This is a genomic window from Epilithonimonas hispanica (assembly GCF_003385395.1).
GTDB classification, from domain to species: domain Bacteria; phylum Bacteroidota; class Bacteroidia; order Flavobacteriales; family Weeksellaceae; genus Epilithonimonas; species Epilithonimonas hispanica.
Map to the genome: position 1 here is coordinate 57672 of NZ_QNUG01000011.1, position 55835 is coordinate 113506.

Here is a 55835-nt window from a genome sequence, read left to right on the forward strand (position 1 = left end):
ATCCATCATCACTTCGAATAAGTTTTGTTGATTGATGGCTGCGTATTGTAAAGTTTTCAAAGCTTCTGCAGATTTATCTTCGTTAGAATTCTGGAAATTATTAAGCATTTCGATCTGGAATTGTTTTTCTTCCTCAGTCGAACGGATTACTTCTCCGGGACGAACCGTTGGTGAACCATCTTTTCCTAAGAAAGTATTTACCCCGATGATCGGATATTCTCCTGTGTGTTTCAACCATTCATAATGCATTGATTCTTCCTGAATCTTCGAACGTTGATACATCGTTTCCATCGCACCAAGAACTCCACCTCTTTCTGTAATTCTATCAAATTCTGCATACACAGCTTCTTCCACCAAATCAGTTAATTCTTCAATGATAAATGAACCTTGTAACGGATTTTCGTTCTTCGCTAAACCAAGTTCTTTATTGATAATCAACTGAATTGCCATTGCTCTTCTTACAGATTGCTCAGTCGGCGTTGTAATTGCCTCGTCATAAGCGTTTGTGTGTAGTGAGTTACAGTTATCATAAATTGCATAAAGTGCTTGAAGCGTCGTTCTGATATCATTGAAATCAATTTCCTGAGCGTGAAGCGAACGTCCTGAAGTCTGGATGTGATATTTCAACATTTGGCTTCTTTCATCAGCTCCGTATTTCAGTTTCATAGCTTTTGCCCAAATTCTACGGGCAACTCTACCAATGACTGCATATTCTGGGTCTATTCCATTCGAAAAGAAGAAAGATAAATTCGGTGCAAAATCATTGATATCCATTCCTCTTGACAAATAATATTCAACATACGTGAAACCATTTGCCAACGTAAATGCCAACTGAGAAACCGGATTTGCACCCGCTTCTGCGATGTGATAACCCGAAATTGAAACAGAGTAGAAGTTTCTTACTTTTTCTTTGATGAAATATTCCTGAACATCACCCATCAGTCTCAAAGCGAATTCCGTAGAGAAAATACAGGTATTCTGAGCCTGATCTTCTTTTAAAATGTCTGCCTGAACGGTACCACGAACGGTTGCGATTGTTTTGGCTTTAATTTCAGCATAAGCTTCTGCAGGAATCACTTCATCTCCCGTGATTCCTAATAATTTTAAACCTAAACCATTATTGGAAGGCGGAAGTTCTCCGTTATATTTTGGTCTTTCTAAGCCTTTGTCGTCGAATTTTGCTTTTAAAACTTCTTCAACTTTTGATTCCAAACCATTTTCAGCAATATATTTTTCAACGTTTTGATCAATCGCAGCATTCATAAAGAAAGCCAACAACATCGGAGCTGGGCCATTGATTGTCATTGAAACTGAGGTCAATGCATTTACCAAATCAAATCCTGAATATAGTTTCTTAGCATCATCCAAAGTAGCAATGGAAACTCCCGCATTTCCGATTTTTCCGTAAATATCCGGCGGTAAAGCTGGATCTTGTCCGTACAATGTTACAGAGTCGAAAGCAGTAGACAAACGTTTTGCAGGCATTTCTGCTGAAACATAGTGGAATCTTCTGTTGGTTCTTTCAGGGCCTCCTTCTCCGGCGAACATTCTTGTTGGGTCTTCACCTGTTCTTTTGAAAGGGTAAATTCCTGCGGTGTAAGGAAATCCTCCCGGAAGATTTTCTTGACCTTTCCATTTAATCAAATCGCCCCAATCGTTGTATTTTGGTAATGCGATTTTTGGAATTCTTAAATGAGATAAAGATTCTGTTGAGGTTTCAACCTTAATTTCTTTTCCTCTTACAAAATAGGAGTAAAACTCTTCGTGGAAAGCCTTTTTCGTATCGTCCCAGGTTTTTAGGAAGTCGATGTTTTCCTGTTGAAGTTCTTTTTCAGCTTTTTGATATTCAGCGTCCAAAGTTTCATTGAAAATGATTTTTTTAACGCCATCGATATGATACATTGTTCTGGCTAATTCAGCCTGTTTTTCAATGTTTGCATCATATTGTTTGTTGTTTTCAACGATTTCAGATAGATAACGAACTCTTTTTGGAGGAATGATCGTTACTTCATCTGTAATTTCCTGTTCAACAAATGTTTTTAAATTTAAATCCGCAAACTTATCATTTACTTTAGAAACCAATCTGTTGTACAATTTCGTTGTTCCGTGATCGTTGAATTGAGATGCTTTTGTTGCATACACTGGCATTTCGTCCAATGGCTGTTCCCATAATAAATGGTTTCTCTGGAACTGTTTTCTAACGGCTTGAAGTGCATCCAAAGCACCTCTTTTGTCAGATTTATTTAAAGCCACCAAATCTGCATAATCCAACATATCGATTTTCTCCAACTGTGTTGCAGCTCCGTATTCAGGAGTCATTACGTACATTGAAACATCCGCAAAATCTGAAACTTCCGAACCAGATTGTCCGATCCCTGAAGTTTCTAAAATGATAACATCAGGATGAGCCAATTTCAAAACATTCAAAGCAGAATGGATGAACGGCGAAACCGAAACGTTATTTTCTCTCGTTGCCATCGAACGCATATAAACTCTTGGATCGTTGATTGCGTTCATACGAATTCTGTCTCCCAAAAGCGCACCTCCTGTTTTCTTTTTCGAAGGGTCGATGGAGATGATCGCAATTTTTTTATTTGGATTTGAACGGAGGAAACGTCTTACCAATTCATCAGTTAAAGAAGATTTTCCCGCTCCACCGGTACCTGTGATACCGATGATTGGAATGTTTAAATCTTTTGATTTTTCGTCAATTGCCTGAACCAATTCCGGTTTTTCTTCTGAGAAGTTTTCTACTGCAGAAATGATTTTTGCAATACTTGTAGAATTTTCAAAACTAATTGAATCTAAATCGATTGCTTCAACCTCTTTTCCAGTTGGGAAATCTGATCTTTTTACCAAATCGTCAATCATTCCCTGAAGACCAAGTTCACGACCGTCGTCCGGAGAATAAATTCTGTCGATTCCGTAAGACATTATATCTTCGATTTCCTCAGGCAGAATAACACCGCCACCGCCACCAAAAATTTTGATTTGCGGAGAGTTTTTTTCTCTTAAAAGATCGTAGATGTATTTAAAATATTCGTTGTGACCGCCTTGGTAAGAGGTTAATGCAATTGCATTCGCATCTTCTTGAATGGCTGTGTTTACCACTTCCTCTGCAGATTTGTCGTGACCAAGGTGGATAACTTCGCATCCTGTTCCCTGAATCACACGACGCATGATATTAATTGCAGCATCGTGCCCGTCGAATAAAGACGCAGCAGTTACAATTCTTACTTTGTTTTTAGGAGTATATCTTTGATTTTCCATTTATTAAATCGATGTTTCCAAAGATAAAATTTTTTTTGAAATGGGAAATAAATGCAAGATGATAGACTGATAAATAATAGATTTTTGCTGAATCTAAATTTGAAGATTTAACTTAATAGCCCCGATTGCAGTGGAAATCCTTTTGCTTTTCTTTGGCATAAGGAAAAGAAAAAGATTGTAACGGAAAGCGGGATTAGGCTCCTAAAAAACTATTGCTTGATAAACTTGAAATTTTTGTTTCCTTCCTGTGTTTTGATTATTAACATATAAACCCCACTTGGAAGTTTGGAAACATCGATTTTGGATTTGGAGTCCGATAGCATTTGTTTACCGCTCAAATCATATATATAGACTTTCTGGATGTTGTATTTGGTGCTTACAATATTCAAATAATCTGATGTGGGATTGGGATAGATATTAAAATATTTTACTGTTTCTGCCGTTCCGAGAACTTTTACCAATGAAATGGGCTCTCTGAAAAGAGACAAATCGAAGACCGTTGAATTGTTTAAAACAGAATAGGTGTATGCTTCTACAGTGTAAGTGGCATAATCTTCTTCTTCCACACTTGCGAAATTGAGATCCGCATTGGTCGTATTGGTTTTCTGATCCAGATTTTTGAACCAAGTAAATGAATAATCACTATTAGCTAAAGATTGATCCAGTTTTGCTGATTGTCCAATGATGCCTAATACTTCTTTTTCTACATCATAGCGTTGTGGGGAGTAATTGAGTTCGGTCTGGACATTAAAATCTGTTATATAATTGTAAAGCTGAGGTTTTGTAAAACGGTTGTTGCAAATATGAGTAATAGGAGGAAGTTGATTATCCAAATCGCCAGAAAGTTGATTGCTGTTGAGGTTGAGCATTAATAATTTTGGCATACTTAAAAATTCTGAAGGAATATTGCCGGCAAGCAAATTATTATTCAAAAATAATTGCTGCAACTCTGTTAGGTTGGCGAGTAATGATGTGCTTCCAGAGATTTTATTTCTTCCGAGATTAAGGGTTTTGAGTTTCTTAAGCGAGGCAATTTGTGTTGGAATCTGAGATAGTTGATTATTTTCCAAAGATAACCACTCTAGGTTTGTGAGTGTTGAAAGACCAGATGTATTACGCTCCGTTATATTATTGTTACTTAGATTAAGGCTTTTGATCTGTGTGCTTTGTGAAACTTGAGTTGGAATTTGACTTAAGCCAGTTCCTGCAAGTGATATGGTTGTTAATTTAGGCAGTCCAGAAAGATTCCCATAAGAATTGTTAGGAATTGGATTGTTGTCTAATATTAATGTTTCGAGATTGTTAAAAGTTGCAATTTTTGAAGGGATATTGGACAAGTCTAGATCTGCGGCATTTAAAATTCGGATGTTGTTGAAATTCTGAAGTAGCCCATTCACATCAGGAATTGTAAACTTGTTTCCGCCTAGGCCAAGATCTTCCAAATTAAAAAGCCCAGATAATGTAATTGTAGGATTCCCTTCCAATCTATTATTACTGATATCTATTTTTGTCAATAGACTTAGAGAAGAAAGTCCCATTGCAACTTCGCCAGTTAGCTTATTATTACTTAAGTCTAGTTTGGTTAGCTTTGGAAAAGAGCCTATATAAGTTGGGAAAGTTCCGCTGAGAGCATTTCCAGAAAGGTTCAGTTCTATGACAGCTCCATTTTTGACGGAAACACCAAACCAGTTTCTTGGGTCTTTTTCTAGATCCCAGTTTCTGTTCCAGTTTTCCCCATTTGTGGAATTGTAAATGTTGATAAGCGCACTCCTTTCTGCATTAGAAATACTCCATTGTGCAAATATGAAATTTGAAATCAATAAAAAGAATAAAATTTTTTTCAAATGTATATAAGATTAAAGGGCAAATATAATGGATAATCGAATTGGATTGTTTGTTTTTTGAAAAATTAATGATTATTTTAATTGTAATGATTTAGGTTAATAAAAATAAAATCCAGCTTTGAGAAACTGGATTTTATTATCGATAATTTATTTTTTTACTTACCAAGATAAGAATTATACATCCAAACCTCTTTTTCCTGTTCTGTGATGTAGTCGCTCATTTGAGAGTTGGTTCCTTCATCTCCGGCTTTGTCTGTTAGGTCTAGTAATTCTCTTTGAAGATCAATCACAACCTTGAATGAATTAAGAATGATTTCTACACTTTTATTTCCGTCACTTACTTCCTTACTTTCCTTGATGGTAGAAACTTTCAAATAATCTGAATAATTGTGAGCAGGAATTGCACCCAATGTTAAAATTCTTTCAGCAATCTCGTCTATTTTCAATACAAGACTATTATATAGTTCCTCGAATTTTGGATGAAGTGTGAAAAATTGTTCACCTTTTATATTCCAATGGGAACCTCTTGTGTTCTGATAGAAAACAGAATAGTTGGCTAAAAGGATGTTGAGTTTTTCAGAAATGTTTTTACAATCGGCTTCTTTTAGTCCGATTAATGTGGCATTTTTCATTATAATTAAGTTTAATTGATTTTAAAATAAGTTATAAAGTTATCATCAATAATCTCTCCAAAAATGTTTTTTCTGAGCTTAATTTGATTAAAATATCACAAGCAACAGATTGAAAAATTCTATCATTAATTATTTTTCTCTAACTACTTGTAGATTAAAAAATTATTCATATTTTTGCACCCTAAAATAAAAAGCAATTAAATGCCTACTATTCAACAATTAGTTAGAAAAGGAAGAGTCGCACTTACCAAGAAGAGTAAATCGGCTGCCCTTGATTCTTGTCCACAAAGACGAGGTGTATGTACGAGAGTATATACTACCACTCCTAAGAAACCTAACTCTGCACTTAGAAAAGTTGCAAGGGTAAGACTTTCAAACGGTAAAGAAGTTAACGCCTATATCCCAGGTGAAGGACATAATCTTCAAGAGCACTCGATAGTATTGGTACGCGGGGGGAGAGTTAAAGATTTACCAGGTGTAAGATACCACATCGTAAGAGGTGCGTTGGATACAGCTGGGGTGAACGGAAGAACACAAAGAAGATCTAAGTACGGAGCTAAGAGACCAAAACCAGGTCAAGCAGCTGCACCAACTAAAGGTAAGAAAAAGTAATCATTAAATAAGGTACAGAAACAATGAGAAAGACAAAAGCGAAAAAAAGACCGTTGTTACCGGATCCAAAGTTTAATGATCAATTGGTAACGAGATTCGTAAACAACTTGATGCTTGATGGTAAGAAGTCAATCGCATTCAAAATATTCTATGATGCATTAGATATCGTAGAAACTAAAAAAGGAGAAACTGAGAAAACAGCCCTTGAAATCTGGAAAGATGCATTAACAAACGTTATGCCTCACGTAGAAGTACGTTCTAGAAGAGTAGGTGGAGCAAACTTCCAGATTCCTATGCCAATCAGAGCTGATAGAAAAATTTCTATGGCTATGAAATGGTTAATTAGCTACTCTAAAAAGAGAAATGATAAGTCTATGGCTTTGAAATTAGCTAACGAAGTTGTAGCAGCTTCAAGAGAAGAAGGTGCAGCTTTCAAAAAGAAAACTGATACTCACAAAATGGCGGAAGCTAACAAAGCGTTTTCACACTTTAAATTCTAATCTGAAATGGGTAGAGATCTTAAATTTACAAGAAATATTGGTATTGCTGCGCACATTGATGCAGGTAAAACTACCACTACAGAAAGAATTTTATTCTATACAGGTGTAAATCACAAAATTGGAGAGGTTCACGATGGTGCTTCTACAATGGACTGGATGGAGCAGGAAGCTGAAAGAGGTATTACTATTACTTCTGCGGCTACGACTTGTTCTTGGAACTTTCCTACAGATCAAGGTAAAAAATTACCAGATACAAAAGCTTACCACTTCAACATCATCGATACACCGGGACACGTTGACTTCACAGTAGAGGTTAACAGATCTTTGAGAGTATTAGATGGATTGGTATTCCTTTTCTCTGCAGTAGATGGAGTAGAGCCTCAGTCTGAAACAAACTGGAGACTTGCTGACAACTACAAAGTTGCTAGAATGGGATTCGTAAACAAAATGGACAGACAAGGAGCTGACTTCCTTAACGTGGTAAACCAAGTTAAGACAATGTTAGGGTCAAACGCAGTTCCAATCGTTTTACCAATCGGTGCTGAAGAAGATTTCAAAGGTGTTGTAGACTTAATTAAAAACAGAGCGATCATCTGGGATGAGGCTGGACAAGGTGCTACTTTCGAGGTAGTTCCAATTCCGGAAGACATGAAGGATGAGGTTCTAGAATATAGAGAGAAATTAGTAGAAGCTGTTTCTGAATATGACGAAACTTTGATGGAGAAATTCTTCGAAGATCCGGATTCAATTACAGAAGAAGAAATCAATGCTGCATTGAGAGCTGCTACTATCGATTTATCTATTATCCCGATGACTTGTGGTTCTTCATTCAAGAACAAAGGAGTACAGTTTATGTTGGATGCAGTATGTAAATACTTGCCTTCTCCATTGGATAAAGATGATATCAAAGGTACAGATCCAAGAACTGACGCTGAAATCACAAGAAAACCTTCTGTAGATGAGCCTTTCTCTGCATTAGCATTTAAGATTGCTACCGATCCATTCGTAGGAAGATTAGCATTCTTCAGAGCATACTCTGGAAGACTAGATGCTGGTTCTTATATCTTGAACACGCGTTCAGGAGATAAAGAAAGAATCTCTAGAATCTATCAGATGCACGCTAACAAGCAAAACCCAGTAGAATATATTGAAGCTGGTGATATTGGTGCTGCTGTAGGTTTCAAATCTATCAAAACTGGTGATACAATGTGTGACGAGAAAAACCCAATCGTTCTAGAATCGATGGTTTTCCCTGATCCGGTAATTGGTATCGCTGTTGAGCCTAAAACTAAAGCTGACCAGGATAAAATGGGTAACGCTCTAGCTAAATTGGCTGAAGAAGATCCTACTTTTACAGTAAGAACTGACGAAGCTTCTGGACAAACGATTATCTCTGGTATGGGTGAGCTTCACTTGGATATCATTGTTGACCGTATGAAAAGAGAGTTCAAGGTTGAAGTTAACCAAGGACAACCTCAGGTAGAGTACAAAGAGAACTTAACAAAAACTGCCAACCACAGAGAGGTTTACAAAAAGCAATCTGGAGGTAAAGGTAAATTTGCTGATATCGTATTCGAACTAGGACCTGCAGACGAAGGTAAAATTGGTTTAGAATTCATCAATGAGATCAAAGGTGGTAACGTTCCTAAGGAATTTGTTCCTGCAATTGAAAAAGGCTTTAAAGCTGCAATGAAAAACGGTCCATTGGCTGGTTTCGAAGTTGAAGGAATTAAAGTTACTCTTAAAGATGGATCTTTCCACGCAGTGGATTCTGATGCACTTTCTTTTGAATTAGCTGCTAAGCTTGGTTTCAAAGAAGCTGGTAAAGCTGCTAAACCAGTAATCATGGAGCCTATTATGAAATTGGAGGTTGTAACTCCAGAAGAATATATGGGTAACATCATTGGTGACCTTAACAAGAGAAGAGGTACAATCAGTGGACAAGAAGAAAAGAACGGTGCCGTTGTTATCAAAGGTTCAGTTCCATTGTCTGAAATGTTTGGTTATGTTACTACTCTAAGAACACTTTCATCAGGAAGAGCTACTTCTTCTATGGAATTAGAGAAGTATCAAGCTACTCCACAAAACGTTGCTGAAGATATCATTGCTAAAGCAAAAGGTTAATTTTTAAAGTACAAGAAATGTCACAAAGAATCAGAATAAAATTAAAATCTTACGATTACAACTTGGTAGACAAGTCTGCTGAGAAAATCGTAAAAACGGTAAAGGCTACTGGTGCTGTTGTAAACGGACCTATTCCATTGCCAACGAATAAGAGAATCTTCACAGTGTTGAGATCTCCGCACGTAAACAAGAAAGCAAGAGAGCAGTTCCAATTATCAGCTCACAAGAGATTGATGGATATCTACTCTTCTTCTTCTAAAACTGTTGATGCTCTAATGAAATTAGAACTTCCTTCAGGAGTTGACGTAGAAATTAAAGTGTGATAATAGAGCATTTGGCTTATCATATTATACAAATCCCTTTTCGAAAGAAAAGGGATTTTTTTTGAAATATGATAGTATTATATTTGGAGAATTGAAGCTGAGATAAACGAATTGATTAGAGTATAATTGATAAAAATCCTCAATTAAGTTTATAAAAATATAATTAATTATTACAAAATTGATAGAAACATACTTCTATTTTATTAATCTTTTCTTTTTTAATATTAACTTCAATTCTTCAAATATTATCATATGAAAAACAATAATCTCTTCGAAAGATTCTCCAATTTGGCTACTAATTTTACAGGCAGTTCTTATGCATTTATAAGCGCTGTCCTTATTGTATTGATTTGGGCAATTTCTGGTCCTGTTTTCAATTATTCAGAAACTTGGCAATTGGTGATTAATACAGGGACAACAATTATTACATTCTTGATGGTTTTCTTAATCCAAAAAGCTCAAAATAAGGATAGTAAAGCTATTCAATTAAAACTCAACGAATTGATTGCAGCAAGCAAACAAGCAAGTAATCGGATGGTAGATATTGAGGATCTTACGGAGAAAGAACTAGATCAGCTTCATCAATATTTTGTGAAAATTGCGGAGTTGTCTAAGCAAGAAGGTAATTTTCATAAATGCTACTCCATAGATGCAGCGGTGAAAAAACATAATAGCAAATTAGAAAATTAACTTTTTTTAAGAAAACTGAGATTTGTCAATGTATAAAAGTTATTTAGAATTAATAAAAATAATATTTTTGCTTCAAATTTAAACAATGAAGAAAACGTTAGCAGTCTCATCGGTAGTACTCGGGGTTATTTTTGCAAATGCCCAGCAAGTGAAAGATACTCTCAAAAAAGAAAAAGAAATTGAAGAAGTAGAACTTTTCGGTGAAAAGAAAAAGCAACCTCAAGGTCTAGAAGCGATTACGAGATTACCGCTTAAGACAAGAGATCAGATACAAAGTATTTCGGTAGTTTCTCATAAAGTAATTGAACAATTGGGAGGTCTTACTGTTACAGATGTTGCTAAAAACGTTCCGGGTGTCACTTTGTTTTCGAGCTATGGTGGCGGAAGCGAGAGTATGTCAATCCGTGGTTATAGAGGTGTTCCTGTTCTTAAAAATGGGGTACATTTAGATTCAGATTTCCGTACGGCTGGGATGATTACAGATATGCAAGGCGTAGAAAGTATTCAGGTTATCAAAGGTTCGGCAGCAGTTAGCCAAGGTATTGGTAACGGTCTTGGTTCTGCTGGAGGCGTTATTAATGTGGTGACCAAAAGACCACAGTTCATCAATCAAACTAGTGTAGGTTTCAGATACGGAAGTTGGGATTTTTATCGTCCAACTTTAGACTTCCAAAGAGTTTTAGATTCTGAAGGAAAAGTAGCGGTTAGATTAAATGCTGCTTATCAGAATAACAATTCTTTCAGAAGTCACGTACAGGGAGAAAGAATTTATGTTAATCCATCCATTACTTATCGTCCAGATGATAAAACGGAGATTAATGTTGAAATGGATTATCTAAATGATAATAGAACGCCGGACAGAGGAACAATCAATGCGGCTCCAGGAAATGTAGAAGCATTGTATCATATGCCCAAAGGTAAGTTTCTAGGCTATTCTTCAGATTATTCAAAAACAGAGACTTTTAACTTTGCAACGACAGTTACGAGAAAACTTACAGATAAATTAAAAGCTAGAGTTGCTTTTATTAGTTCGAATAGTAATTCAGATTCTGAAAGTTCTTCGGTTTCTTTACCACAAGGCGGTACGGATTATAACATCAGACAAAGAATTATCGGTAAATCTGAAAGTGAAGATATCAACAGAGTTTTGCAGTTAGACTTCATTGGACAGGATATTAAAACAGGCTTTATCAACCACACTTTCCAAGTTGGATTTGATTGGAGAGAAACTGAAACGTCAGCAATTAATTATAATGCCTATAAAAACTCAATTTCTGATGCTAATTTAATCACCGCGAGATCAAGAACTGTTAATACGCCTACTGGTTCTGTAACGTATGCAGCTAATCCATTAGATACATTTGATGTGGTTAATGGTTCTATTTCTAATACTTTGCCCGTGAATGTTGTTTACGAGAGTCTTGGAAGATCTAATCCTATTTTGACACCTAGTATTGGTGCATTAGCACAAGACGTGATGTCTTTTGGGAAATATGTAAAAGCGCATTTGGGATTAAGATATAGTAGATTGAGTGGTTCTAGCAGTAGAATTGTTGATACTTGGAATCCTCAGTTTGGTCTGATTGTTTCTCCGGTAGAAAACATCAATGTATTTGGTTCTTACACCACCACAACATCCCTTCGTTCTGTGAATCAGATTTTACAAGCAGGAGGAAACGTAGGAGCGTCTCATACAAAACAATGGGAAGCGGGAATCAAATCGGATTGGTTTAATGAGAAACTAAGATTTAACGTTACATTATTTGATATTAACTCAGATAATCTTTCTTTCCAAATTTTAGATTCCAATTATAATCCAGTTCAGGATGCCAACAAGAATATCCTATACGGAATTGCTGGAAATCTAAGAAGAAAAGGAATGGAGGTTGAAGCAATCGGAAGGATTCTTCCTAACTTACAGATAATGGCTGGTTGGGCGTATGTAGATGCTCAAAATCAAAACAGTCCTTCTTACGTCAATGGTTCAGCGCCTATGAACACGCCGAAGCACACAGCAAACGGTTGGTTGAATTATAAATTTAATCAAGGTTTATTGGATAGACTTGACATTGGAGCCGGAATTTATTATGTAGGAAAACGTCCGGTGGATGAGTGGACTCAGAAAACATTTACCGCAGGACATATTAACAGTGTTGCTCCGGGAGTACAACCATTCGATATGCCAGAATACACAACTGTTGATGCACAAGTGGGTTATAGCCTGAAAAACGGAATTGGACTAAGAGTATTCTTCAATAATATCTTTGATACCGTTGGATATAGTTCTTATTTCCGAGGCGGTTATATCGATCAGATACAGCCAAGAAACTTTGCTGCTCAGATCAGTTACAAGTTCTAACATTTTAAGAACACCAATCAATTTTATATAGTAAAAGAAAGATTATCGCAATGATAATCTTTCTTTATTTTAAGCTTCTGATAATGTTGCCTTTGTCGGTAATCAAAACATAGCTGTATTCGGGGAATTGTTTCATCAATTTCTTGCCTTTTTTCTTTCCCAAAACAATTAATGAAGTACTGAAACCATTGGCGGTAGTTGCATCTGGACCAATGATGGTCACGCTGGTCAATCCAGTAGAAGGTATCCCTGTTTTGGGATTGATGATATGAGAATAGCGTTTCCCATTGATCTCGACAAACTTTTCATAATTACCCGATGTGGTCATAGACATCTCTGTTTTTTTCTGAATCACAGCTGCCACTTTGCCGTTACGGAAAGGATTGTTTACCCCAATTGCCCAAGCATCTCCATTGGGTTGAGTTCCCCAAGTAGAGATATCGCCAGAAGCATTGATGATGCCGCCCAAAACACCCGCTTGTTTCAGTAGCGTTCTGGCGCGATCTGCCGCATAGCCTTTGCCAATGGATCCAAATCCGATTTTCATCCCTTTGTTTTTTAAGAATAGAGTAGAGTTGATGCTGTCGATTTCGATGTTTTGATAACCGACATTTCGGATAGAAGATTGGATCGCCTCAGCATTGGGCAAGGTTTCCATTGTATCATCGAATTTCCAGATTTTGTCCATTGCCACAATACTAATATCAAAAGCCCCATCGGTCAGTTTTGAGAATTGGAGTGCCATTTTGGTAAGGTCGATGACTTCTTGATCTACTTTCACAGGTTGGATGCCAGCATTGCGGTTGACTTGTGAGATTGGTGTTTCCGGTCGCCACTCAGAGATGAGATTTTCTATTCGGGTGATTTCGGTAATGGCTTTATCAATGGCTTGTTCTGCAGATATAGAGTCTTTTTCAACCACCGTAATCTCGAATTGACTACCCATCAAGGTCAAGGTTCTGATCCTCTGAACTTGCGCCAAAGCCATTGATGAAATACTGAATATCGAGATTAAAAATAGTTTTGCAATGCTGTTTTTCATATTGGCAAAGATAAGCGGGTTTTGGATAATCGTGAAATTAACAACGAACTCCGAAGGAATTCAATCTTAAGACTTTGGATCGATGGAATGAATAATTATGAGGACTTCACCAAGTCTATTATCTCTCATCTATTATCTTTTCATCTACTTCATTAATAACAATCCGTAAGAATCTGCCCCTTACTTTTATAATCACCAAGAGAAGTTCCTTTCTTCAAACAAATGTCGTCTAATAAGGTTTCGACATCGTGTTGCATTCTCAGCGAACCACAAATCATAATGGTTCCGCCACTTTGAAGAAGTTGGTAGAAATACTCGGCATCTTTTTCAATAAGGTGCATCACATACTCGGCTTGTTCTTCTTTGGAGTAAGCAAATTGAAAATCCGAAAGTTGTCCTTTTTCTTTTTGATGTTCCAAAAACTGAGTATAACGGCGACTTAATTCACTCGACTTTCTGAACCCACAGTAGAGGCGGATATCTTTCTTTTTGGTATTTTCATCAATCATTCCAAGGAAAGGCGCAATCCCGGTTCCGTTGGCGATTAATGCGATTGATTTAGGATTTTTAGGAATATGAAAATCCGAATTTTTAATAAGTCTCGCCTTGATTTCTTGTCCTTCTTCCAATCGGTATAAATAGCAAGAACCTAATCCGTTGTCGAATAATTTGACAATCAGTTGCAGGCTGTCATCTACTTTTCCTACAGAGTAGAATCTTTCCTTGTGGTCATTGTCGGGATAGACGGTAAGCAAATCTCCGGATTGGTACTTCTGTCTGGAAGTTGGTTTTAGATTGAGTTTAAAAGTTGTGGCTTCTTCCACCACTTCGGATTTTCCTACGACTTTAAATGTTGATAAAGATGGAATTTTAGGAGCATAAAGCGAAGGTGCAGATGCAATCGGAATCAGGCTTTCTGCACTCCATTCTCTTGCCCATTCAGCAAACTCGTGCGTCGAACGGTCATTAACGGTATGTAGTGGAATCAGTGGTTTTGCCCAAGTGGTTTCAGACAGATGTTGATTAATTTTCTCTGCAAAAGCACAAAACTCCTCATATGATTTGGAACCAAATCCAACGATAGAGTAATGAACGTCTTGATTTTGCGGAATCTTATCTACTAATTTCAAAAACTGAGACGCATTAGTCGGCGGATCTCCCAAACCGTAAGTAGAAGCAAAAATGACTAATTGTTTTGCATTCGGGAAAAGCTCGTAATGATTGAGTTCTGCCAAATACGACTTTTTTCCGGATGATAATAATTGTTCATGAACATTAGAAGCAAAATTCAAGGTGGTTCCGTTTTCTGAACCGACGAACAGAATTATTTCTGCCTGATTTGGTTTAAATTTATTCTTAATTTTAGATCGACTTCTTCTGAAAGTAATGGCAAATCCAGACCAAATGAACATCAGAATATTAGCAGATGATAATCCCAAAACGGTTGCCCAAATCCAATTGGTTCTTCCGGTGTGGAGATCGAGACTTAGATTTTCATAGACCGTTATTAAAGGATATTTTTCCTCTTTTTCAATCGTGCCCGTGATTTGGTTAACGGTTATTTCTCTGTCTTTTAATTTCAGAACAAAGAATTCCTCTGGCTCATCTTCTACAAAAGGAAATTCGATTTTCTGAACATCTTTTAATAAGGTAGATTTAAAAATATCAAAATCCTGTAACTTCTTTTTTTCTTGATTAGTAGATTTGAAACTCTTGATTTTCTCGGGTTCGCTTTTCTTGATGATTTCAAAACGTACCAGAAAAAGATAAGTCGCCGTGATGGAAACGATAAGAATCGGAATCAATAACAATCTCCCAGAAACCACGTGGTAATATTGAGAAAAAGAATCTTTGTTGATTTTCCCAAAGAAATTTCGGAAGCTCTTTTGTCTTTTTAGAATTAATATTAATCCTGAAATGGTAATTAACATTAATAAAAAAGAAACAATCCCAACCACAAATCTCCCCGTTTCTTTCAAAAATAATGAACGATGCAAAGATAAATTCCAATTGATGAACTCGCTTTTTTCAGTTGGTTTTCCTAAAATTTTTCCTGTTGTTGGATTGATATAAGCTTTTACATCTTTGCCGTCGTTGTCAATACCTTCCAGTAAAACAAAACGATTGTGATCTACAGTCAGCTCAATAATTTCCGGATAATGTTTTTTCAGTTCCGGAATCGCTTGGGAAAGTGAGATGGTATTGATGTCATCTGCCCGGAGTGGTTGCAGATTTTCCTGTGCGGCGTTATATGCCAAAACAATCCCTGTTAACGATGCAAGAATCAGAAACAGAAATGTAACGACTGCCAACGCAAGGTGCGCCAGTCTCCAAACAGATGATGTCATTTTTCGGAATTAGATTTTGATCAATTTGGCATACTTGATATAGCCTTTTCCATCAGTTTTTTGGGTAATTCCATTGGTAGTTAAAGGAATTTCCAAATCCTGTACATGATATTTCTGGTCTTCTACAGCAGATTCGAAGCGGATTTTATATCCTTTGTTAAAATATTTGTCTTCTATTGAGAATGTCGTGATACTTCTATCGCCGCCAGCTACAGATGCGCCGGTGATGGCATTTAGTTTTGTTGGTTTTTTAGATTGTGCTTTGTGCCATTCTTTAAGTGTGTCGTACCATTTTTTATCTGGTCCCATCACATAAAGTGTTTTTTCGTATGCACCTTTTGGGTCGATCAAAGAAACTACAACATAAGCGCCTTCGCCTGTGTAGCTTGTCATTTGGAGCATACATTTGTATTTGGAAACCTGTGCTGAAGAAAATATTACAGCGAAAAAGGTCAAAATTCCGACTAGTTGAATTCTGAATGATGAAGTCATTTTTATTTTATTTTAAAAATTCGATAGAGGTGTTGTTCTTTTTTAGATATTCGTTTTCTGAAGCTAAGTCATAAGCGGTTTCATCAAACTCAGTTTTGATATCTTTTTTAGCGCCAAGACTGATGAGATATTTTAGAATCTCGTCATTTTTTGCGATAAGCGCCGCTTTGTGAAGTGCAGTCATACTTTCTTTATTCTTAGCATTTACATCAATCTTATATGGTTCTAATTTTTTTAGAAGGTCAAGATTGTTTTTTGCAATGGCGAGATGTAGCAACGTATTTCCATCTGCTTGTGGCGTCGCAAAGTTAATTCCTTTTGATTTTAGAAGCTCCATTTTTTCGGTTAAGTCATCTTTTGCATTTCCTCTTCCGCCAGCAGGATTGTAAGCTTGAATAATATGATAAGCCAAGTCATTTCCTTTTATATCTTTTATATTGATGTTGGCTTTGTTGTCTAATAGAAGAGCGATGACTTCCGCAGAACTACTTTTTACGGCTTCTGTTAAAGCAGATTCTCCTTTTGCGTTGATGGCGTTGATATCTTTGATTTTTGGAAGAATAGCTTTAATATTATTGATGTCTCTACCACCAGCCGCAATGATTAAAGCATTGTTTCCATCAACATCTTTTTGATTAGGATCAACACCTTTATTGATAAGGTAATCGATGATCTCCTTTTGGTTGGGTTTTCTTGCGACGATTTGCAGGGCCGTAGCTCCATCCTCATTGGTTGTTTTTGGATTTAATTTTAAATCATCCAGAAGGTATTGATAAACTGGCAATCCATTAGTATTAGTTCTTGTTCCCGAAGCTGCGTTGATCAAAGCGTAATCTGTGGCCTTGATATTTTTTGTACGTAAAGATTTTAAAATATCAAGATTGCCAAAACTTGTAGCATAATCGAAAGCTGTTCTTCCTTTGTTGTCTTTAGAATCCAAAGAAAGACCTTTTGACAAGAATAGTTTTTCCAGAGAGCCGTCTTTATCATTTCCTATGGCTAATAAAAGAATGTTGGCGTCGTTATGGTATTTAGTTTTTGGATCAACACCATTTTGAAAAAACAAGTCATAGATTTCTGCATTGGCTAGACCAAAATAAGCTGCAAAAGATATAGGCGTAAAACCTTTTGTGTCATATTTATTGGGGTTGTAGCCTTTTTTCAATAGGTAAGAGATGACTTCTTTGTTTCCGCTCATTGCAGCCCAATGCAAGTAAGTTCTTCCATCGTGTGTTAGTTGATCAACACTTTTCGCTTTTTCTAATAAGTAAATAATTACATCTGTAGAAGATCTATTATTAATAGAAAGTGCAGTTGGATCAAAAGCATTAGAATTAAATTCGTAAGGGTCGTTGCCTTTGTTGATTTCTGCTTTTACTTTTTCTATATCTGGTTTTGCTTTCCAGAAGTCAGCACTCAGAAGTGGATTTTTTTGCGCTTGGAAAAGCATACCTAATAATATGAAAGATGTGAGAAGTATCTTTTTCATTTTTAATTAATTTATTTTTATTAATTCTAAATAGCAAAAGTACAAATTAATCTTTTTAATGCTTTCTAATGAAACTGATTTTTGGCAGTTCTAGAATAAAATTTCATTTTCAAAATGTAATGTTCTGTTTTAAATGTTAACAGAACTACTTAAGATGGGGGGGCTTTGTCCAATTCTTATTGTTATAAGTTTACTTTTAAGCCTTAATTTTCTTAGAGTGATTATTCTGTCAAGATTTATTTGATGTTTTGTTTTTAAAATTGGTTTAGAATCTCGTAACTCACAAATTATCAAATAATTTCCTAAAAATATTTGTCAATATAAAAAATATTCATACATTTGCACACTCATTTTAGGGAAAGAGTATGCCTATTTCAGACATAGAATATTACGAAGACCACTAAAATGCTAAGTTTTAATATAATAGATATATAATAAATAATGTCAGGTATTATTGGTAAAAAAATCGGTATGACATCTTTGTTTGACGAAGCTGGGAAAAACATTCCTTGTACAGTTATTCAAGCTGGTCCATGCGCGGTTTTACAGGTCAGAACCGAAGAAGTTGACGGATATGTTGCTGTTCAACTAGGTTTCGATGACAAGAGTGAGAAGAACGTTGGTAAAGCGTTAGCTGGTCATTTTAAAAAGGCTGGTTCAACTCCTAAAGCTAAGTTGGTAGAATTCAGAAATGCGTTCGAACACGATGTTAAAATAGGAGATTTAGTAGAAGTTAACATGTTTGCAGAAGGTGAATACGTTGATGTAACAGGGACTTCTAAAGGTAAAGGTTTCCAAGGTGTTGTTAAAAGACACGGATTTGGAGGTGTAATGCAAGCAACTCACGGGCAGCACAACAGACTTAGAGCTCCAGGTTCTATCGGTGCTGGATCGGATCCTTCGAGAGTATTCAAAGGAATGAGAATGGCTGGTAGAATGGGAGGTGAGCAAGTAACTGTTCAAAACCTTCAGGTGTTAAAAGTGGATGAAGAACAAAATCTTTTAGTAGTAAAAGGCGCTGTTCCGGGAGCTAAAAATTCTTATGTAATTATCAAGAAATGGAACTAGTAGTATTAAATACATCAGGAAAAGAGACCGGAAGAAAAGTAACTCTTGACGAATCAGTTTTCGGAATTGAGCCAAATCAACACGCGGTTTACTTAGAGGTTAAACAATATCTTGCTGCTCAGCGTCAAGGTACTCATAAATCTAAAGAAAGAAGCGAAATCACGGCTTCTACTAGAAAGCTTAAGAAGCAAAAAGGTTCAGGATCTGCGAGATATGGTGATATCAAGTCGCCAACTTTCAAAGGTGGAGGTAGAGTTTTTGGTCCAAAACCAAGAGACTACAGATTCAAATTGAACAAAGCGCTTAAGAGATTAGCTAAAAAATCTGTTTTGTCTCAAAAATTGAGAGATAACAGTATCAAAGTTTTGGAGAACTTGAGTTTTGATGCTCCTAAGACAAAAGAATTCATCACATTGTTGGATGCTTTGACTCTTACAGGTAAAAAATCATTATTCGTACTTCCTGAAGCTAACAAGAATGTATATTTATCTTCAAGAAACTTGCCTAAAACAAGAGTATTGAATTATAACGAGATTTCTTCTTATGATTTAATCAATACAGGTGAGATTATCTTCTTAGAAGGTGCAGTAGAGAAATTTCAGGACAACTTAAAGAAATAAATCATGTCACTTATTATTAAACCAATTATTTCAGAAAAAGCAAACTATCTTACAGATCTAAGAGGTGCTTATTCTTTCTTGGTTGCTCCAAAAGCAAACAAGATCCAGATTAAAGGTGCTATTGAAGCAGCTTACGGTGTAAAAGTAGCGGACGTTAGAACGATGATTTATGCGCCTAAAGTTTCTGCTAAACATACAAAAAAAGGACTTCAAGTTGGGAAAACCAATAAATTGAAAAAAGCTGTTGTAACATTAGCAGCTGGAGAAGTTATTGATATTTTCGCAACTAATTAATTAATTATAAATAATAGTAATGTCTGTTAGAAAATTAAAACCTATCACCCCAGGACAGAGATTCAGAGTTGTTAACAATTTTGAGGAAATTACTACCAACAAACCAGAGAAATCTCTAACAGTTGGTATTAGTAAGTCAGGTGGACGTAACCAAACTGGTAAAATGACCATGCGTTACACCGGAGGTGGACACAAAAAGAAATACAGAATTATCGACTTCAAAAGAAACAAATTCGATGTTGAAGCAACGGTAAAAACTGTAGAATATGATCCAAATAGGACTGCTTTCATCGCGTTGGTGGAGTACGCAGATGGAGAGAAGAGATATATCATCGCTCCAAACGGGATCAAAGTTGATCAGAAAATTGTTTCTGGAGAAAACGTAGAACCTAACGTAGGTAACGCAATGAAATTGAAAAATATTCCATTGGGTACTGTAATCTCTTGTATCGAATTGAAGCCTGGACAAGGTGCAATTATGGCAAGAAGTGCTGGTTCTTCAGCTCAATTGACTTCTAGAGATGGAAAATATGCAATCGTTAAATTACCTTCTGGTGAGTCTAGAATGATTCTTACAGAATGTATAGCAATGGTTGGATCTGTTTCTAACGGTGATCATCAGTTAACTGTATCAGGTAAGGCTGGTAGAAGCAGATGGTTGGGTAGAAGACCAAGAACAAGACCAGTAGTAATGAACCCAGTTGATCACCCAATGGGAGGTGGTGAAGGACGTTCTTCTGGAGGTCACCCAAGATCTAGAAACGGTATGCCAGCTAAAGGTTACAAAACTAGAAAGAAAAACAAAGCGTCTAACCGTCATATCATATCTAAACGTAAATAATTATGGCAAGATCACTTAAAAAAGGACCATTTATTCATCACACTTTAGATAAAAAGGTTCAGGCAAATATAGAGTCTAACAAAAAGACTGTAATCAAAACTTGGTCTAGAGCGTCTATGATCTCTCCAGACTTCGTAGGTCAAACTATTGCTGTACACAATGGGAAATCTTTTATCCCAGTTTATGTAACAGAAAACATGGTTGGACACAAGTTAGGCGAATTTTCTCCGACAAGATCTTTCAGAGGTCACGGTGGTAACAAAAATAAAGGAGGTAGATAATCATGGGATCAAGAAAAAGAGAAAGTGCATTAGCACGTAAAATAGCAAACCAAGATGTGGCAAAAGCGTTACACAACGATTGCCCTTCTTCTCCTAGAAAAATGAGATTAGTTGCTGATATCATTAGAGGAGTAGAGGTTGAAAAAGCTCTATCTATTCTAAAATATTCAAAGAAAGCTGCTTCTGAGAAATTGGAAAAAGTATTACTTTCTGCGATTGCTAACTGGCAAACTAAAAACGAAGGTGCTGACATCGAGGAAGCAAACCTTATCGTTAAAGAAATATTTGTAGATAGTGCAAGACAATTGAAGAGACTAAGACCTGCTCCACAAGGTAGAGGTTACAGAATCAGAAAGAGATCAAACCACATTACATTAATCTTAGGTACTAAAAATTAATTCAAGGTATGGGACAGAAGACAAATCCAATTGGTAACAGATTAGGTATCATCAGAGGATGGGATTCTAACTGGTTTGGTGGTAAAAACTACGGTGATAGAATCGCTGAAGATTACAAAATCAGAAGATACCTTGAAGCAAGATTATCTAAAGGTGGTATTTCAAAAATCTTTATTGAAAGAACACTTAAATTAGTAACTGTAACTATCACAACTGCTAGACCAGGTTTAATCATCGGGAAAGGTGGACAGGAAGTTGATAAACTAAAAGAAGAATTGAAAAAATTGACTGGAAAAGATATCCAAATCAATATTTTCGAAATCAAGAGACCTGAGCTAGACGCAGTATTGGTTGCTGATAGCATCGCTAAGCAAATCGAAAATCGTATCTCTTACAGAAGAGCTGTGAAAATGGCAATCGCTTCTACAATGAGAATGGGAGCTGAAGGGATCAAAGTTCAGATTTCTGGAAGATTGAACGGCGCTGAAATGGCACGTTCTGAAAACTTCAAAGAAGGAAGAATTCCTTTATCTACTTTCCGTGCAGATATCGATTACCATATCGGTGAAGCATTGACTCAATACGGTAAGTTAGGTGTTAAAGTTTGGATTATGAAAGGAGAAGTGTACGGTAAAAGAGACCTTACTCCACTTGTAGGACAACAGAAAAAAGCGCCAGCTGGAGGTAGAAACGACAGAGGAGAAAGAGGCGACAGAAAACCAAGAAGAAATAATTAATAAAATTTTAGAGGATAGTTTTTAAATGACCGTTACTTTTTTAAAATCTAAATTCTAAAATCTAAAATTTAAGAAATTATGTTACAACCAAAAAGAACCAAATTCCGTAGAGTTCATAAGATGAAAATGAAGGGGATTGCTCAAAGAGGTAATCAACTTGCTTACGGAACTTTCGGAATCAAAGCTACAGAGGGAGCTTGGGTTACTGCAAGACAAATTGAAGCGGCGCGTATCGCAGCTACAAGATATATGAAAAGAGAAGGTCAACTATGGATCAAAATCTTCCCAGATAAGCCAATTACTAAAAAACCAGCGGAAGTACGTATGGGTAAAGGTAAAGGTGCTGTGGAATATTGGGTAGCTGTAGTAAAACCTGGTAAAATTATGTTCGAAGTTGGTGGTGTACCTTACGATGTAGCAAAAGAAGCTCTTAGGCTTGCTGCTCAAAAGTTACCAATCGTTACCAAGTTCGTAGTTGCAAACGATTTTGTTAAACCTCTATAATCTCTATTAAAATGAAAAACGCTGACATCAAAAATTTAAGCAAAGAGGATTTAATCAATCAATTGACTGAAGCTAAAGCTAACTATGCTAAAACTAAATTAGCTCACAAAATCAGTCCACTTGAGAATCCAATCTTAATCAGAGATTTGAGAAAAACAATCGCAAGACTTAACACAGAGTTAACTAACAAACAATAATTCCTTTTTACAATGGACAGAAATTTAAGAAAAGAACGTATTGGAGTAGTTTCCAGCAATAAAATGGAAAAGACTATTGTTGTTAGTGAAACTACGAGAGTGAAGCATCCAATGTACGGTAAATTCGTTTTGAAAACGAAAAAATATACTGCACACGATGAGAACAACGAGTGCACAGAAGGTGATACAGTTTTGATTACAGAAACTAGACCTTTGAGCAAGAGCAAAAGATGGAGATTAGTAAGAATCATTGAAAAAGCTAAGTAATAATGTTACAAACAGAATCAAGATTAAAAGTTGCTGATAACACAGGTGCAAAAGAAGTACTAGTGATCAGAGTTCTAGGAGGAACTAGAAGAAGATATGCTTCAGTTGGTGATAAAATCGTTGTTACTATCAAAGATTCTACACCATCAGGTAATGCTAAAAAAGGCCAAGTGTCTAAAGCAGTTGTAGTAAGAACTAAAAAAGCAGTTAGAAGAAAAGATGGATCTTACATCAAATTCGAAGACAATGCTTGTGTTTTACTAAACGCTGCTGGAGAAATGAGAGGAACACGTGTTTTCGGACCAGTTGCTCGTGAGTTGAGAGATAAAGAATATATGAAAGTTATTTCATTAGCTCCTGAAGTACTTTAATTTTAAAATTTACAAAAATGACAAAAGTTAAAATAAAAAGAGGAGACAACGTTATCGTTACTACAGGTAAAAACAGAGGTAGTAAAGGTGAAGTTCTTGAAGTAATTAGAAAAGAAGGTAAAGATCCTAGAGTTGTTGTTGCCGGTATTAATATCGTTAAAAAACATACTAAGCCATCTGCACAAAACCCTCAAGGTGGAATTGTAGAAAAAGAAGCTTCTTTACATATTTCTAACGTAGCACTTGTTGATAAAAACGGTAAAGCTACTAAGACTGGTACTAAAGTAGAAGGAGGTAAGAAAGTAAGAGTTGCTAAAACAACAGGTGAAACTTTATAATTTAGAATTACAATGGAATATATAGTAAGACCAAAACAAGCATATAAAGAGAAAATTGTTCCTGCAATGATGGAAGAATTTGGGTACAAATCAGTAATGCAAGTTCCTAAATTGTTGAAAATCGTTGTGTCACAAGGTTTGGGAGCTGCTACAGCTGACAAAAAAATCGTTGACTATGCAGTAGAAGAATTGACTGCAATTACAGGACAAAAAGCTGTTGGAACACTTTCTAAGAAAGATGAAGCAGCCTTCAAACTAAGAAAAGGAATGCCTGTAGGAGCAAGAGTAACACTTAGAGCTGATAAAATGTATGAGTTCCTAGATAGATTAACTTCTTCTGCACTTCCAAGAATTAGAGATTTTTCTGGAATCAAAGCTGAAGGTTTCGACGGAAGAGGTAATTACAACTTAGGTATTACTGAGCAGATTATCTTCCCAGAGATCGTAATTGACAAAGTGAAAAAAATCCAAGGGATGGACATCACTTTCGTAACAACTGCGAAAACTGATAAAGAAGCAAAATCATTATTAACTCACTTCGGTTTACCGTTCAAAAAGAACTAAGAAATGGCTAAAGAATCAATGAAAGCGCGTGAGCGCAAAAGAGAAGCTACTGTAGCTAAATATGCTGAAAAAAGAAAAGCTTTGAAAAAAGCTGGAGATTATGATGCATTACAGAAATTGCCTAAAAATGCTTCTCCTGTAAGATTACATAACAGATGTAAATTGACAGGTAGACCAAGAGGATATATGAGAACATTCGGTATTTCCAGAGTAACTTTCCGTGAAATGGCAAATAATGGTCTTATCCCAGGCGTTAAAAAAGCTAGTTGGTAAGCAATTAGAATTTTACAGCTGACTTCTATATTTTATAAGTCAGCTGTATTTTAATAAATAGAGGACAAAACTATAATGATTTTAAGATATTTGAAAATTTTTAATTATTATTAATTTTTTTGTACTTTTGCACCCGCTCAGTAAATTAATATTTTCTGAGAGTTAAACTTAGTTTTGACTATGTTTATTAAAGTTAATTGAATTTTAGAAAATCAAAGTGACAGTTAAGTTGTTGAGATACTGTAAATAAAGAGTTTTTTGGGAGAGTTATTCGAACTAAATTATCTTTAATTTTCAAGTCTTTTCAATACTGGTTGTCATTAACCAATAATTTAATAATAAAGAAATGGTAACAGATCCAATTTCAGATTTCCTAACAAGAGTAAGGAACGCACAAAGCGCAGGCCACAAAGTGGTGGAAATTCCTGCATCGAAAATCAAAAAAGAGATCACTAAGATTCTTTTTGACCAAGGTTATATCTTGAACTACAAGTTCGAGGACAACGCGGTTCAAGGAGCTATCAAGATCGCTTTGAAGTATGATAAGCAAACGAACAAACCAGCTATCAAGTCTATTCAAAGAGCTTCTAGACCAGGTCTACGTCAGTACAAAGGTTCTGAGGAACTTCCAAGAGTACTTAACGGACTAGGTGTAGCTATCATCTCTACTTCTAAGGGAGTAATGACTGATAAAAAAGCTAGACAAGAGAAAGTAGGAGGTGAAGTAATTTGCTACGTATATTAATTTTTTAAAACAAGGAAAATGTCAAGAATTGGTAAAGCAATTATAGAAGTTCCTGCTGGAGTTACAGTTTCTGAAAAAGAAGGTGTTGTAACGGTAAAAGGTCCTAAAGGAGAGTTATCTCAGGAACTTACAGGAGGGATTAGCTTCGCACAAGAAGACGGTGTACTTACATTCACACGTCCTTCTGATTCAAAAGAACATAAAGCGCTTCACGGTTTATACAGAGCGCTTATCAACAATATGATTGTTGGTACTTCTACAGGATTCACTAAGCAATTAGAACTTGTAGGAGTTGGATACAGAGCATCTCACAATGGTCAAAGATTAGAATTGGCTCTTGGATTTTCTCATGGTATCATATTGGAACTTCCAAAAGAAGTTACAATAGATACATTGACTGAAAAAGGGAAAAACCCGATCATTACATTATCTTCTTACGATAATCAACTTCTTGGAATGGTGGCTGCGAAGATTAGATCTTTCAGAAAACCTGAGCCTTACAAAGGAAAAGGTGTGAAATTCGTGGGTGAAATCATCAGAAGAAAAGCCGGTAAATCTGCATAAAATTTAAGAAAATGGCATTAACAAAAGTTGAAAAACGAATCAGAATCAAAAGAAGAGTAAGAGGAAAGATTTCAGGATCTGCATCTTTACCAAGATTATCTGTATTCAAAAGTAATAAAGAGATCTACGCTCAATTGGTAGATGACAAAGACGGAAAAACATTAGTATCTGCATCTTCTAGAGAGAAAGGAGTAGACGCTAAAGGAACGAAAACTGAAGTATCTGTGGCGGTAGGTAAAGCTATCGCAGCTAAAGCTAAAGCAGCAGGTATCGAAAATGTTGTATTTGATAGAAATGGTTTCGTATACCACGGTAGAGTGAAGGCTCTTGCTGACGGTGCTAGAGAAGCTGGTCTTAAATTCTAATTTTAAAAATCTAGAAAACATGGTAGATAGTAATATAGAAAGAGTTAAACCTGGAGGATTAGAATTAAAAGATCGTCTGGTTGCTGTTAACAGAGTAACTAAAGTAACCAAAGGTGGTAGAGCATTCGGATTTTCTGCAATTGTTGTTGTAGGAAATGAGGATGGAATTATCGGATACGGACTAGGTAAATCTAAAGAAGTAGCTTCTGCAATTGCTAAGGCAGTAGAAGATGCTAAGAAAAACTTGGTAAAAGTTCCAGTAATCAACCATACAATTCCTCACCAGACTTCTGCAAGATATGGTGGTGCTGATATCTTCTTGAGACCAGCATCTCACGGTACAGGACTTATCGCAGGTGGTGCGGTAAGAGCGGTATTGGAATCTGCAGGTGTACACGATGTATTGTCAAAATCTAAAGGTTCTTCTAACCCTCACAATGTTGTGAAAGCTACTTTCAATGCATTGTTGGATATCAGAAGACCAGAAGAAATTGCAAGAATGAGAGGAGTTTCTTTAAGTAAAGTGTTTAACGGTTAATCAATATAGCAATGGCAACAATCAAAGTAAAATTAGTTAGAAGTGCTATTAATCGTTCTAAAACTCAAAAAAGAACACTTGAAGCACTAGGATTTAAAAGACTTCAACAAGTTGTAGAACACGAAGCTACGCCTTCTATTTTAGGAATGATCGCTTCTGTAAGTCACTTATTAGAAGTTCAGAAATAAGAACAATAGACATAGAGAAAAGAGACTAGTTTTTGCAGTCTCTTGTCTCTTATCTTTTAATCTATAATCTCAATACAACAATGAATTTAAATAATTTAAAACCATCAGCTGGCTCTACTTTTAGCACAAAAAGAATTGGTAGAGGTCAAGGAAGCGGATATGGTGGTACTTCAACAAAAGGACATAAAGGTCAAAAAGCTAGAGCTGGTTATTCTCAGAAAATCGGTTTCGAAGGTGGACAGATGCCTTTGCAAAGAAGATTACCAAAATTTGGTTTCAAAAATATTAATAGAAAAGAGTTTAGAGCAATCAATCTTGATACTATCCAAACTTTGATCGATACTAAAAACATCACTGGTGATATCACTAGAGAAGTATTAGTAGAAAACGGTCTTGCATCTAAAAACGAATTAGTAAAAATCTTAGGTAGAGGTGATTTGAAATCTGGTGTTTCTATCTCTGCTGACAAGTTTACTAAGTCTGCTGAAGAAGCAATCAACAAAGCAGGAGGTAAAGCAATTACTCTTTAATTAATAATAATGAAAGAATTTATACAAACACTTAAAAACATTTGGAGTCTAAAAGAGCTGAGGGATAAAATTTTCCTGACACTTTCTTTGGTCCTTGTGTATAGATTCGCATCATATGTTTCTCTTCCTGCAATTAATACTGCAGAAGTAGGGAACTTATTACAACATTACCAAAATCAAGGCGGGAACCAACAAGGGGCCGGCCTTTTGGGTTTATTGTCTTCTTTCACAGGTGGAGCATTTAGCCGTGCTTCTATCATGGCATTAGGAATTATGCCATATATCTCTGCTTCTATTATTGTGCAATTGATGGGAATGGCTATTCCTTATCTTCAGAAGTTACAAAAAGACGGAGAAAGTGGAAGGAATACATTGAACCAAATTACCAGATGGTTAACTATTGGGGTTTGTCTTGTACAAGCGCCTTCTTATTTAACTTCTGTTACGCAATATTTCTTGCCTTATTCACAGTTTGGATCAGCCTATTATATAGATCCAGCATCATTAATGTTTTGGTTACCGAGTATTATTATCTTGGTAGCAGGATCAGTATTTGCAATGTGGTTAGGAGAGAAGATTACTGACAAAGGTATTGGTAATGGTATTTCTATCTTAATTATGGTGGGTATCCTTGCGGATCTTCCAACAGCATTTTATCAAGAGATTCTTACGCAGAATGGTAAAGGTGGTTTAGGAAGCATCATGATTTTAGTAGAAATTATATTCTGGTTATTGGTCATTCTATTAGCTATTGTTTTATCTGTAGCTGTAAGAAAAATTCCAATCCAGTATGTAAGTAGAGCTCAAGCAAGAGGTGGTGTTAGCAGAAACTTGATGGATGGTGCTAGACAGTGGATTCCATTAAAAGTGAATGCTGCAGGTGTAATGCCAATCATCTTTGCACAAGCATTGATGTTTGTACCAGGATTACTTACAAAAGTAGACGAATCTAACACGTTTTTGGCTGGTTTCAAAAATGTTTTTAGCTGGCAGTACAACGTATTGTTTGCGTTATTGATTATAATTTTCTCATTTTTCTATACAGCAATTACCATTCCTGTAAATCAGATGGCTGACGATTTGAAGCGTAATGGTGGGCTTATTCCTAAGGTAAGACCTGGAAAAGAAACGGCAGATTATCTAGATGATATTTTATCAAAAATAACCTTGCCTGGTGCAATATTTTTATCTATCTTTGCAGTCCTTCCGGCAATAGTGCACGGAGCGTTTGTTCAGACAGATAGATTTGCTCTCTTTTTTGGGGGTACTTCGTTGTTAATTATGGTTGGAGTTATCTTGGATACTGTGCAACAAATTAACACATATCTGCTGAACCATCATTATGATGGGTTGATGCAATCTAAATTATCAAGATCATCAAACCTTTAATAAAGTAAATGGCTAAACAGAAACATATAGAACAAGACGGCGTAATAACGGAAGCACTTTCCAATGCGCAGTTCCGTGTAGAGCTAGAGAATGGGCATGTATTAATTGCCCATATTTCTGGTAAAATGAGAATGCATTATATTAAACTCTTACCTGGAGACAAGGTAAGACTCGAACTCTCTCCTTATGACTTGACTAAAGGGAGAATAACTTTTAGATATTAAAATTAACAAAATGAAGGTTAGAGCATCTATCAAAAAAAGAAGTGCTGATTGCAAAATTGTACGCAGAAAAGGTGTACTTTTCGTAATCAACAAGAAGAACCCTAAATTTAAACAAAGACAAGGTTAAGAACCGCAATTAAATTATGGCGAGAATTTCAGGTATTGATTTACCAAAGAACAAAAGAGGCGTTATCGGTCTTACTTACATCTACGGTGTTGGAAGAAGTACTGCTTCAGAAATTTTGAAAAGCGCTGGAATCAGCGAAGACAAGAAAGTCAACGAATGGAATGACGATGAATTGGCAGCAATCAGAACTTATATCTTAGACAACGTAAAAGTTGAAGGAGAATTGCGTTCTGAAGTGCAATTGAATATCAAGCGATTGATGGACATAGGATGCCAACGAGGAATACGTCACAGACTAGGACTACCTTTAAGAGGCCAGAGAACGAAAAACAACTCTAGAACCCGTAAAGGAAAGAGAAAAACTGTTGCTAACAAGAAAAAGGCAAGTAAATAATCGTTAGGAATTATGGCAAAACAAACTAAAGTAGTTAAAAAAAGAAAAGTAAAAGTTGAGGCTATTGGTGAAGCGCATATTCAAGCTTCTTTCAATAACATCATCATTTCTTTAACAAATAAAGCAGGAGAAGTTATCTCTTGGGCTTCTGCCGGTAAAATGGGTTTCAGAGGTTCTAAAAAGAATACTCCATTCGCAGCTCAAATGGCTGCTGAAAACTGTTCTCAGGTTGCTTTCGAAGCTGGTCTTAGAAGAGTTAAGGTGTTTGTAAAAGGTCCAGGTGCTGGTAGAGAGTCTGCAATCAGAACTCTTCACAACTCTGGTATCGAAGTAAGCGAAATCGTTGACGTGACGCCTATGCCTCACAACGGATGTCGTCCACCTAAAAGAAGAAGAGTATAATCTTTTAACCTCAAATCTAATACAATGGCAAGATATATTGGCCCTAAAACAAAAATTGCTAGAAAATTTGGTCAAGCAATTTTCGGAGATGATAAAAACTTCGAGAAAAGAAAAAATCAACCACCAGGACAACACGGTCCTAACAAAAGAAGAGGTGCGAAAAAATCAGAATACGCAGTTCAGTTAGCTGAAAAACAAAAAGCTAAATATACTTACGGTATTCTTGAAAGACAATTTGCTAACCTTTTTGACAAAGCTCATAGAAGTAAAGGTGTAACAGGTGAAGTTCTATTGCAACTTTGCGAATCAAGATTGGATAACGTAGTTTACAGATTAGGTTTTGCTAAAACTAGATCTGGAGCTAGACAATTGGTTTCTCACAGACACATCACTGTGAATGGAGAGCTAGTAAACATCCCTTCTTATTTGCTTAAAGCTGGTGATGTAATTGCAGTAAGAGAGAAATCAAAATCTCTTGAAGTAATTGCTAATGCATTAGCTTACAAAACAAATTATGAGTGGTTACAATTCAATGACGAGAAAAAAACTGGTACTTTCACGACTGCTCCTGAGAGAATTCAAATTCCTGAGGACATCAAAGAACAGTTAATCGTCGAATTATACTCTAAATAATAATTTTTTCAAATTTTTGCTCAACCAGACTATGGCAATTTTAACATTTATAAAACCCGATAAAGTAATCCTATTAAACTCGACAGATTTTAAAGGACAATTCGAATTCAGACCTTTGGAACCAGGTTTCGGGCTTACAATCGGTAATGCATTGAGAAGAGTTTTACTTTCTTCTCTGGAAGGATATGCTATTTCATCTATCAAAATAGAAGGCGTAGAGCACGAATTTTCAACTATTCCAGGAGTGATCGAAGATGTTACTGAAATCATTCTTAATCTTAAACAACTTCGTCTTAAAGCAAAAGTTGAAAATCCAGGAAATGAGCAAATTACTGCGAAAATCTCTGGACAAGAACTAGTAACTGCTGGAGATTTAGGAAACTCAATGGTTAACTTTGAGGTTCTTAATCCAGAATTGGTTATTGCAACTTTGGCTAATGATGTTACGTTTGAAATTACTTTCAACGTAGAAAAAGGAAGAGGATATGTTCCGAGCGATCAGAACAAAACAAACAATGCTCCTGTTGGAACTATTGCTATTGACTCTATCTTTACACCTATCAAGAAAGTACAGTATAGTATAGAAAATTATCGTGTAGAGCAAAAAACAGATTACGAAAAATTAGTATTGGATATCGAAACTGATGGATCTATCACTCCTCAGAATGCTTTAACAGAAGCTTCTAAGATTTTGATTTATCACTTTATGTTGTTCTCTGATGAGAGAATTACTTTAGAGACTGAGGCTGTAAAAGCTTCTATCCAGTACGATGAAGAGACTCTTCACACAAGACAACTTCTTAAGTCAAAATTAGCAGATATGGATCTTTCTGTAAGAGCCCTTAACTGTCTGAAAGCGGCTGAAGTAGAAACTCTTGGGGAATTGGTATCTTTCAGTAAATCTGATTTGATGAAATTCAGAAATTTTGGTAAAAAATCTTTAACAGAACTTGAAGAATTGGTTCACTCAAAAGGACTAAATTTCGGGTTTGATGTTGCAAAATATAAGTTAGACGCTGATAAATAATCCTTAAAATGAGACACGGTAAAAAAATAAATCACTTAGGTAGAACGGCGCCGCACAGAAAAGCAATGCTTTCTAACATGGCTTGTTCACTAATTGAGCATAAAAGAATCAACACTACTGTTGCTAAAGCGAAAGCTTTAAGAGTTTACGTGGAACCACTACTAACAAAAGCTAAAGAAGATACAACTCACAATAGAAGAACAGTTTTCTCTTACCTACAAAGTAAAGAAGCTGTTACTGAATTGTTCAGAACTGTAGCTCCTAAAATTGCTGAAAGAAACGGTGGTTACACAAGAATCATCAAGACTGGTTTCAGGGCTGGTGATGCTGCTGATACAGCTTTGATAGAGTTGGTAGATTTCAACGATATCTACAATCCAAACGAAGCTGAGAAGAAAACGACCAGAAGAAGCAGAAGATCTACTGCTGCTCCTAAAAAAGAAGCTGCTGCTGTTGTAGAAGCTCCTGAAGCTAAAGTAGAAGAAGCTCCGGCTGCTGATACTGCTAAAGAAGAAAAAACTGAAGAGTAAGACTTTTAAGTTTTTGAAATAAAGAAAGCCATCTCAATTGAGGTGGCTTTTTGGTTTTTAAACATATAGATGTAAATTTTTTTTATTATATAATAGTTGTATTTTTATTATTAATTTCTATAAATTTATCATTTAAGATTTTCAGTGAAGAAACTAGTCCCTCTTTTTTTTGTTTTTTTCATATTTCTTACATACTCACAATCTTTAGAAAATAGCAATAGTAGTATTCTTGATAAAGCTAATAACTATATTTTTAAAGATGTAAAGAATGCAAAGAAACTTGCAGGATTCGTTGCGGCAAGTAATGCTTCTGCTACAGATAAAATGAGGGCTTTTTTAATTCTTTCGGATGTAGCCTATCTTAATGGAGATTATGTTGGAGTTATTAATAATTTGTACAAAGCAGAAGGAACTGCCAGATTAATAAATAATTCTAACACAAAATTTTTAATGTCTTTATATTTTGCAAAGTATTTTAGAATATTTGGTTTGCATTACTTGTATAAAATTAAAATTGATGAATGTAATAAATTGCTGCCCAAGCTATCTAGTAAAGAATTCTTAGGATATGATTTTCAGAGTTTATATGATTTTGAAAATACATTTACTAGCAACTTTCCCAAAACTAATTTTTCAAGTAAATATTCTATAGATCTTAGAAAACATGATAAATGGATCTCTTCTGTTGAGGATTGTAAATTACGAGTTGGTGAGCTTTATGGAGATGCGGGTAAATCTAAAGATTACTTCTCTAAATATTTAAAATATAATCAAAGATATAAGATAAGTAATGTTTACACGGCAAAAGCATATTTTCTGCTGGCTCAATCAGAGAATAAAATGCATCTTAATCCCTTACCAAATCTTTTACGAGCGGATTCTTTATTAAACCATTATGTTGATAATAATTTAAAAACAGAGGTGAAATATGCTATTGCAATGCATTATCTTCAGAATAATAAACTTCCGCAATACCAATACAATATTGGAGATTATAATAAATTAAATAAAGATTTATATTCCAATCTGGGCAAAGCAAAGAGTATTATTATTAAACATTTACAAATAGAAGCTTCTGATAATTCTTTTGATACCTTTAAGATCCAAATATCGGTAGCATCATTAATTTTTTTGACAATTAGTTTTCTCGGATTTATAATAACAAGGAAAAAATATATTGATTTTTTAAAATATGGAAATAAATCTATATTAACTGGTAGTATTTCCAAAGCAAGTAACAATAATGAAAATCATAATAAGAATTCTATTCCGGAGAAAACGGAAGAGATCATTCTTAGTAAATTACTGAAATTTGAAACAAATAAAAAATTTTTGCAGCCAAGTATTTCACTCATTTCATTATCAAAGGAATTAGAAACTAATACAAGGTATTTATCAGAAATAATTAATCATCATAAAAATCTTAATTTTAATCAGTATATTAATGAGTTAAGAATAAATTATATTGTTGAAAAAATGAAGACAGAGCCAATATACTTAAATTATAAAATACTTTATCTGGCTCAAGAATGCGGATTCTCTTCTCAAAGTACTTTTAGTATTGCTTTCAAATCAATTATGGGAGTGTCTCCTATTTCCTATATAAAATCAATCCGGGATGAAAAAAAAGCATAGTTTCTGTAATTCTTTACACCCACGCATTTTTTTATTGAAATTTAATTTCATTGTGTTTATTTTCTTAAGTGCATTTTTTAGTGCACAACAGAATAATAAAGAAGATTTATTATATAGCAAGGCAATAAAAACATTATATACCGATCCCGAAATTTCTGAAAAACTTGGGTTGCAGCTCTTTTCTAATACGGCTGATGTAAAAACAAAGATAAAAGCGTTGCTTTTATTAGCCCAAGTCAACTCAATATTACTTGATTATAAAAAGTCCTTTTATTATGCTAATGAATCTTTAAAACTGGCTAAAAAGAATAATGATTATGAAAGTCAAATTAATATTCTTGGTTTTTTAGGTATTTTTTATCAAAATATAGAACTTAAAGGTCTTGCCTGGTCTTGCCTTAATGAAGCAAATGAGTTAATTATAAAGCATCCCTTGCCAGATTCGCTTTCATACAAATTAGGGAATATTTTATTAAATAAGGCCCATTTATATCAGGAAGATTTGGATTGTACCTACGCCAATTTATATTATAATAAGGCTATAAAATTATTCGAAAATGCTGTCCCAATAAGATATTCCAATAAAATTAATTTAGCAGTCGCCTTTACTCACAAAGCACTGTGCAAACTCAAAAATAACGAAGAAGACTCTGCCAGGTATTATTTTAATAATGCAATTATTATCGCAAATGCTAATAAAAGTGCTGCTGTTATTTCATTTGCTAAAAATGGTCTTGCAGAGTTGTACGCACAGAAAAAGGATTATAAAAAATCTAATGCAATTCTTCAGGAATCCCTGATCCTGGCAAAGAAATCAAAACAAATGCAGCTGGAATTGGATATTTATAAAATGCTTGCAGATAATTATTATTATCTGGGAGATGATGCCAAAGCCATTTATTTTGCCAAACTTTCTTATAGGGAGCTATCAGATAGCAACAACGAAGAAGCTTCGGCTATCAACAAAATTACCCAATCTTTGGAAGAACAGATTGATATTAACAGGTCAAAAAAGAATAGATTAACTTATTTAGTTTATCTCTTGCTTGCAGTAGCAGGTATTGTATCTCTCTTTTTTATTTATAAAATACAATTAATGACAAAACTTATAAAATAATTTTAATTTCAATTATTTTATTGATAATCAGTGTTTTGTTTTTTCGAATACTTTAATTTTCAGTCATTCTGATAGGCGGTTTTTCTTGAGAAAACAAATAATTTATACATTTGGTTAACAATTTTTAAAACAATTTATTATGAAGAAGTTATTTTTACTGTCTTTTTTCATTCCATTTGCAGGGATGAGTCAATGGTCACAAGAGGGATCAAATATCGGAGCCGTAACTTACGGTAATCAAATAGGAGGTGGCTATCTTGGATCCAATTCTGATGGTAGTATTATTGTTGTTGGTGCACATGGTTATTCTTCAAATACAGGACAGGTGCGTGTGCTAAAGTTTCAGAATAACGATTGGGTAAAGTTGGGTAGCTCCTTAAATGGTGATAACTCGGGAGATTTTTTTGGTTGGGCTACCAGTATCAGTAAAGATGGTTACACTATTGCTGTAGGTGCATTTTATAATGATAACTACATGTCGGATGCTGGCGAGGTTAAAGTATTTCATTATGATGGGACAGATTGGGTCCAAGTGGGTAGTAATATCTATGGGGAAGCTAAAAATGACTATCATGGCAGGTGCGTTAGTATCAGTGCAGATGGAAGTGTTGTAGCTGTAGGTGTTAATAATAATGGTATTGGTAAGGCTAGGATTTATAGATTTAATGGTACATCTTGGGTGAAGATTGGCGGTGACATTGTAGGTACTGGAAATGGTGACCAATTTGGGCGCTCTATAAGTATTAATAGTGAAGGTAACATTGTTGCCGTAGGTGCTAACCAAAATAGTACAAGTGCTACTTCTGCCGGACAAGTCAGGGTTTTTAAGCTGAGTGATAATAATACATGGGAGCAGTTGGGACAAAGCCTCAACGGTACAGCAGCATCTGATAGTTTCGGAATTTCTGTAGATTTGGATAAAACAGGAGAAATTCTGGCAGTAGGAGCTAATACTAATGATGACGCCGGATCAAATGCTGGGCAGATAAAAGTTTACAAATTAAGTAGTAATCTTTGGCAACAGGTAGGAGGTAATATTAATGGTGATGCGGCTGGCGACAGTTTGGGATGGGGCTTAAGCCTTAGTGATGATGGTAATACACTGGCGGCAGGTGCTTATCTCAGCAAAGTACATGGGACTGGCTCTGGACAGGTAAAAGTGCTTAAATTTTCTAATAATAGTTGGAATATTGTGGGAGAACCATTGTATGGTACAACAAATAATTTTAACCTAGGGAAAGCAGTTGCGTTAAATTCTGATGGGAAACTGTTACTTGCCTCATCTCCGGCAGGAGCCTATTCAGTTGGGTTTGTACAAGCTTATAAATATACAGATCCTGTGATGGGAGTGTCAGATTTTAATGAAAAAGCTATTGCATTTTACCCCAATCCTGCAAGAGAAAATTTAACTGTTACCAATGCAAAACAGGATAGTGATTATTCTATTTATAATCTAGCCGGACAAAAATTGATATCGGGTAAAGTTGGTACGGGTAAAATTCCGGTACAGAAACTTGCAAAAGGTAATTATCTCTTGGTACTTACTGAGGGCGGTAAAAACAAAGAAGCTAAATTTATCAAACAATAAGGAACTATATTTTCTTTAAAAAACAGGAAGACTATCTAGACTTCCTGTTTTTTTTATATATAGTAGTGCACTCGGATCCTATTATCATTGTACTTTTGTAAATGAATACATTCATCTTTCATATGTTGAGAATTAGAACATTTTTTTTACTTTTCATCGGCCTTCAGTCTATTTTATCGGCTCAGGTTGCTGCTCCTGTGTATACATTGCCCAAAATTAAATCCAGTATTACGTTGCCGGTCTCTTTGCCTGTTTCTGAAATTAATAATTTGATTAATCAGTCCGTAAAAGGTGTGCTTTACGAAGACCAGTCATTTACCGATAACGATAACGACCAGTTCAAAGTTCGTGTAGAGAAGCAGGGCAATATTGCGCTGAAGGCTTTAACCAATAATCGCTTAATGATTTCGGTGCCTTTGAAAATATGGGCAGAAAAAGGCTACGGAACCTTCGGAGTATATGTTTATAAAGATACCAATTTTAATCTGATAATGAATTTCATTACCACAATTGCTGCAACATCGGATTGGAAACTGAACACCAAGACTACAACAGCGGGATTTGTTTGGACACAGAAACCAGTCTTGGATTATGGTAAAATTAAGATCCCAATTGCACCTTTGATTGAAAGTACGTTGAGAGAACAACAAACCAAATTCACTAGTGTCATAGATCAGCAGATCAAATCTCAATTCAATCTTCAGCCATATCTTTTAATGGTTTGGAACCAATTTTCTAAGCCAATCAATGTTTCTGAGGAATACAACACTTGGCTCAAGATTACACCTCAAAGTACTTACATGTCGCCGTTGCAGGTTTTTCAGGATAAGATTAAAACCACCATCGCGATAGATTTGTACTCCGAAACTTATGTTGGACAAATTCCTCTAGCAACAAAAGACGTTAACACTGTTCCAAAATTTATAATTAATCCTAATATTCCTAACGTTTTTAATCTGCAGACCACAGCCAATATCAGTTTTGATGAAGCAACCAGAATTGCAAAACAACAATTTTTAGATAAAGAATTTGCAATGGGTAGTGAAAACAAAAAAGTCAAGATTACAGATATCTTGGTCTATCAGGAAAAAGAAAATATTGTGATAGAAGCTCACGCAACTGGCGAAGTCAATGGAACGGCTTTCATCAAAGGAAAACCTTTTTACGATGCTGTGAATCACAAAATAAAGTTAAACGTATCTGACTTTAATCTTAAAACCAAGAATTTTTTCCAAAAAGCGTTAACCGTTTTATTTGAAGGAAATATCCGAAGAATGATAGAGAACGACTACGGAATTCCATTGCTAGATATTGAAAATTCTTCCAGAAAAAGTATGATGGATAACTTCAACAAAGAGTATGTAAAAGGAATTAAAATGCAAGGAAATGTCTTGGCATTAAGGCCTACACAATTCTTATTGTCAGAAAAGTATATCACAGTAGTCATTGATACCAATGCGCAACTTCAAATGACTGTATCTGGGTTGAGTTTTTAGTTTTGTTATACTACATAATCAATATTCGATAGCTCCTAGGTTCTTTTATCTTGTATTTTTAGCCTAAGTTATATTTGTTTTGATTTTAATTATCGATAATGATAATTGATTATTGGTGTTATATTTAGAATTAATTTGCTATAATATTTATAAGATAGAGTTGTTTGTTGACTTTTTGTAATTATATTGTTAGTTAATACCTATATTTGCTGTCAATAAATTTTAAAAATGAAGAAAACTCTATCTATCGCACTAGCATTAGGTTATCTATGTGGTTTTGCTCAGGAATCGAAACAACTTGCAAAACTTAAAAAAGAAACTAATGCGAATGTTACAATCAGTAACAGTACTTCTAATCCTAATTTTATCCTTTTTGGAAATGCAAATTCTCTTCAGTTGAAATCTGCTGGAGCAAAAGCAAAAACAGCTGAGTTTCTGGCTGAAAATTTTCAAGCTTTCAATTTAAAATCAATTAATGATCTTGTCTTCGTAGAGGAAACTATAGATAATTATGGTTTGAAAAATGTAATCTACAGACAGCAATACCAAGGTGTTCCCGTTTATGATGGTGTACTGAAATTCCATTTTAACGGAAAAGAACAGTTGGCTTCTATCAACGGTAATTCAATTTCTAATATCAAAGTGGATTCTACGCCAGATATTTCTGCAACAGAAGCGGCAAGTATTGCAAAAAATTTGATTGCAAAACAAAAACTTACAAACAATAATGTTCCTTTCGAGATTGGGAAAAACAATCTTGTGATTTTCCCGAAGAATCTAGTGCAAGGCGGAATTGTGACTTCTTACTTGGCTTATGAAGTAGAAGTGACTAATAAGAATGATGTAAGAGAATTTCTTTTCATAGATGCTCACACAGGCGAACTGGTAGAGCAGTTTACAGGAATCCATCCAATTGATAGAAAACTGTACGAAACTAATACCAATGCGACTAATCTTAAATGGAAAGAAGGAGACGAATTGCCTGGAACTCTCGATAAGTGGCAAAAAAACGAAGTTATAACTTCTGAGCATGTTTATAATTTTTTCAAAAATGCATTTGATTATGTTTCTTATAATAGTAACGATGCATCTATGATAACTATTAACAATAATCCCAACATCAATTGTCCTAATGCCAACTGGAATGGGGTAACGGCTAATTATTGTACAGGAACAGCAGCAGACGATGTTGTAGCTCACGAATGGGGACACGCTTACACCGAATATACAAGTGGTTTAATTTACCAATACCAATCGGGCGCTCTTAACGAATCTTACTCCGATGTTTGGGGAGAGACTATCGATCTTCTTAATAATTATGAAGACGAAGGTGAAAATAATGATGTAAGAACTACAACGGCTTGTAATTCTGGTTCTGTACGTTGGAAAATGGGAGAAGATGCAACTGCATTTGGAGCACCAATCCGTGATATGTGGAATCCAAACTGTAACGGAGATCCCGGAAGTGTTTTAGACTCTAATTACTATTATTGTGGAACTCTTGATAGTGGTGGAGTACATACAACTTCGGGTGTTACTAATCATTTGTATGCTTTGCTTGTAGATGGTGGAACATACAATGGTTACACAATGACGGGAATGGGCTTTGTAAAAGCAGCTCATATCTGGTGGAGAGCTCAAAAAAATTACTTAACACCTACCAGCGACTTTTCTAATTTTGCAGATGCTCTAGAAGCTTCGGCTAATGATTTAATTGGGATTAATCTTCAAGGTTTATCTACTACTGCTAATCCAGCTGGACTATCTGGAGAATCTATTACAGCAGCTGATGTTCAGAATCTTAAAAACGGAATCTTAGCTACAGAATTAAGAATGTCACCAGTGACTCAATGTAATTATGTTCCAATCTTATCTGCTGTTCCAGACTTATGTGCTGGTGCAACTAGTAATCCATTATTCAAAGAAGATTGGGAAAATGGTCTTGGCAACTGGACAGTTACCAATATTCCTACAGACGCTGCTGCTGCTTCTTGGGAAGTAAGAGACTGGACTATTCAGGATAATTTGCCGAAAGGAAGAACAGGTAAAGCAATCTTTGGTGCAGATCCTATAAACGGCGATTGTCAATCAGATCTTCAAAACGGAATTTTACGCTTAGAGAGTCCATTGATTACAATCCCTGCTTTCACAAGTGGAAAATATGAAATGGCTTTCAATCATTATGTAGCAACAGAAGCTCAATATGATGGTGGTAATATCAAGTATAGTATCAATGGTGGTTCTTGGATTCTATTACCAATAACAGCTTTTACTCAGAATGCTTATAATCGTGTTTTAGCAAACTCTGGTAATGATAATCCACTAAAAGGGCAAAGAGCTTTCTCTGGTACAGATGGCGGATCTTTAAGTGGAAGTTGGGGACAAAGTGTTATCGATTTGTCACAAATTGGAGTCGTTTCTGGTTCCAATGTTAAGTTCCGTTTCGAAATGGGAACTGATGGATGCAACGGAAATGATGGTTGGTATCTGGATGAAATCTACGTTTACAATTGCGCAATGCTTGCTGTAGAAGATGTTCAGAAACAAAACGGAATCACTGTTTTTCCGAATCCAACTTCTGGTTTTGTAACGATTCAGAATAGTAAAAACTCCAACTTGAAAAATGTTGAGATCTATAATGTTGCAGGACAAATGATTCAGAGATTCAATATCAATAATGCTAAAAATGCGTCATTGGATATGAGCCAGTTAACAAATGGAACTTATATCTTGAAAGTCAACTCTGAAACAGAAAGTAACTCTGTAAAAGTAATCAAGAAATAATTTTTCGAAATTAATACCTACAAAAAATGCTTCTGAATTTTCGGAAGCATTTTTATTTTAATGAAAGTCAAAGTTCTAATCTTTAACTTCTAAACTCTAATCTCTCAAATTAAAACTTCAAAGCTGTTTCTAAAGACAGCTCCATCATAGTTCTAAGCGCTTGTTCTCTTTGATCTGCAGAGATGAACTCGTGCGTTGGAATGATGTCTGAAACCGTCAAGATTGTAGCTGCATTTTTTCCGAGATGTTGAGCATTAGCAAAAAGAGCAAAAGCTTCCATTTCTACCGCAGGACAATTATGTCTTACTGCAATTTCCGGAACAGCTGGATCTTTTCTGTAAAAGATATCACTAGAGTGGATGTTAGTTGCTTTCGCATTCAAGCCTAATTCCTTTGCAGTTTCATTGATTTTATCAAAAGCACTTCCTTGATTAGAAATGATATCTTCCTCAATTCCCCAAGCAAATTTTGCATAAGTACTTTCGCTGGCAGCATTCTCTACATTTAGGATATCAAATAATTTCAAATCTGTAGAATAAGCACCACAAGTTCCGATTCTGATAATTGTGTCAACTTCATACTCTGTAAACAATTCGTAAGAATAGATTCCGATACTTGGGAATCCCATTCCGCTTGCTCCAACTGTGATTTCTTTTCCTTTGTACTTTCCGGTGAAAAAGAAAATATTTCTGGTTTGACTCACCAATGTAACGTCGGTTAAGAAATTATCAGCAATATATTTAGCTCTTAATGGGTCGCCGGGCATCAAAACCGTTTTTGCGATTTCTCCTTTTTTTGCGCTTATGTGAACACTCATTTTATGAATTTTTTTAAGACCGTGAAGATAAAATTTATATTCCGATTATTGAAACCGATTCTGAAAAATAAAATCAAATAAAACCCAAACACACTTATGGATTTTATAAGCTTTCAGTTACTATTTATACCTTTCGATAATGCCAGATAGGAAAGGCTTGTATTTCTCACTCACTGGGATTCTTTCGTCGCCAATCATAATGCTGTTTTTTCCCACGCTTTGGAGGTGACGGAGAGAAACAATATGGGAGTTGTGAACGCGGATGAAATTGTCATAATTAATCTTTTCCATAATCGACTTCATTGTTTGATGTACAATCAATTTTCGGGTGTTGGTATAGATGATGATATAATCTTTCAAAGCGTTGATTCGGGTGATTTCTTCCAGATTTAATTTGACATCCTCATTATTTGACCTCACGAAAATGAAAGATTCTTTGACGGCAGAAGCAGTCTCTTGTATCAGTTTTTTATTATTTGTAAGATTATAACTTTTATAAGCAGCTTTTAGGAATCGCTCAAACGAAAACGGTTTCAGAAGATAGTCAATCACATCCATTTCAAAACCCTGGATTGCACAATTGTCATAAGCAGTAGTTATAATGACATTTGGGAGCTTGTTAAAACTTTTCAAAAACTCAATTCCAGAAATATTAGGAAGATTGATGTCCAAGAAAATAAGATCAACACTATTGTTTTGTAAAACACCTATTGTTTCCTGGATGTCATAGCAATTAGCAACCAGATTCAAGAAAGGAATTCTTGAGATGTATTCTTCAATCACGTTGTGTGCCAATTCTTCGTCGTCTACAATTATACAATTCATTTTTTAATCTAGTTGAAGGGTTAGGTTGATTTCGTATTCGGAACCATTATCATTGATGTCCAAATTGTACTTATCGGGATAGAGCAAATCGAGCTTCATTTTGGTATTTTTTATTCCAAGCTTATTATTGTCAGTTCTTTCACTCGGTTTGATTTCGTAAAAATTCTTGACATTGAATTTGAGAATATGGTCTTTCAGATCAATCAAAATGTCCAAAGGTCCTTTTTTGAAATCGGCATATTTGAAAGCATTCTCGATAAAAGTTAATAGCAAAAGAGGCTCGATCTTATAAGCTTCGAAGTTGCCATAGAACTGCCAGTTGATATTATTAAATTTATTAAATCTAATAGACTGTATCTCGATATATTTTTTGATATTGATAATCTCATCATTCAGATTGTTTTTCTGTCCGTTTTTATCATTCAGGACATATCGCATTATATCAGACAAAATCAAAATAACTCTTGGCGTATCTGTGGATTGTGTAATGGATAAGGAATAGATACTATTCAAAGCATTGAAGAAAAAATGCGGATTAATCTGTTCTCTCAGGATTTTCAGTTCGCTCGATTGTCTTTCAAATTCTAAGGCTTTGATCATCTTTTGATTTTCCCTCCACTTGTCAACAAAGAAAATCAACGTGCTGAAGACAATAGAGAACAATCCAATCTTAAAGAAAATATCGTGAAAATCTGGACCTTTACGGAATCTCATCATCCGGTCTGGTCTCGGAAAGTCATTCGGAGGAAATGGTGGACGACCTTGCGGATGCTGTGGAAAATGCGGTATAAAGAATATCATCAATGCTACATAAACCACTACAAAAGAAACAACAATAATCGTAATTTTTCTAGGTTTTTGCTTAATGAGATAAGGCAAAAAAAGTTTGTAATTGAGATAGAAAAACAGAATGGAGAACAAGAATATTTTCAGGTTCATCAACAATGCGAATTGTCCAAAAACGGAGTAATCCATTATCAGTTTAAAAGCGATAAGTACCAGCCAGATAATCCAGTGATAGATGTAGATGGTTTTGATGCTTTTCAAAAATGTCTTCATAACAAACAAATCTTTTTTAACGTGCAAAATTCCTCCGATAAAAAACCGAAGGAATTTGCGCTTATTGAAATTTTTGAATCTCGTATTCTATCTTCATAGAGTCCAACTCATTCACCGAGATCCGAGGAAAGGATGAGTTTCCTATTTTTTTTATAACCAATTCAGCCGTTTTGCGAGCTTGTAAACTGTCTTTGAAAGTTTGCTCTCCCGGTATTGCAGGGATGTATGGCTGATTGATAAATGTTTTTTTGTTTTTAATAATCTGATAACCAAATCCGGTTGTTTGCTTCGTAATTTTAATGTCCAGATTATTGTCTTTTTTCTGACAGGAGATTGAGATTAAACCTATTAGAAAAAGAAGTTTCCAAAATGGTCTAGTCATCATCATTATCAGCTTCTGTTGGGTGGAAAACCCAGATGTCATCAAAATAAGAAGATCCGCTATTTCCAGTCAAAACATAGCCATAAGTCCCGAATGAAAAAGCAACTGCGCTTTCTCTGGAAGAACCTTGGAAATTGGTTTTCTCTGTCCAGTCATCTGTATAAGGACTATATTCCCAAGTGGTATTGGAAACACCACTTACCGATCCTGTAGAAACATAGCCTAAACCATTGGCAGCAAAAGCTGCTGTAGAAGCACGGTTTTGAGAATCATCGTCATTACTCGTATCAGCTTTTCTAGTCCAAGTTTCTGCCGAAGGATCAAAAGCCCAGAAATCTGAAACTAAACTTCCATTATTACTTCCAAATCCTACATAAGCAATCCCGTTAATCACGAATGCTGCTCCATCTCTTCTTTTGGATCCACCAAGGCTTACAATGCTTGTCCATGAAGAAGTAGATTCGTCGTATTTATAAAAATCTTTCAACTCGCTTCCGTCATATCCGGTACCAACAAATCCTTTGCTGCCAACACCAAAAGCTAATGCTGCGTATCTTGCTGTCCCTGGGAAGTTTTCTATTTGAGTCCAAGAATTGGATGATGGGTCGTATTTGTAAAAGTCACTCAATTTATTCACTCCGTCATATCCGGTACCAACGTAGCCATACGAAGTTGTTGCAAAACCAACAGCTGAACTTCTCTTAACGCCTAGGAAATCGGCTTTCTGAGTCCAAGAGTTGGCATCGGGATCGTAGCTCCAGAGATCATTGTAATAATATTCGCCATCGTAACCTCCGGTTAGATATCCCTTGCCGTTTACTACAAAAGCAGAAGCATTGGAACGAGGTTTTCCATCTAAATCCGAAACCCTTACCCAATTTCCTATCAACTCATCATCATCATCATTTTTACAGCTTGATAATAAAAACATTCCTGCAAAAGCAAGAAGTAAAACCGAAAGTTTTTTGTCCATTCTTATTTTTTGATGCAAATGAATCCCATTCCGATTGTATTTGAAAATTTTTTAGACCAACGTGTGTTTTTTGTCGTTAAACTGCTTTTTTATTTCGATGTTTTTTGATTGTTGGTTTAAAATCAAAATGGTCTATAGATAATCATCGGTTGTCGAAAACTAATAACGAAAGGAAGAAAATATTTTACCTCTAATAGTCTCACAGCGTATGTTTACAGAAAAAAATGTACAAATATGTATTGTCGTGTGTTGCCTTTCTCCTTTTATTTTCCTGCGAAAGAGAAAGCAACACCTATGAAGTAGGAAATTCTTTGGTGTCTGCCCAATCCAAAGTGGTAATGATAGATACGCTTACCCTTAAGATGTCTACTATTATGAAGGATTCGGTAATCACCTCTGGTAAAAGTGCCATTTTGGTTGGGAGTATCAAAGATCAAACATTCGGAACGGTTAATTCGGCTTCTATGTTTGAGTTGACTCCAGAAAGTTATTCGCTTGCCACAACCTCCAATGTTGTTTTTGATTCTATTGTGATGTATCTCACCAATACCGATTTTTATTACGGAGATACTTTGAAAACCTTTAAAATGGATGTACATCCCATGACGGATAGGATCAAACTTAGAGGTTACGATGGCGAATATTATTACAATAGTGGCTATCTGTATAATAATAGTGATCTAAAATATGCTTCCACCTCTATTGGAAGTGCCGAGTTTCTCCCAAGACCCAATACAGATAGCAGTTACGTGAAAGTTAAGCTGGATCAATCTTATGGTCTTAATATTTTCAATCTTTTGAAAAGTAAAGATGCTACGAGTCAGGAGTATTTTCTTAATTTCTACAAAGGGCTCGCTTTGGTTCCTTCTACCGATAATAATGCCATGTTACGTTTTGGGATCAACACTTCTTATGAGGTTCAAATCAATAAAACAACAAAGGAAAAAGTATCTAATGTTGTTCGTATGTATTATCACACCGCATCGGTCAATGGAACGGAGGAAGTAAAATATACACTCGATTTAAATCCTAGTACAACTTATCAATATAACAAAATCAGTAGCGATTTCTCTGGATCTGATCTTGCTGGTCTTTCGCCCACAACGCCAATTGAGTCTAAAAATCTGGGCAATAAATCCTATATGATGGCGGGAATTGGTGTTTATACACAGGTGGAAATACCTTATTTGAAAACGCTTAAAAATCTTTTTACAAATTATAATATCATTAGTGCAAATCTTACACTAAGTCCAGTTGCAGGCTATTATTCTAACGCTTTCTATAATCCAACGCCGCTTTATTATTATGTAGGAGATAAGAAAAATAATATCATTTCTTCCTTTTTGGAGTCTGATGAAACTACAGAAATTACGGTGAGTTTAACAGATAATAGCGAGTTTCAAAGTGATTATGGTTATACCTTTAACTTGTTGAGCTATGTTAATACCATTCTTTCGGAAACCACGACATCCAATTATAATATTTTGATTTCTCCATCTTCTTATTCGGATGTTTTGTCTGGAAAAGTGGTGGTTGGAGATCAGAATAATTCTACAAATCCAGCAAAACTTCAACTTTATATTCTAGGGTATTAATTCAGAATTTATGTATCAGAAACTCACAATAGTCCTATTTTTTGCATTAATCAATGTGCAAAAACTAAGAGCGCAAGACTCTTCTCCCTATTCTTATTTCGGGATTGGAACTTTTAATAATACAGATAATGCTAGAAATATTTCTTTAGGAAATACCGGTATAGCGCTGCAATCGCCAGATTATATTAATTCTAAAAATCCTGCATCTATAACTACTATTGGTTTACAAAATGTTATTTATGATGTAAGTGGATTGTTGAAGTATAACAATATCTCTAGTAACCAAGGAAAGGACAGCAGATTCAATGGTAATTTTACCAATCTAGGCATTGCAATGCGGATTTCTAATAGAGTTTCTATTGGAGCCAGTGTGCAGCCAACAACGTCTACGGATTACAAATTTGTATCTACAATTCCTGTAGAAGGAACTTCGGGTGATTATCCTATTACTTATGAAGGTAGCGGCGGAATTACCAATTTAGGCGTAACTGCTGGCTATAAAATTAATAACAATTGGAGCATTGGAGGAAAAGTGAAAAATAACTTCGGAACCATCAGTCGCATAGAAACCATAACAACCAATTCTGAACTTGAAATTAGCAGAAACATAAGATATACGGGTTTCAGTTATGGTTTGGGAACGCAGTTTAATAAGTATTTTGAGAAACAAAGACTCCAGTTAACTCTTGGTGCTATTGTTAATTTCAAAAGCAATCTGAATGCAAAAGGAGAAAGTATCTATACAGAAAATAAAGACTATACCAATAGTGTTACAACAAAATTGAGCTCCAAAAGCACTACTTTACCTTTGGAAATGGGAATTGGATTCAGTGTTTTGAAAAATGATAGATACCGTTTCAGTTTTGATTATACCCAAAGCAAATGGAGCGAAGTTAAAAACACAATTACGAATGAAAAGTATTACAACCAAAATGTTTATGGTTTAGGATTCGAACTACTTCCCGAAAGTAAAAATCCAAAAAATGTTGGCGAAGCGTTGATCTACCGTTTCGGGCTTAATTATGATACCGGTTATTTTAAAGTCAATAATCGGGAAATCAATAAAATGGAAGCCACTTTTGGAGTTGGAGTCCCAATGAACAAAATCATTCTGAATATTGGTTATGGCTATGGTAAACGAGGTGTTTTGACGACCAATGCTATCAAAGAGAATTATCATATGCTCAATATCAGCATCGATTTTCTGGACAAATGGTTTACAAAACGATACATCAATTAATTTAATTTATATTACGAAAGGAGGAACTTTTTTTACAAAGCGCCTCCTTTTTTTTATTGAATGATTAAAATCTGCCAAATCAGCGTAATCAGCGAGAATATTTATTTTTAAATTCCAAAGTTCACAAACAAACCAAATCTGGATTTTGCTTCTATGTCGCCACTGGCAAGATTGGTGTAAGCAGGCAACATTATTTCTGTTCCAATACTCCATTTTTTATAGGAAGCTTCAAAACCTATTTTTCCGTAAAGCGCACTTCCGGCGGTTCTAGGCATCACTTCACCAAACTGTTTGTTCCAGTCATAAACCTCGCCTTGTAGTCCCAATTTTCCTGAGATAATACTGTTTTCATTTCTCCAAATCCTCTGAAATCCAGTCATCGCATAATTCCATTGATTCCCAAATTGATAATGTTTTTTATTTTCAGTTTTGATGGTATAATCTGTATTGATGAGCAATGCAAAAAGGTTTTTCTGAAATTTATAATTAAGAGCCAATTGATAATCCCAACTTCCTGTTCCCAATTGGAAGCTTGGATTAACACCAGTTGCGCCTTTCTCATCAAATTTTCCAATAGGGATTTTTACACCTAAACCGCCATTGAGCTGATGAAACGTATTTTTAGAATTAAGGATTTGATAAATTCCCATCAAGCTCGCATCTCCGATTCCATTGATTCTAATATCGCCCTGCAAAGTCTTTTTCTCGTGAAACTGAAACGGCAGACTTCCATAGACACTCAACTTTTCCGTAATCGGAATCTTTCCCCAAATCTGAATAGTGTTAAAAAATTGGTCTTGCGTCAAATCGTTTGTGAAAAGATTTTCTTTCGCTTTGTAATGTTGCGCAAAATATTTGATACCGATGAATTGTGGATTCAATAGAGATTCGAAACCGGAAGAACCATTTCCTGCAGCACAACCACAAGCATCGCAGAAAAATTCTTGGCTTTTCAAAAGATTCTGAGTTTCGTACATTGGAGTGTAAAGACTGTCTTTCTCAATTGCTGAAATTGAAATATTAAGAATTGAAAATATAATTAAAATAAGCTTGTTCATTATTCTGCAAATTGTTTGTTTTTGATGAAATTTTGGTCGGTCAAGGTTTTCAGAAAAGCAATGATGTATTGTTTTTCCAAATTTGACATTGGAATCCCAATGTGACCATTTTGTTTTAAAATCGGATCAAGGTTGGGTTGATTTTCCACATTGTCCGAATAGAAATTGAGAACAGCATCCAAAGAATAGAATCTTCCGTCGTGCATATAAGGCGCCGTCAGTTCTACGTTTTTCAAACTTGGAACTCGGAATTTCATATTGTCATTCCAATCGAGAGTCACACGATATCTTCCACGATCATCGTACTGCGAATTGTAGTACATTCCCGTATTTCTATAACTTTCATCTGTGAATAATTCTCCTGAATGACAACTCGAACATTTATTTTCGAATAAAATTTTCCCCTGAGATTCTTCATTCGTGAAACTGGCTTTTCCTTTTTTTACTTGATCATATTTAGAATCTGCAGAAATCATCGTTACCATAAATTGAGATAATGCTTTGCGGATTCTTTCGCCATTAATTTGGTCATCACCAAAAGCTGATTTGAACATTTTTTTATAATTCGCATCCGCACTCAACTTCGAAATCACTTCCGGAATCGAGCTATCCATTTCAAAATCTGTAGTAATTGGTACTAAGGAACGTTCATCCAGATTATGGCTCACACCGTCCCAAGTATAATTTTTCAGCCAAGCCATATTTTGAATGGCTGGTGCGTTTCGTATTCCCAATTTATCATCAATGCCGTGACTTACGGGATGACCGTGGTGCGTGAAAGCATATTCCTGAATGTGACAAAATCCACAGGAGATTGTATTGTTTCTTGAAAGTTTTCCTTCATAAAATAATTTCTTTCCCAACGCAACACCGTTGGCTGTAACTGGATTTTTATCTAAATCAACAGCCAAAGCAGGGAAATTGTTTGGGATTTCTAGATTGTAAGCTTTGCCTTCCTCAAAAACTTCGCCTTCAATGTCGTTTGAGCAAGATGTTAAAATCCCCGAAATTAAAACAAGGAAAATCCAAAGAGAACTATATCGTCCTCTCTGGAATTGTTGGAATGGATTAATCATTATGAACATGGTCTACTTTGAACATATTAATGAGGTTGTTGCTCACGCTTACAAGATGCGGACTGCTTCCCATTGCCATATTATTTTCGGAAGATAAAGACAAAGCGGTTTGTCCACTCAAATATTGATTAAGATCTGCCAAAATATGAATGGAAGGCGTGATTTCTTTGCTGACTCTTGCTGTTGTTGGCAAATCCAAAACTACTTCTCGGTAAAGATCTGGCGTTCCGTTGGCGGTTGTGTCGCCCATGTTTCCGGTGTGGTTCATAAACTCGGTGTCGGCGGTAGATGTTCCGTATTTTCCTTCCAGTTTTGCGAAAATGTAACCTGCTGCCCAAGACCATGCCATGCCTTCTTGTTTGGCTTTATCCCAAAAAATACCTTGCCCTTCTTGTCCAATCAAATAAGCGGTTGGGCTGATTCCTAATCCGAATTTGATTTTTTTGTAATTGGCTTTGGGGATGTCTGTAAGATTGGCATAAACTATTCCGCCTTGTGCTTCGGCTTGGTTGATGATGAAAGCGCCTTTGTCGGGATTGTTGTAGTTATACTTGAACTCGGTGCCGTTTTCATCGATTAAACTGATGTTGCTGATGATATATTTTAAAGTGGAAAATTGGTGTTTTTGTCCGTTGGTTGAGGTTTGTGTGGTTTGATTGAGGATGATATCGCCAAGATTATCGAATCCATTTTCGAATTTGATTTGGAGATTTCCTGGTTCTGCATTTTGAACTTCGTCGTCATCATTATTAGAACAAGATGAGATTGTGATTAAGGTAAATGCGATAAGGAACAATGATAAAAGTTTAAAAATTTTCATATGATTTTTTTTAGTTGAAACGTTGTTTTTTATACCTAATCCCGCGATAGGGATGGTAGCGGATATCCTTTTTGTCTTTTGTGCAAACGTTGTTTTATAGGCTCGTGTGATAAGACAAAAAGATAGCAGCGGACAGCCCGACCCGAGCTTGGTCCTCCGAGAACTTCTGGATGACAAGCGTGTGCGAGGGGATCGCCCTAATTAATATGTTCAACTAAAAAATGGGTGGTTTGAAGATGTGCTTCAGAAAGAGAAATGTGTAACCTGATTTGTAGGAAAAAGGCAGGTTTGTTGTCGAGAAATTGTTTTGGATTGTGGTTTTGAAAATCTCTGTTGGGATGTAAAAATCCAATATTTTTTGGACTTGATTTTTGCCTTTGGAAAGTGGTGAAGAATTGGAATCGCTGGATTTTGCGAGTTCTTTTCCGAGGTAGCATTTTCCGTTGCAATGGAGTTCTGGTCGCGCTTTGTTGACGCAAAAAACTTGTATTTCGTTATAATTTACAACATATTCCGCCAGTGGAAATGCAGGTTTGCATACCAGATAAAGGATGAGGAATATGTTGCAAATTAGTTTCATTAAAGAAAATTATTTAATGGCTTCTTCGTAGCGTTTGCTTACTTCTTTCCAGTTGGTCACGTTCCAGAAAGCGGTCAAATAATCGGCTCTTTTGTTCTGGTATTTTAGGTAATAGGCGTGTTCCCAAACATCGATTCCCAGGATTGGTGTTCCTTTGACTTCGGCAATGTCCATCAACGGATTGTCCTGATTTCCGCTGGAAGTGACTGCTAATTTTTTATCTGCAGTAACAATTAACCAAGCCCAACCAGAACCAAATCTTTCTGCTCCAGCTTTGCTTAATTTCTCTTTCAATGCGTCCAGACTTCCGAAAGATTCTGTAATTGCTTTTGCTAATTTTGCTGATGGTTGTGTGTTTTTTTCCGGTGTTAGAACTGTCCAAAATAGCTCGTGGTTATAATGTCCTCCAGCGTTATTTCTTACGGCTGGACTTTCTTTTGAAATGTGAGAAAGAATTTTTGTGATACTTTCTTTTTCCAAAGGTGTTCCGGCTACAGCTTTATTAAGATTTGCAGCGTATCCGGCAGCGTGTTTGCTGTAATGGATTTCCATTGTCTCTGCGTCAATTGATCCTTCCAAAGCGTTGTAAGCATAAGGCAAAGGAGTCTGTTTGAACTGTGCAGCTGCAAAAGTTGCTGCTGAAATCGCACTTGCTAGAAATATTTTCTTGATTTTCATAATAACTTAATTTAGATTAAACTTATTGTTTTAGTAATTTTTGAATGTCTTCTATTAATTTCTCTCGATCGGGATGATATTTTCCTCTAAGAGAAGTTTTCTTTCCTTGGGGGTCTTCATAATTCAAGCCTGAGTAATAAAGAATTGGGCTGTTGTTTTCATCGAATCTCGAACGAAGATTTCCTTCTTTATCTACCAAAGCAATCATTCCGCTGTGGTTGAGGCTTTCCGATTGATCTTCTTTGTCTCCAACATAGATATCAAATTGATCTGCCAGTTTCAAGATATAATCTCTGTCACCAGTCAAAAAATGCCAGTTGGGAGATTGGGTTCCCAGCATTCTGGCGTGGTTTTGCAAAACTTCTGGCGTATCATTCGTTGGATCTATGCTGATTGAAATAATCCCAAAATCTTTGCTGTTGATGGTTTCCTCGATATATTTCATATTAGAATTCATCACGGGACAAATCGTTGGACACTTGCTGAAGAAAAACTCAACCAAATAGACTTTGCCTAGCATGTCTTTGTTGGTGATTTTTTTTGAGTTTTGATCTGTTAATTCAAAATCCGGAACTTTCATTACTGTGAAAAGACTCTTTTTGAAATAGCTCATTCCGGCGCCAATAACCACAAAAATCAAAGCCAAAATAATAATCGGAATGATGATTTTGGATTTGGAGTTCTGTTTTTGCTTTTTGTTATTTCGCATTTTTGGCATATTTCTCAGGATTCTTTTCGAATTCTTTTTTACAATGGTCACTGCAAAAACCATACAGTTTTCCTTTGTATGAGACAGTGTCTTTTAGATAATCCGCTGTTTTCATTTTACAGATTGGATCTTCTGCGTTGGCAACTTTTACATTTTTGAGGTCGGTTGCAGGTTTCATTTTTGAAACGTGTTTTACCTTGGGCGCTTCTTGTGCGCACGACAATGCTGATACAGAAAGGAGTATCGATAGAATGAATATTTTCATTGATGTTGATTTTAATTTAATAAAATTTAAAAATGTCTCCAGTAAATAGAGAATTAGATTTTAAAATTAAATCAATGGTGGATGAAAAATATCTGAAAATAGATTAAAGCGATAAGAGAAATTAATATCAGAAATTGAATTTGATTTTTCTGAATTATAATCAATTATTGTAAAGAATTTGAAGTTTTCATCAATGATAAAAGTATCAATGAAGCCTGAAACGTTGATTCTGGAATCATTTTTTGCAGATGGTTCTGAAGTTTTTGACAATTCTTTTTTGAGGTAACATTTTCCTTTGCAAAGAAGTTGAGGTTTCTCTCTGTTTTCACAAAGTTTTTTTGAAATGTAATCGTAGTTTACGGCATAATCCATCATCGGCATTATCGGACGTAATGTTATTGTTAGGATGATAAAAATGCTGACTAGACTTTTCAATGTTGAATCTCTGTACAAATATAAAGTTTTCTCTTTTGAACTATTGATGATAAATGTCAGAAGCAATATTAATAATACAACATAAAAAAAACCTACTCGAAAAGTAGGTTTGATGTTTTAGTTTAGAATTTCTACAAAAAGAATAAATCTTTAATCAAGAGGTTTCCTTCCTGAAATGATGTTAAATAATACGACAATGATGGCAATTACCAATAGAATGTGGATCAGATTTCCCATTCCCATTCCGCCACCTATTCCTAATAATCCTAGCACCCAAACGATGATGCAAATTACTGCGACTAACCATAATAGATTTCTCATAACTTTTATTTTTTTGTTTATTTGATTTATTACTAAACATATTTTGTGCCGTAATTATAATTCGTCATAATTCGTTATTTGTAGATATTTTAAAATTCTAATTAAAACTAGCAAGAACAAATCCAACTGTTTAAGAAGCTAAAAAAAAGATGCTTTTCAGGATTTATTAAATGAACCTGATGGAACGTAATATTTTAAATTTACATTGCAAAAGAAAGAGTTTTATAATAAACTCAAAAGAAGATGTTACTCACCTAAGAATAGTAATCTTAATTTTTTATTTTTAGGGAAATTATTATAAATCAATAATGGTATGATAATGCCAATGCATACTAATAGTGCTTTGTTAAAATTAGGATAAAAATGGAGAATTGGGACGTTGATAACTTGATGAGTGTACATAATAAGCATAGAGGCTCTGCCTATGGAATTAAAAAAGGAAGATTTATGTATTGGGATTTTTTTTGAAAATGTTGAATACAGATAGTATGCAAAGTGATGATAAGAATGCAGATAAAAATGGAATCCCATATTTAATAGTTTTCAACTCTAATTTTATTAGTGGGTATGTGTAACTTGCTATAATTAGCGTGGTTATTATTATAAATGAAATATATACGGGGGGGTGAATGTTTAAATATTTTTGTCTATAAATGTATCCTAAATGAAAGAAGAAAACAGTAAAGAGAGCAACATTTGCATTGCCTGGTAGGTAATAGGGGTAGATTTGATTTATATATGCCAGTAAAAGCATTATTATAATAAAGAGATTTTTATGTTTGATGGATTTAGTTTGGTTATATAAAAACATTGTTGCAAATAAACAACTCACAAACCATAAAACACCCACTGAACCAAATAGATATGCACCGCCAAAAATTGCTTTAATTATTTTTTCGGGAATAAAACCTTTAATGAGAATTAGAGGTATTAAATAGAATAATAAAAGATATGTAATGTATGGTGTCATTAGTCTTTTGCCTTTTTTTTGTAATAATGTCTTATTGTCTTCATATTTAAACAGGAATCCTGAGATGAAAAAAAATAAGGGCATATGAAATAAAAAGATAAATGAATTAAGGAAGCTAGTGTAATGTCCTATGACTACTAGTATTATTCCAAGTGCTTTAATACTGTCTAAGTATTCGATTCTTTTTTGCATAGTTTTCTTTAAATTTTATATTGCTGACTAGATGCTGACAGGCGTAAAGTAATATTTGTGCTTCTAAGAGGTCGATAGTTGTAATAATAAGTTATTATAACGAACTCAAAAGGATGTAAACATTCAAATATTCGGAATTTCGTTTTAACACCAAAATTAGCACCTTAAAATATAAAACCCTGTAAATTATTGATTACAGGGGTTTAAGTGGAGTTGGAGGGAAATGAACCTATTTGATTCTATTATAACTAATTTTATGTAAATGTACTATATATCAGTTTTTTACATATATTTGCATAAGTAGATATATGTAATTTTTATGTCTAAATATAGAATAAGTAGCACCTAAATTAGCACCTATGAATTTTACGTACAAATTAAAGGAACCCAAATCGGAGAAGGAAACATTGATTTATTTTCGTTCATATTTCTTAAATGAAAATAAAAATTTTATTTATTCCACTGGAGAAAAAATTATTCCTTCAGAATGGGATTTTGAAAACAGACAACCAAATGACCTTAATGGCAGAACCAAAAGAGCGGAAAATCATAGAAGTATAAAAAAGCAATTGGATAGATATAGTAGCTTTTTCACTGAAATAGTAAACAGATATAAAAACATCAATGAAGATCTTACCTTAGATATTCTCCGTCAGCGATTTAACGAAGAGTTTAAAAAAATACAATCAAAAGATGATTTTTTTCGAATTTACGATGAATTTATAGAGGAAAAAGAAAATGATTTTTCCGGCAATGCAATTTCCAATTCGACTCTTAAACGTTATAAGTGCAATAAAACATTGCTTGAAGATTTTGAAAAGAAGACGAAGCATAAATTATCTCTTGGTAAATTTGATGAAAAAACGTTCAATAAATTTTTGAAATTTTGTGTGGAAAACCGTGAACATTCAGCAAATACGGTGCACAGAAATATTGGATTATTGAAAACCTTTTTACTTTGGGCATTTAATAAAAAATATAGTTTTAACTCGTAGTGCATTATTAAATTAATTCAATTTTAAGTCTATTCATTTTTCTATTGAAAACAAAAACATTTACAAACTGAATGAAAGTTAATGCTGTTAT

The 55835-nt window shown here is 35.1% G+C and carries 64 protein-coding genes (1 of these 64 only partly in view); 42 read left to right on the plus strand and 22 right to left on the minus strand.

The genetic code is table 11. The annotated features are described in order from the left end of the window. The 3 genes from DRF58_RS06755 to DRF58_RS06765 form a co-directional block, all read right to left on the minus strand. A protein-coding gene (locus DRF58_RS06755; protein ID WP_116034097.1) for a methylmalonyl-CoA mutase family protein crosses the window boundary here: on the minus strand, positions 1-3270 show its 5' portion. It extends 78 nt beyond the left edge of the window; 3270 of the gene's 3348 nt are visible here — the first part of the coding sequence; its start codon is at positions 3268-3270; its stop codon lies beyond the left edge, outside the window. Positions 3271-3479: 209 nt separating this feature from the next. Next, the gene (locus DRF58_RS06760) at positions 3480-5090 is read right to left on the minus strand and encodes a leucine-rich repeat domain-containing protein (protein ID WP_123902377.1); all 1611 of its coding nucleotides are present in this window, start codon (positions 5088-5090) and stop codon (positions 3480-3482) included. 179 nt (positions 5091-5269) lie between these two features. Beyond that, positions 5270-5746, minus strand: a complete 477-nt coding sequence (locus DRF58_RS06765) for a Dps family protein (RefSeq protein ID WP_116034100.1) — start codon at positions 5744-5746, stop codon at positions 5270-5272. 201 nt (positions 5747-5947) lie between these two features. On the opposite strand from DRF58_RS06765, the gene rpsL reads away from it, so the two are divergent. The 6 genes from rpsL (at position 5948) to DRF58_RS06795 (ending at position 12354) form a co-directional block, all read left to right on the plus strand. After that, on the plus strand, positions 5948-6358 hold the full coding sequence (gene rpsL, locus DRF58_RS06770; protein WP_116034102.1) for a 30S ribosomal protein S12: 411 nt from the start codon (positions 5948-5950) through the stop codon (positions 6356-6358). A 23-nt stretch (positions 6359-6381) separates the two neighbouring features. Further along, positions 6382-6858 (plus strand): 30S ribosomal protein S7, encoded by a 477-nt coding sequence (gene rpsG, locus DRF58_RS06775; protein WP_027371737.1) that lies wholly within the window; start codon positions 6382-6384, stop codon positions 6856-6858. A 6-nt stretch (positions 6859-6864) separates the two neighbouring features. Continuing rightward, positions 6865-8982 carry an elongation factor G gene (fusA, locus tag DRF58_RS06780; protein ID WP_116034103.1) on the plus strand — a complete coding sequence of 706 codons (2118 nt, stop codon included), beginning with the start codon at positions 6865-6867 and terminating at the stop codon, positions 8980-8982. 17 nt (positions 8983-8999) lie between these two features. Next, on the plus strand, positions 9000-9305 hold the full coding sequence (rpsJ, locus tag DRF58_RS06785) for a 30S ribosomal protein S10 (RefSeq protein WP_002661363.1): 306 nt from the start codon (positions 9000-9002) through the stop codon (positions 9303-9305). Between the two features lie 252 nt (positions 9306-9557). Beyond that, entirely contained in the window at positions 9558-9995 is a 438-nt protein-coding gene (locus DRF58_RS06790) for a low affinity iron permease family protein (protein WP_116034105.1), read from the plus strand. A gap of 85 nt (positions 9996-10080) precedes the next feature. Next, positions 10081-12354, plus strand: a complete 2274-nt coding sequence (locus tag DRF58_RS06795; RefSeq protein WP_116034107.1) for a TonB-dependent siderophore receptor — start codon at positions 10081-10083, stop codon at positions 12352-12354. A gap of 64 nt (positions 12355-12418) precedes the next feature. On the opposite strand, the gene DRF58_RS06800 is transcribed toward DRF58_RS06795, so the two are convergent. From DRF58_RS06800 to DRF58_RS06815, 4 genes are all read right to left on the minus strand, one after another. Beyond that, positions 12419-13396 (minus strand): FAD:protein FMN transferase, encoded by a 978-nt coding sequence (locus DRF58_RS06800; RefSeq protein WP_116034108.1) that lies wholly within the window; start codon positions 13394-13396, stop codon positions 12419-12421. 152 nt (positions 13397-13548) lie between these two features. Beyond that, a complete protein-coding gene (locus tag DRF58_RS06805) occupies positions 13549-15744 on the minus strand; it encodes a PepSY domain-containing protein (protein WP_116034110.1) in 2196 nt (731 codons plus the stop codon). A 9-nt stretch (positions 15745-15753) separates the two neighbouring features. After that, positions 15754-16236: a DUF2271 domain-containing protein gene (locus DRF58_RS06810; RefSeq protein ID WP_116034112.1), complete on the minus strand. Its 483-nt coding sequence runs from the start codon at positions 16234-16236 to the stop codon at positions 15754-15756. Positions 16237-16243: 7 nt separating this feature from the next. Further along, entirely contained in the window at positions 16244-17725 is a 1482-nt protein-coding gene (locus DRF58_RS06815; RefSeq protein WP_116034113.1) for an ankyrin repeat domain-containing protein, read from the minus strand. 441 nt (positions 17726-18166) lie between these two features. On the opposite strand from DRF58_RS06815, the gene rplC reads away from it, so the two are divergent. From rplC to DRF58_RS06980, 33 genes are all read left to right on the plus strand, one after another. After that, the gene (gene rplC, locus DRF58_RS06820) at positions 18167-18793 is read left to right on the plus strand and encodes a 50S ribosomal protein L3 (protein ID WP_116034115.1); all 627 of its coding nucleotides are present in this window, start codon (positions 18167-18169) and stop codon (positions 18791-18793) included. Then, positions 18784-19413, plus strand: coding sequence for a 50S ribosomal protein L4 (gene rplD / locus DRF58_RS06825; protein WP_116034117.1), 630 nt, complete (start codon positions 18784-18786; stop codon positions 19411-19413). Before rplC ends, rplD begins: the two co-directional genes overlap by 10 nt. A 3-nt stretch (positions 19414-19416) precedes the next feature. Then, positions 19417-19707, plus strand: a complete 291-nt coding sequence (gene rplW, locus DRF58_RS06830; protein ID WP_027383319.1) for a 50S ribosomal protein L23 — start codon at positions 19417-19419, stop codon at positions 19705-19707. A 19-nt stretch (positions 19708-19726) separates the two neighbouring features. Further along, positions 19727-20548: a 50S ribosomal protein L2 gene (gene rplB / locus DRF58_RS06835; RefSeq protein ID WP_116034118.1), complete on the plus strand. Its 822-nt coding sequence runs from the start codon at positions 19727-19729 to the stop codon at positions 20546-20548. 2 nt (positions 20549-20550) lie between these two features. Further along, positions 20551-20829, plus strand: coding sequence for a 30S ribosomal protein S19 (gene rpsS, locus DRF58_RS06840; RefSeq protein ID WP_028122169.1), 279 nt, complete (start codon positions 20551-20553; stop codon positions 20827-20829). Between the two features lie 2 nt (positions 20830-20831). Continuing rightward, positions 20832-21227, plus strand: a complete 396-nt coding sequence (rplV, locus tag DRF58_RS06845; RefSeq protein WP_116034120.1) for a 50S ribosomal protein L22 — start codon at positions 20832-20834, stop codon at positions 21225-21227. Positions 21228-21235: 8 nt separating this feature from the next. Then, the gene (rpsC, locus tag DRF58_RS06850) at positions 21236-21964 is read left to right on the plus strand and encodes a 30S ribosomal protein S3 (RefSeq protein WP_116034122.1); all 729 of its coding nucleotides are present in this window, start codon (positions 21236-21238) and stop codon (positions 21962-21964) included. A 78-nt stretch (positions 21965-22042) separates the two neighbouring features. Next, on the plus strand, positions 22043-22468 hold the full coding sequence (rplP, locus tag DRF58_RS06855; RefSeq protein ID WP_027383314.1) for a 50S ribosomal protein L16: 426 nt from the start codon (positions 22043-22045) through the stop codon (positions 22466-22468). 11 nt (positions 22469-22479) lie between these two features. Further along, entirely contained in the window at positions 22480-22665 is a 186-nt protein-coding gene (rpmC, locus tag DRF58_RS06860; RefSeq protein WP_116034123.1) for a 50S ribosomal protein L29, read from the plus strand. 12 nt (positions 22666-22677) lie between these two features. Then, complete coding sequence (gene rpsQ, locus DRF58_RS06865; RefSeq protein WP_027383312.1) at positions 22678-22932, plus strand: 30S ribosomal protein S17; 255 nt, start codon at positions 22678-22680, stop codon at positions 22930-22932. Between the two features lie 2 nt (positions 22933-22934). After that, the gene (gene rplN / locus DRF58_RS06870) at positions 22935-23303 is read left to right on the plus strand and encodes a 50S ribosomal protein L14 (protein WP_027383311.1); all 369 of its coding nucleotides are present in this window, start codon (positions 22935-22937) and stop codon (positions 23301-23303) included. Between the two features lie 17 nt (positions 23304-23320). Next, positions 23321-23641, plus strand: a complete 321-nt coding sequence (gene rplX, locus DRF58_RS06875) for a 50S ribosomal protein L24 (RefSeq protein ID WP_116034125.1) — start codon at positions 23321-23323, stop codon at positions 23639-23641. A 12-nt stretch (positions 23642-23653) separates the two neighbouring features. After that, complete coding sequence (gene rplE, locus DRF58_RS06880; protein ID WP_116034126.1) at positions 23654-24205, plus strand: 50S ribosomal protein L5; 552 nt, start codon at positions 23654-23656, stop codon at positions 24203-24205. A 3-nt stretch (positions 24206-24208) separates the two neighbouring features. After that, entirely contained in the window at positions 24209-24478 is a 270-nt protein-coding gene (gene rpsN, locus DRF58_RS06885; RefSeq protein ID WP_116034128.1) for a 30S ribosomal protein S14, read from the plus strand. 346 nt (positions 24479-24824) lie between these two features. Next, on the plus strand, positions 24825-25223 hold the full coding sequence (gene rpsH / locus DRF58_RS06890; RefSeq protein ID WP_027383307.1) for a 30S ribosomal protein S8: 399 nt from the start codon (positions 24825-24827) through the stop codon (positions 25221-25223). Between the two features lie 18 nt (positions 25224-25241). Then, complete coding sequence (gene rplF, locus DRF58_RS06895) at positions 25242-25787, plus strand: 50S ribosomal protein L6 (protein ID WP_116034130.1); 546 nt, start codon at positions 25242-25244, stop codon at positions 25785-25787. An 11-nt stretch (positions 25788-25798) separates the two neighbouring features. Further along, entirely contained in the window at positions 25799-26152 is a 354-nt protein-coding gene (gene rplR, locus DRF58_RS06900) for a 50S ribosomal protein L18 (protein ID WP_116034131.1), read from the plus strand. A 19-nt stretch (positions 26153-26171) separates the two neighbouring features. Beyond that, positions 26172-26690: a 30S ribosomal protein S5 gene (rpsE, locus tag DRF58_RS06905; protein ID WP_027383304.1), complete on the plus strand. Its 519-nt coding sequence runs from the start codon at positions 26172-26174 to the stop codon at positions 26688-26690. An 11-nt stretch (positions 26691-26701) separates the two neighbouring features. Beyond that, positions 26702-26878 carry a 50S ribosomal protein L30 gene (rpmD, locus tag DRF58_RS06910; RefSeq protein ID WP_027383303.1) on the plus strand — a complete coding sequence of 59 codons (177 nt, stop codon included), beginning with the start codon at positions 26702-26704 and terminating at the stop codon, positions 26876-26878. An 80-nt stretch (positions 26879-26958) separates the two neighbouring features. Beyond that, complete coding sequence (gene rplO, locus DRF58_RS06915; RefSeq protein ID WP_116034133.1) at positions 26959-27408, plus strand: 50S ribosomal protein L15; 450 nt, start codon at positions 26959-26961, stop codon at positions 27406-27408. A 9-nt stretch (positions 27409-27417) separates the two neighbouring features. Further along, positions 27418-28797 carry a preprotein translocase subunit SecY gene (gene secY, locus DRF58_RS06920; protein ID WP_116034135.1) on the plus strand — a complete coding sequence of 460 codons (1380 nt, stop codon included), beginning with the start codon at positions 27418-27420 and terminating at the stop codon, positions 28795-28797. Positions 28798-28805: 8 nt separating this feature from the next. Continuing rightward, positions 28806-29021, plus strand: coding sequence for a translation initiation factor IF-1 (infA, locus tag DRF58_RS06925; protein WP_027383300.1), 216 nt, complete (start codon positions 28806-28808; stop codon positions 29019-29021). Positions 29022-29031: 10 nt separating this feature from the next. Next, on the plus strand, positions 29032-29148 hold the full coding sequence (rpmJ, locus tag DRF58_RS06930; RefSeq protein WP_007839480.1) for a 50S ribosomal protein L36: 117 nt from the start codon (positions 29032-29034) through the stop codon (positions 29146-29148). A 16-nt stretch (positions 29149-29164) separates the two neighbouring features. Further along, the gene (rpsM, locus tag DRF58_RS06935) at positions 29165-29542 is read left to right on the plus strand and encodes a 30S ribosomal protein S13 (protein ID WP_116034136.1); all 378 of its coding nucleotides are present in this window, start codon (positions 29165-29167) and stop codon (positions 29540-29542) included. 12 nt (positions 29543-29554) lie between these two features. Then, positions 29555-29944, plus strand: coding sequence for a 30S ribosomal protein S11 (gene rpsK, locus DRF58_RS06940; RefSeq protein ID WP_027383298.1), 390 nt, complete (start codon positions 29555-29557; stop codon positions 29942-29944). 24 nt (positions 29945-29968) lie between these two features. Next, positions 29969-30577: a 30S ribosomal protein S4 gene (rpsD, locus tag DRF58_RS06945; protein ID WP_116034138.1), complete on the plus strand. Its 609-nt coding sequence runs from the start codon at positions 29969-29971 to the stop codon at positions 30575-30577. Between the two features lie 31 nt (positions 30578-30608). Next, positions 30609-31604: a DNA-directed RNA polymerase subunit alpha gene (locus DRF58_RS06950; RefSeq protein WP_116034139.1), complete on the plus strand. Its 996-nt coding sequence runs from the start codon at positions 30609-30611 to the stop codon at positions 31602-31604. Positions 31605-31612: 8 nt separating this feature from the next. Then, on the plus strand, positions 31613-32134 hold the full coding sequence (gene rplQ / locus DRF58_RS06955; RefSeq protein WP_116034141.1) for a 50S ribosomal protein L17: 522 nt from the start codon (positions 31613-31615) through the stop codon (positions 32132-32134). A 144-nt stretch (positions 32135-32278) separates the two neighbouring features. Further along, positions 32279-33769, plus strand: coding sequence for a helix-turn-helix domain-containing protein (locus DRF58_RS06960; RefSeq protein ID WP_116034142.1), 1491 nt, complete (start codon positions 32279-32281; stop codon positions 33767-33769). Then, the gene (locus DRF58_RS06965; RefSeq protein ID WP_116034144.1) at positions 33753-34886 is read left to right on the plus strand and encodes a tetratricopeptide repeat protein; all 1134 of its coding nucleotides are present in this window, start codon (positions 33753-33755) and stop codon (positions 34884-34886) included. Before DRF58_RS06960 ends, DRF58_RS06965 begins: the two co-directional genes overlap by 17 nt. A gap of 139 nt (positions 34887-35025) precedes the next feature. Continuing rightward, a complete protein-coding gene (locus DRF58_RS06970) occupies positions 35026-36474 on the plus strand; it encodes a T9SS type A sorting domain-containing protein (RefSeq protein ID WP_116034145.1) in 1449 nt (482 codons plus the stop codon). A gap of 101 nt (positions 36475-36575) precedes the next feature. Continuing rightward, positions 36576-37970: a DUF4403 family protein gene (locus tag DRF58_RS06975; RefSeq protein WP_245955374.1), complete on the plus strand. Its 1395-nt coding sequence runs from the start codon at positions 36576-36578 to the stop codon at positions 37968-37970. A 228-nt stretch (positions 37971-38198) separates the two neighbouring features. Then, complete coding sequence (locus tag DRF58_RS06980; RefSeq protein ID WP_116034149.1) at positions 38199-40754, plus strand: M4 family metallopeptidase; 2556 nt, start codon at positions 38199-38201, stop codon at positions 40752-40754. A gap of 109 nt (positions 40755-40863) precedes the next feature. On the opposite strand, the gene deoD is transcribed toward DRF58_RS06980, so the two are convergent. From deoD to DRF58_RS07005, 5 genes are all read right to left on the minus strand, one after another. Then, on the minus strand, positions 40864-41571 hold the full coding sequence (gene deoD, locus DRF58_RS06985) for a purine-nucleoside phosphorylase (RefSeq protein ID WP_116034150.1): 708 nt from the start codon (positions 41569-41571) through the stop codon (positions 40864-40866). 120 nt (positions 41572-41691) lie between these two features. Continuing rightward, entirely contained in the window at positions 41692-42396 is a 705-nt protein-coding gene (locus tag DRF58_RS06990; RefSeq protein ID WP_116034152.1) for a LytR/AlgR family response regulator transcription factor, read from the minus strand. 3 nt (positions 42397-42399) lie between these two features. Continuing rightward, positions 42400-43455, minus strand: coding sequence for a sensor histidine kinase (locus tag DRF58_RS06995; protein WP_116034154.1), 1056 nt, complete (start codon positions 43453-43455; stop codon positions 42400-42402). 61 nt (positions 43456-43516) lie between these two features. Continuing rightward, positions 43517-43843 carry a DUF4907 domain-containing protein gene (locus tag DRF58_RS07000; RefSeq protein WP_157966714.1) on the minus strand — a complete coding sequence of 109 codons (327 nt, stop codon included), beginning with the start codon at positions 43841-43843 and terminating at the stop codon, positions 43517-43519. Further along, positions 43830-44810, minus strand: coding sequence for a Kelch repeat-containing protein (locus tag DRF58_RS07005; RefSeq protein ID WP_116034157.1), 981 nt, complete (start codon positions 44808-44810; stop codon positions 43830-43832). Before DRF58_RS07005 ends, DRF58_RS07000 begins: the two co-directional genes overlap by 14 nt. A 224-nt stretch (positions 44811-45034) precedes the next feature. Here DRF58_RS07005 and DRF58_RS07010 point away from each other — a divergent pair, with 224 nt between their 5' ends. Further along, positions 45035-46405: a DUF4270 family protein gene (locus DRF58_RS07010; protein ID WP_116034159.1), complete on the plus strand. Its 1371-nt coding sequence runs from the start codon at positions 45035-45037 to the stop codon at positions 46403-46405. Positions 46406-46460: 55 nt separating this feature from the next. Continuing rightward, complete coding sequence (locus tag DRF58_RS07015) at positions 46461-47645, plus strand: OmpP1/FadL family transporter (protein WP_123902379.1); 1185 nt, start codon at positions 46461-46463, stop codon at positions 47643-47645. Positions 47646-47752: 107 nt separating this feature from the next. On the opposite strand, the gene DRF58_RS07020 is transcribed toward DRF58_RS07015, so the two are convergent. From DRF58_RS07020 to DRF58_RS07065, 10 genes are all read right to left on the minus strand, one after another. Then, a complete protein-coding gene (locus DRF58_RS07020) occupies positions 47753-48703 on the minus strand; it encodes a transporter (RefSeq protein ID WP_116034162.1) in 951 nt (316 codons plus the stop codon). Further along, positions 48703-49788, minus strand: coding sequence for a cytochrome-c peroxidase (locus DRF58_RS07025; protein ID WP_116034164.1), 1086 nt, complete (start codon positions 49786-49788; stop codon positions 48703-48705). Before DRF58_RS07025 ends, DRF58_RS07020 begins: the two co-directional genes overlap by 1 nt. Continuing rightward, positions 49772-50599, minus strand: coding sequence for an MbnP family protein (locus DRF58_RS07030; RefSeq protein WP_116034165.1), 828 nt, complete (start codon positions 50597-50599; stop codon positions 49772-49774). Before DRF58_RS07030 ends, DRF58_RS07025 begins: the two co-directional genes overlap by 17 nt. 214 nt (positions 50600-50813) lie before the next feature. Continuing rightward, a complete protein-coding gene (locus tag DRF58_RS07035; RefSeq protein ID WP_116034167.1) occupies positions 50814-51179 on the minus strand; it encodes a hypothetical protein in 366 nt (121 codons plus the stop codon). A gap of 9 nt (positions 51180-51188) precedes the next feature. Beyond that, positions 51189-51857: a superoxide dismutase gene (locus tag DRF58_RS07040; RefSeq protein ID WP_116034169.1), complete on the minus strand. Its 669-nt coding sequence runs from the start codon at positions 51855-51857 to the stop codon at positions 51189-51191. A gap of 22 nt (positions 51858-51879) precedes the next feature. Beyond that, on the minus strand, positions 51880-52575 hold the full coding sequence (locus DRF58_RS07045; RefSeq protein WP_379883727.1) for an SCO family protein: 696 nt from the start codon (positions 52573-52575) through the stop codon (positions 51880-51882). Then, positions 52556-52831, minus strand: a complete 276-nt coding sequence (locus tag DRF58_RS07050; RefSeq protein WP_116034172.1) for a YHS domain-containing protein — start codon at positions 52829-52831, stop codon at positions 52556-52558. The genes DRF58_RS07045 and DRF58_RS07050 overlap by 20 nt, the downstream gene beginning before the upstream one ends. 66 nt (positions 52832-52897) lie before the next feature. Next, positions 52898-53266, minus strand: a complete 369-nt coding sequence (locus tag DRF58_RS07055) for a hypothetical protein (protein WP_123902380.1) — start codon at positions 53264-53266, stop codon at positions 52898-52900. A 150-nt stretch (positions 53267-53416) separates the two neighbouring features. Beyond that, complete coding sequence (locus tag DRF58_RS07060) at positions 53417-53587, minus strand: lmo0937 family membrane protein (RefSeq protein WP_116034175.1); 171 nt, start codon at positions 53585-53587, stop codon at positions 53417-53419. A gap of 445 nt (positions 53588-54032) precedes the next feature. After that, positions 54033-54749, minus strand: coding sequence for an acyltransferase family protein (locus tag DRF58_RS07065; protein ID WP_116034177.1), 717 nt, complete (start codon positions 54747-54749; stop codon positions 54033-54035). A gap of 359 nt (positions 54750-55108) precedes the next feature. Here DRF58_RS07065 and DRF58_RS07070 point away from each other — a divergent pair, with 359 nt between their 5' ends. Further along, entirely contained in the window at positions 55109-55744 is a 636-nt protein-coding gene (locus DRF58_RS07070; protein WP_157966715.1) for a phage integrase SAM-like domain-containing protein, read from the plus strand. Positions 55745-55835: the final 91 nt, after the last annotated feature.

Bases quoted from the DNA above. Each gene is read 5' to 3' on its own strand.
- rplD (WP_116034117.1), top strand. From the start codon at position 18,784: ATGGAACTAGTAGTATTAAATACATCAGGAAAAGAGACCGGAAGAAAA.
- DRF58_RS07020 (WP_116034162.1), bottom strand. From the start codon at position 48,703: ATGAACAAGCTTATTTTAATTATATTTTCAATTCTTAATATTTCAATT.
- DRF58_RS06790 (WP_116034105.1), top strand. From the start codon at position 9,558: ATGAAAAACAATAATCTCTTCGAAAGATTCTCCAATTTGGCTACTAAT.
- rpsQ (WP_027383312.1), top strand. From the start codon at position 22,678: ATGGACAGAAATTTAAGAAAAGAACGTATTGGAGTAGTTTCCAGCAAT.
- DRF58_RS06815 (WP_116034113.1), bottom strand. From the start codon at position 17,725: ATGAAAAAGATACTTCTCACATCTTTCATATTATTAGGTATGCTTTTC.
- DRF58_RS07035 (WP_116034167.1), bottom strand. From the start codon at position 51,179: ATGAAACTAATTTGCAACATATTCCTCATCCTTTATCTGGTATGCAAA.
- rplE (WP_116034126.1), top strand. From the start codon at position 23,654: ATGGAATATATAGTAAGACCAAAACAAGCATATAAAGAGAAAATTGTT.
- DRF58_RS06805 (WP_116034110.1), bottom strand. From the start codon at position 15,744: ATGACATCATCTGTTTGGAGACTGGCGCACCTTGCGTTGGCAGTCGTT.
- DRF58_RS07050 (WP_116034172.1), bottom strand. From the start codon at position 52,831: ATGAAAATATTCATTCTATCGATACTCCTTTCTGTATCAGCATTGTCG.
- rplW (WP_027383319.1), top strand. From the start codon at position 19,417: ATGTCACTTATTATTAAACCAATTATTTCAGAAAAAGCAAACTATCTT.
- rpsK (WP_027383298.1), top strand. From the start codon at position 29,555: ATGGCAAAACAAACTAAAGTAGTTAAAAAAAGAAAAGTAAAAGTTGAG.
- rpmC (WP_116034123.1), top strand. From the start codon at position 22,480: ATGAAAAACGCTGACATCAAAAATTTAAGCAAAGAGGATTTAATCAAT.
- DRF58_RS06965 (WP_116034144.1), top strand. From the start codon at position 33,753: ATGAAAAAAAAGCATAGTTTCTGTAATTCTTTACACCCACGCATTTTT.
- DRF58_RS07030 (WP_116034165.1), bottom strand. From the start codon at position 50,599: ATGAAAATTTTTAAACTTTTATCATTGTTCCTTATCGCATTTACCTTA.
- rpsS (WP_028122169.1), top strand. From the start codon at position 20,551: ATGGCAAGATCACTTAAAAAAGGACCATTTATTCATCACACTTTAGAT.
- DRF58_RS07005 (WP_116034157.1), bottom strand. From the start codon at position 44,810: ATGGACAAAAAACTTTCGGTTTTACTTCTTGCTTTTGCAGGAATGTTT.
- DRF58_RS06765 (WP_116034100.1), bottom strand. From the start codon at position 5,746: ATGAAAAATGCCACATTAATCGGACTAAAAGAAGCCGATTGTAAAAAC.
- fusA (WP_116034103.1), top strand. From the start codon at position 6,865: ATGGGTAGAGATCTTAAATTTACAAGAAATATTGGTATTGCTGCGCAC.
- rplR (WP_116034131.1), top strand. From the start codon at position 25,799: ATGGCATTAACAAAAGTTGAAAAACGAATCAGAATCAAAAGAAGAGTA.
- rplC (WP_116034115.1), top strand. From the start codon at position 18,167: ATGTCAGGTATTATTGGTAAAAAAATCGGTATGACATCTTTGTTTGAC.
- rplP (WP_027383314.1), top strand. From the start codon at position 22,043: ATGTTACAACCAAAAAGAACCAAATTCCGTAGAGTTCATAAGATGAAA.
- rpsE (WP_027383304.1), top strand. From the start codon at position 26,172: ATGGTAGATAGTAATATAGAAAGAGTTAAACCTGGAGGATTAGAATTA.
- DRF58_RS06970 (WP_116034145.1), top strand. From the start codon at position 35,026: ATGAAGAAGTTATTTTTACTGTCTTTTTTCATTCCATTTGCAGGGATG.
- DRF58_RS07040 (WP_116034169.1), bottom strand. From the start codon at position 51,857: ATGAAAATCAAGAAAATATTTCTAGCAAGTGCGATTTCAGCAGCAACT.
- rplB (WP_116034118.1), top strand. From the start codon at position 19,727: ATGTCTGTTAGAAAATTAAAACCTATCACCCCAGGACAGAGATTCAGA.
- DRF58_RS06975 (WP_245955374.1), top strand. From the start codon at position 36,576: ATGAATACATTCATCTTTCATATGTTGAGAATTAGAACATTTTTTTTA.
- DRF58_RS07065 (WP_116034177.1), bottom strand. From the start codon at position 54,749: ATGCAAAAAAGAATCGAATACTTAGACAGTATTAAAGCACTTGGAATA.
- infA (WP_027383300.1), top strand. From the start codon at position 28,806: ATGGCTAAACAGAAACATATAGAACAAGACGGCGTAATAACGGAAGCA.
- rpsH (WP_027383307.1), top strand. From the start codon at position 24,825: ATGGTAACAGATCCAATTTCAGATTTCCTAACAAGAGTAAGGAACGCA.
- DRF58_RS07070 (WP_157966715.1), top strand. From the start codon at position 55,109: ATGAATTTTACGTACAAATTAAAGGAACCCAAATCGGAGAAGGAAACA.
- DRF58_RS06980 (WP_116034149.1), top strand. From the start codon at position 38,199: ATGAAGAAAACTCTATCTATCGCACTAGCATTAGGTTATCTATGTGGT.
- rplN (WP_027383311.1), top strand. From the start codon at position 22,935: ATGTTACAAACAGAATCAAGATTAAAAGTTGCTGATAACACAGGTGCA.
- rpsG (WP_027371737.1), top strand. From the start codon at position 6,382: ATGAGAAAGACAAAAGCGAAAAAAAGACCGTTGTTACCGGATCCAAAG.
- rpsM (WP_116034136.1), top strand. From the start codon at position 29,165: ATGGCGAGAATTTCAGGTATTGATTTACCAAAGAACAAAAGAGGCGTT.
- rpmD (WP_027383303.1), top strand. From the start codon at position 26,702: ATGGCAACAATCAAAGTAAAATTAGTTAGAAGTGCTATTAATCGTTCT.
- rplO (WP_116034133.1), top strand. From the start codon at position 26,959: ATGAATTTAAATAATTTAAAACCATCAGCTGGCTCTACTTTTAGCACA.
- DRF58_RS07060 (WP_116034175.1), bottom strand. From the start codon at position 53,587: ATGAGAAATCTATTATGGTTAGTCGCAGTAATTTGCATCATCGTTTGG.
- DRF58_RS07000 (WP_157966714.1), bottom strand. From the start codon at position 43,843: ATGATGATGACTAGACCATTTTGGAAACTTCTTTTTCTAATAGGTTTA.
- rpsJ (WP_002661363.1), top strand. From the start codon at position 9,000: ATGTCACAAAGAATCAGAATAAAATTAAAATCTTACGATTACAACTTG.
- DRF58_RS06990 (WP_116034152.1), bottom strand. From the start codon at position 42,396: ATGAATTGTATAATTGTAGACGACGAAGAATTGGCACACAACGTGATT.
- rpsL (WP_116034102.1), top strand. From the start codon at position 5,948: ATGCCTACTATTCAACAATTAGTTAGAAAAGGAAGAGTCGCACTTACC.
- DRF58_RS06995 (WP_116034154.1), bottom strand. From the start codon at position 43,455: ATGAAGACATTTTTGAAAAGCATCAAAACCATCTACATCTATCACTGG.
- rplX (WP_116034125.1), top strand. From the start codon at position 23,321: ATGACAAAAGTTAAAATAAAAAGAGGAGACAACGTTATCGTTACTACA.
- DRF58_RS07010 (WP_116034159.1), top strand. From the start codon at position 45,035: ATGTACAAATATGTATTGTCGTGTGTTGCCTTTCTCCTTTTATTTTCC.
- DRF58_RS06795 (WP_116034107.1), top strand. From the start codon at position 10,081: ATGAAGAAAACGTTAGCAGTCTCATCGGTAGTACTCGGGGTTATTTTT.
- rpsN (WP_116034128.1), top strand. From the start codon at position 24,209: ATGGCTAAAGAATCAATGAAAGCGCGTGAGCGCAAAAGAGAAGCTACT.
- DRF58_RS06950 (WP_116034139.1), top strand. From the start codon at position 30,609: ATGGCAATTTTAACATTTATAAAACCCGATAAAGTAATCCTATTAAAC.
- rpsC (WP_116034122.1), top strand. From the start codon at position 21,236: ATGGGACAGAAGACAAATCCAATTGGTAACAGATTAGGTATCATCAGA.
- rplQ (WP_116034141.1), top strand. From the start codon at position 31,613: ATGAGACACGGTAAAAAAATAAATCACTTAGGTAGAACGGCGCCGCAC.
- DRF58_RS07045 (WP_379883727.1), bottom strand. From the start codon at position 52,575: ATGCCAAAAATGCGAAATAACAAAAAGCAAAAACAGAACTCCAAATCC.
- rpmJ (WP_007839480.1), top strand. From the start codon at position 29,032: ATGAAGGTTAGAGCATCTATCAAAAAAAGAAGTGCTGATTGCAAAATT.
- rplV (WP_116034120.1), top strand. From the start codon at position 20,832: ATGGGATCAAGAAAAAGAGAAAGTGCATTAGCACGTAAAATAGCAAAC.
- deoD (WP_116034150.1), bottom strand. From the start codon at position 41,571: ATGAGTGTTCACATAAGCGCAAAAAAAGGAGAAATCGCAAAAACGGTT.
- secY (WP_116034135.1), top strand. From the start codon at position 27,418: ATGAAAGAATTTATACAAACACTTAAAAACATTTGGAGTCTAAAAGAG.
- DRF58_RS07025 (WP_116034164.1), bottom strand. From the start codon at position 49,788: ATGTTCATAATGATTAATCCATTCCAACAATTCCAGAGAGGACGATAT.
- DRF58_RS06810 (WP_116034112.1), bottom strand. From the start codon at position 16,236: ATGACTTCATCATTCAGAATTCAACTAGTCGGAATTTTGACCTTTTTC.
- DRF58_RS06800 (WP_116034108.1), bottom strand. From the start codon at position 13,396: ATGAAAAACAGCATTGCAAAACTATTTTTAATCTCGATATTCAGTATT.
- rplF (WP_116034130.1), top strand. From the start codon at position 25,242: ATGTCAAGAATTGGTAAAGCAATTATAGAAGTTCCTGCTGGAGTTACA.
- rpsD (WP_116034138.1), top strand. From the start codon at position 29,969: ATGGCAAGATATATTGGCCCTAAAACAAAAATTGCTAGAAAATTTGGT.